Origin of the sequence: Argonema antarcticum A004/B2 (assembly GCF_023333585.1) — a bacterium.
Taxonomy (GTDB): Bacteria; Cyanobacteriota; Cyanobacteriia; order Cyanobacteriales; family Aerosakkonemataceae; genus Argonema; species Argonema antarcticum.
In genome coordinates, this window is the sequence record NZ_JAIQZN010000062.1 from 1 (window position 1) to 43,978 (window position 43,978).

General features: G+C 44.5%; 41 protein-coding genes. 22 read left to right on the top strand and 19 right to left on the bottom strand.

The window, feature by feature from the left end; translation table 11 throughout:
* The first annotated feature begins 232 nt into the window (after window positions 1-232).
* From LAY57_RS23305 to LAY57_RS23360, 12 genes are all read left to right on the top strand, one after another.
* The gene (locus LAY57_RS23305; RefSeq protein ID WP_249069468.1) at window positions 233-1,348 is read left to right on the top strand and encodes an aromatic ring-hydroxylating oxygenase subunit alpha; all 1,116 of its coding nucleotides are present in this window, start codon (window positions 233-235) and stop codon (window positions 1,346-1,348) included.
* A gap of 291 nt (window positions 1,349-1,639) precedes the next feature.
* On the top strand, window positions 1,640-2,455 hold the full coding sequence (locus LAY57_RS23310) for a squalene/phytoene synthase family protein (protein WP_249069469.1): 816 nt from the start codon (window positions 1,640-1,642) through the stop codon (window positions 2,453-2,455).
* 177 nt (window positions 2,456-2,632) lie between these two features.
* Window positions 2,633-4,069: a hopanoid biosynthesis associated radical SAM protein HpnJ gene (gene hpnJ / locus LAY57_RS23315; protein ID WP_249069470.1), complete on the top strand. Its 1,437-nt coding sequence runs from the start codon at window positions 2,633-2,635 to the stop codon at window positions 4,067-4,069.
* Between the two features lie 320 nt (window positions 4,070-4,389).
* Complete coding sequence (hpnI, locus tag LAY57_RS23320; protein WP_249069471.1) at window positions 4,390-5,610, top strand: bacteriohopanetetrol glucosamine biosynthesis glycosyltransferase HpnI; 1,221 nt, start codon at window positions 4,390-4,392, stop codon at window positions 5,608-5,610.
* A gap of 99 nt (window positions 5,611-5,709) precedes the next feature.
* Window positions 5,710-6,243, top strand: a complete 534-nt coding sequence (locus tag LAY57_RS23325) for a DUF29 domain-containing protein (protein ID WP_338022471.1) — start codon at window positions 5,710-5,712, stop codon at window positions 6,241-6,243.
* 30 nt (window positions 6,244-6,273) lie between these two features.
* Entirely contained in the window at window positions 6,274-6,741 is a 468-nt protein-coding gene (locus tag LAY57_RS23330) for a DUF29 domain-containing protein (protein WP_249069472.1), read from the top strand.
* A 54-nt stretch (window positions 6,742-6,795) separates the two neighbouring features.
* Window positions 6,796-7,482, top strand: a complete 687-nt coding sequence (locus LAY57_RS23335) for an iron-sulfur binding domain-containing protein (protein WP_249069473.1) — start codon at window positions 6,796-6,798, stop codon at window positions 7,480-7,482.
* A gap of 47 nt (window positions 7,483-7,529) precedes the next feature.
* A complete protein-coding gene (gene psb28 / locus LAY57_RS23340; protein WP_249069478.1) occupies window positions 7,530-7,865 on the top strand; it encodes a photosystem II reaction center protein Psb28 in 336 nt (111 codons plus the stop codon).
* Between the two features lie 143 nt (window positions 7,866-8,008).
* On the top strand, window positions 8,009-8,527 hold the full coding sequence (locus LAY57_RS23345) for a MogA/MoaB family molybdenum cofactor biosynthesis protein (RefSeq protein ID WP_249069481.1): 519 nt from the start codon (window positions 8,009-8,011) through the stop codon (window positions 8,525-8,527).
* A gap of 40 nt (window positions 8,528-8,567) precedes the next feature.
* Window positions 8,568-9,290 carry a YdcF family protein gene (locus tag LAY57_RS23350; protein WP_249069482.1) on the top strand — a complete coding sequence of 241 codons (723 nt, stop codon included), beginning with the start codon at window positions 8,568-8,570 and terminating at the stop codon, window positions 9,288-9,290.
* 23 nt (window positions 9,291-9,313) lie between these two features.
* Window positions 9,314-10,261, top strand: coding sequence for a glycosyltransferase family A protein (locus tag LAY57_RS23355; RefSeq protein ID WP_249069484.1), 948 nt, complete (start codon window positions 9,314-9,316; stop codon window positions 10,259-10,261).
* A gap of 75 nt (window positions 10,262-10,336) precedes the next feature.
* Window positions 10,337-11,368 (top strand): hypothetical protein, encoded by a 1,032-nt coding sequence (locus LAY57_RS23360; protein ID WP_249069486.1) that lies wholly within the window; start codon window positions 10,337-10,339, stop codon window positions 11,366-11,368.
* A gap of 16 nt (window positions 11,369-11,384) precedes the next feature.
* Here LAY57_RS23360 and LAY57_RS23365 read toward each other — a convergent pair whose 3' ends face one another.
* Together LAY57_RS23365 and LAY57_RS23370 are read right to left on the bottom strand one after the other, a co-directional pair.
* Window positions 11,385-13,919, bottom strand: coding sequence for a single-stranded-DNA-specific exonuclease RecJ (locus LAY57_RS23365; protein ID WP_249069490.1), 2,535 nt, complete (start codon window positions 13,917-13,919; stop codon window positions 11,385-11,387).
* The gene (locus tag LAY57_RS23370) at window positions 13,909-14,580 is read right to left on the bottom strand and encodes a GNAT family N-acetyltransferase (RefSeq protein ID WP_249069493.1); all 672 of its coding nucleotides are present in this window, start codon (window positions 14,578-14,580) and stop codon (window positions 13,909-13,911) included. Before LAY57_RS23370 ends, LAY57_RS23365 begins: the two co-directional genes overlap by 11 nt.
* A 236-nt stretch (window positions 14,581-14,816) precedes the next feature.
* Here LAY57_RS23370 and LAY57_RS23375 point away from each other — a divergent pair, with 236 nt between their 5' ends.
* Genes LAY57_RS23375 through LAY57_RS23385 form a run of 3 tightly spaced genes read left to right on the top strand, consistent with a single transcriptional unit; the run spans window position 14,817 to window position 15,824 of the window.
* A complete protein-coding gene (locus LAY57_RS23375) occupies window positions 14,817-15,488 on the top strand; it encodes a Uma2 family endonuclease (protein WP_249069502.1) in 672 nt (223 codons plus the stop codon).
* Window positions 15,463-15,660: a hypothetical protein gene (locus LAY57_RS23380; RefSeq protein ID WP_249069503.1), complete on the top strand. Its 198-nt coding sequence runs from the start codon at window positions 15,463-15,465 to the stop codon at window positions 15,658-15,660. The genes LAY57_RS23375 and LAY57_RS23380 overlap by 26 nt, the downstream gene beginning before the upstream one ends.
* On the top strand, window positions 15,657-15,824 hold the full coding sequence (locus LAY57_RS23385; protein ID WP_249069504.1) for a hypothetical protein: 168 nt from the start codon (window positions 15,657-15,659) through the stop codon (window positions 15,822-15,824). Before LAY57_RS23380 ends, LAY57_RS23385 begins: the two co-directional genes overlap by 4 nt.
* A 310-nt stretch (window positions 15,825-16,134) precedes the next feature.
* Here the strand turns inward: LAY57_RS23385 and LAY57_RS23390 are convergent, their stop codons facing one another.
* From LAY57_RS23390 to LAY57_RS23400, 3 genes are all read right to left on the bottom strand, one after another.
* Window positions 16,135-16,515, bottom strand: coding sequence for a hypothetical protein (locus LAY57_RS23390; protein ID WP_249069505.1), 381 nt, complete (start codon window positions 16,513-16,515; stop codon window positions 16,135-16,137).
* 149 nt (window positions 16,516-16,664) lie between these two features.
* The gene (locus tag LAY57_RS23395) at window positions 16,665-17,564 is read right to left on the bottom strand and encodes an Rpn family recombination-promoting nuclease/putative transposase (RefSeq protein WP_249069506.1); all 900 of its coding nucleotides are present in this window, start codon (window positions 17,562-17,564) and stop codon (window positions 16,665-16,667) included.
* 385 nt (window positions 17,565-17,949) lie between these two features.
* Complete coding sequence (locus tag LAY57_RS23400) at window positions 17,950-20,160, bottom strand: phosphoketolase family protein (RefSeq protein ID WP_249069507.1); 2,211 nt, start codon at window positions 20,158-20,160, stop codon at window positions 17,950-17,952.
* Window positions 20,161-20,352: 192 nt separating this feature from the next.
* Between LAY57_RS23400 and LAY57_RS23405 the strand changes: the two genes are divergently transcribed.
* Entirely contained in the window at window positions 20,353-21,738 is a 1,386-nt protein-coding gene (locus tag LAY57_RS23405; protein WP_249069508.1) for a cytochrome P450, read from the top strand.
* A gap of 37 nt (window positions 21,739-21,775) precedes the next feature.
* Here the strand turns inward: LAY57_RS23405 and LAY57_RS23410 are convergent, their stop codons facing one another.
* Entirely contained in the window at window positions 21,776-22,261 is a 486-nt protein-coding gene (locus tag LAY57_RS23410; RefSeq protein WP_249069509.1) for a hypothetical protein, read from the bottom strand.
* A 111-nt stretch (window positions 22,262-22,372) separates the two neighbouring features.
* On the opposite strand from LAY57_RS23410, the gene LAY57_RS23415 reads away from it, so the two are divergent.
* The 4 genes from LAY57_RS23415 to LAY57_RS23430 all read left to right on the top strand — a co-directional run bounded on the left by LAY57_RS23415 (window position 22,373) and on the right by LAY57_RS23430 (window position 27,642).
* Complete coding sequence (locus LAY57_RS23415; protein WP_249069510.1) at window positions 22,373-23,749, top strand: cytochrome P450; 1,377 nt, start codon at window positions 22,373-22,375, stop codon at window positions 23,747-23,749.
* 116 nt (window positions 23,750-23,865) lie between these two features.
* Window positions 23,866-24,609 carry an LmeA family phospholipid-binding protein gene (locus tag LAY57_RS23420; protein ID WP_249069511.1) on the top strand — a complete coding sequence of 248 codons (744 nt, stop codon included), beginning with the start codon at window positions 23,866-23,868 and terminating at the stop codon, window positions 24,607-24,609.
* Between the two features lie 135 nt (window positions 24,610-24,744).
* Window positions 24,745-26,439 (top strand): beta-carotene ketolase CrtO, encoded by a 1,695-nt coding sequence (gene crtO, locus LAY57_RS23425; RefSeq protein WP_249069512.1) that lies wholly within the window; start codon window positions 24,745-24,747, stop codon window positions 26,437-26,439.
* Window positions 26,440-26,535: 96 nt separating this feature from the next.
* Window positions 26,536-27,642 (top strand): saccharopine dehydrogenase family protein, encoded by a 1,107-nt coding sequence (locus LAY57_RS23430; RefSeq protein ID WP_249069513.1) that lies wholly within the window; start codon window positions 26,536-26,538, stop codon window positions 27,640-27,642.
* 326 nt (window positions 27,643-27,968) lie between these two features.
* Here LAY57_RS23430 and LAY57_RS23435 read toward each other — a convergent pair whose 3' ends face one another.
* From LAY57_RS23435 to psbP, 3 genes are all read right to left on the bottom strand, one after another.
* Entirely contained in the window at window positions 27,969-28,784 is an 816-nt protein-coding gene (locus LAY57_RS23435; RefSeq protein ID WP_249069514.1) for a cobyrinic acid a,c-diamide synthase, read from the bottom strand.
* An 83-nt stretch (window positions 28,785-28,867) separates the two neighbouring features.
* Window positions 28,868-29,545 (bottom strand): Maf family protein, encoded by a 678-nt coding sequence (locus tag LAY57_RS23440; protein ID WP_249069515.1) that lies wholly within the window; start codon window positions 29,543-29,545, stop codon window positions 28,868-28,870.
* 201 nt (window positions 29,546-29,746) lie between these two features.
* The gene (psbP, locus tag LAY57_RS23445; protein ID WP_249069528.1) at window positions 29,747-30,286 is read right to left on the bottom strand and encodes a photosystem II reaction center PsbP; all 540 of its coding nucleotides are present in this window, start codon (window positions 30,284-30,286) and stop codon (window positions 29,747-29,749) included.
* 232 nt (window positions 30,287-30,518) lie between these two features.
* Here psbP and LAY57_RS23450 point away from each other — a divergent pair, with 232 nt between their 5' ends.
* Both LAY57_RS23450 and LAY57_RS23455 read left to right on the top strand, forming a co-directional pair.
* A complete protein-coding gene (locus LAY57_RS23450; protein ID WP_249069516.1) occupies window positions 30,519-31,136 on the top strand; it encodes a hypothetical protein in 618 nt (205 codons plus the stop codon).
* Between the two features lie 7 nt (window positions 31,137-31,143).
* Window positions 31,144-32,319 (top strand): hypothetical protein, encoded by a 1,176-nt coding sequence (locus tag LAY57_RS23455; protein WP_249069517.1) that lies wholly within the window; start codon window positions 31,144-31,146, stop codon window positions 32,317-32,319.
* 548 nt (window positions 32,320-32,867) lie between these two features.
* On the opposite strand, the gene LAY57_RS23460 is transcribed toward LAY57_RS23455, so the two are convergent.
* From LAY57_RS23460 to ispF, 10 genes are all read right to left on the bottom strand, one after another.
* Window positions 32,868-33,734 (bottom strand): hypothetical protein, encoded by an 867-nt coding sequence (locus LAY57_RS23460; RefSeq protein ID WP_249069518.1) that lies wholly within the window; start codon window positions 33,732-33,734, stop codon window positions 32,868-32,870.
* Window positions 33,735-33,857: 123 nt separating this feature from the next.
* On the bottom strand, window positions 33,858-34,640 hold the full coding sequence (larB, locus tag LAY57_RS23465) for a nickel pincer cofactor biosynthesis protein LarB (RefSeq protein ID WP_249069519.1): 783 nt from the start codon (window positions 34,638-34,640) through the stop codon (window positions 33,858-33,860).
* A gap of 169 nt (window positions 34,641-34,809) precedes the next feature.
* Window positions 34,810-35,718 (bottom strand): Uma2 family endonuclease, encoded by a 909-nt coding sequence (locus tag LAY57_RS23470; protein WP_249069520.1) that lies wholly within the window; start codon window positions 35,716-35,718, stop codon window positions 34,810-34,812.
* Window positions 35,719-35,796: 78 nt separating this feature from the next.
* Entirely contained in the window at window positions 35,797-36,384 is a 588-nt protein-coding gene (locus tag LAY57_RS23475; protein ID WP_249069521.1) for a Uma2 family endonuclease, read from the bottom strand.
* Window positions 36,385-36,653: 269 nt separating this feature from the next.
* Complete coding sequence (locus LAY57_RS23480) at window positions 36,654-38,468, bottom strand: ABC transporter substrate-binding protein (RefSeq protein ID WP_249069522.1); 1,815 nt, start codon at window positions 38,466-38,468, stop codon at window positions 36,654-36,656.
* 62 nt (window positions 38,469-38,530) lie between these two features.
* Window positions 38,531-40,324 carry an ABC transporter substrate-binding protein gene (locus tag LAY57_RS23485; protein WP_249069523.1) on the bottom strand — a complete coding sequence of 598 codons (1,794 nt, stop codon included), beginning with the start codon at window positions 40,322-40,324 and terminating at the stop codon, window positions 38,531-38,533.
* 78 nt (window positions 40,325-40,402) lie between these two features.
* Window positions 40,403-42,190, bottom strand: coding sequence for an ABC transporter substrate-binding protein (locus LAY57_RS23490; RefSeq protein ID WP_249069529.1), 1,788 nt, complete (start codon window positions 42,188-42,190; stop codon window positions 40,403-40,405).
* Window positions 42,191-42,220: 30 nt separating this feature from the next.
* Window positions 42,221-42,817, bottom strand: a complete 597-nt coding sequence (locus tag LAY57_RS23495) for a PIN domain-containing protein (RefSeq protein WP_249069524.1) — start codon at window positions 42,815-42,817, stop codon at window positions 42,221-42,223.
* Between the two features lie 5 nt (window positions 42,818-42,822).
* Window positions 42,823-43,350 (bottom strand): hypothetical protein, encoded by a 528-nt coding sequence (locus LAY57_RS23500; RefSeq protein ID WP_249069525.1) that lies wholly within the window; start codon window positions 43,348-43,350, stop codon window positions 42,823-42,825.
* A 55-nt stretch (window positions 43,351-43,405) separates the two neighbouring features.
* A complete protein-coding gene (gene ispF / locus LAY57_RS23505; RefSeq protein WP_249069526.1) occupies window positions 43,406-43,888 on the bottom strand; it encodes a 2-C-methyl-D-erythritol 2,4-cyclodiphosphate synthase in 483 nt (160 codons plus the stop codon).
* Window positions 43,889-43,978: the final 90 nt, after the last annotated feature.

Consider the following 43,978-nt stretch of genomic DNA (forward strand, 5'->3'; position numbering starts at 1 on the left):
TTGTCCCCCTTGTCCCCCTTGTCCCCCTTGTCCCCCTTGTCCCCCTTGTCCCCCTTGTCCCCCTTGTCCCCCTTGTCTCCCTTGTCCTCCTTGTCCCCCTTGTCCCCCTTGTCCTCCTTGTCCCCCTTGTCCCCCTTGTCCTCCTTGTCCCCTACATCACCAACGGGTTTTGACCACACCCATTCATTTTACTGGACTGACGCCCTAGCAAATGTCTCGGTGGGATAATATTATGACCAAATTTCACAAAACGGCGTCAACTTTCCTCAAGGGCGCAAAGACCCTGCCAGGGAAATACTACACTTCAGAGGCAATCTTTCTTGAAGAGATCGATCGCATCTTCTACTCGCGCTGGTTATGTATCGGGCGGGTAGAGCAAATTCCCAACCCTGGTGACTATTTTATCCAGCAAGTTGGGCAGGAGAGTATTATCGTTGTGCGCGATCGCAATGGGGAAGTGCGATCGTTCTACAATATCTGTCGCCATCGCGGCACTCGTCTTTGTACCGAAGCACAAGGTAATTTCAACGGCAAAATCCTGTGTCCCTACCACGCTTGGGCTTATGGCTTGGATGGGCAGCTTGAAGTTGCACCGTTAATGAATGAATTAGATGACTTTAATCAGCAAGACTACCCGCTGCATAGCGTTTCTGTGGCAACCTGGTCAGGTTTTCTTTTCCTGAACCTCGCAGAGTCTCCCGAACCGTTTGCCACCGCTTTTGCGCCGATCCTGGACAAGTTTCCCCAGTGGCAGTTACCGAGATTGCGGGTGAGCGATCGCATTATCTACGATATCCAAGCTAACTGGAAGCTGATTTTCCAAAATTACTGCGAGTGCTATCATTGTCCGTCGCTTCACCCCGTCCTGGCTAAAATGTCTCCCTATCGCAGTGGCGAAAACGATTTGATTTCCGGCCTCTTCCTGGGTGGGTTTATGAAAATCAACCAAATTGGGGGTAGCATGACTCTGAGCGGTAACAGGTGCAGTCTGCCTTTGGGGAATATTTGTGGGGAAGATTTGCAGCGAGTTTATTATTATTCGATTTTCCCAAATATGCTGCTGAGTCTTCATCCCGATTATGTGATGGTTCACCGACTTTGGCCGCAAAGTCCCAACCGAACTCAGATTATCTGTGAATGGTTATTTGACCCGGATGCCATGAAACAACCAAGCTTTAATTCAAGGGACGCAGTGGAATTTTGGGATATTACCAACCGACAAGACTGGCAAGTGTGCGAATTGATGCAGACAGGCGTTTCCTCCCGCGCTTATACTCCAAGTCCCTATTCCAGCGCAGAAAGCCTACTGGCTGAATTCGATCGAGAATATCTCAAAGCGAGGGGCTAGGGGAGGGGGCAAAGGGGCTAGAAAAGTCAAAAGTCAAAAGTCAAAAGTCAAAAAGGGGCTAGAAAAGTCAAAAGTAAAGAAGAGATTGGGGCTAGGGGCTAGGGGCTAGGGGCTAGGGAAGAGGGGAAGAATTTTTTTGACTTTTGACTTTTGACTTTTCTAGCCCCTAATAGGTTTTGGGGGCATAACAGGCAGATTCCATCACGTGCCTCTTTGGTAACTGTACTCCTTGCAGCTGCGTAAATTTTCGGCATTAGTTTAAACTCCATACAGATTCAGAGGAGTGAACAGATGGATTTGCGTCGAGATGCCTTGGAGATTCTTAAACAAACCAGTCGGACTTTCTATATCCCCATAAGTCGTTTACCGCTGGAACTGCAAGCAGCGGTGGCATCAGCATATCTGTGTATGCGTGCGATCGATGAAATTGAAGACGATCCAGATTTGGATAACCCCACGAAGGCAAAATTGTTGCGGAATATTAGCCTGACTTTACAGGCAGGGGTTGATGGCTTCAAGGTTGATGACTTTTCGCTAGGATTGCATACCCACTATCCCCTACCGGAAGTGTCGATTCGGATTGGGGAATGGGCTGTACTGGCACCTGCAAGCATTGCGCCTCGCATTTGGGATGCGACGGCGGCAATGGCCGATCGCATGGCTTACTGGGCAATTAACAACTGGGCGATCCATACAGAGGCAGATCTCGATCGTTACACTTTTGGGGTGGCGGGTGCCGTGGGATTGTTACTGTCTGACTTATGGGCTTGGTACGATGGGACGCAGACGAACCGAACCCAGGCGATCGGCTTTGGGCGTGGTTTACAAGCTGTCAACATTTTGCGTAACCACAATGAGGATCTTTTGCGTGGGGTGGATTTCTATCCCGATGGCTGGACAGCAAACGATATGCAGTTGTATGCTCGTCGCAATCTTAAGCTTGCTGACGCCTACACGCGATCGCTTCCTTTAGGCCCAGCTTTGGGCTTTTGCCAAATTCCGCTCACCTTAGCCCATGCTACTCTCGACGTGATGGCTCATGGCGAGAAAAAACTCAGCCGCAGTGCTGTTATGGCGCTGATTTCCCAGGTAACAGGCTCTAAATAGTTTTGAGTTTGTAGGGGCGGGTTTTTTTGTGAGATCTGGTTTCCCACAGGTATATTCTGATAAACCCGCCCGTACTAAGTTTTGAGTTAAAAATTTCTTAATTCAAAACTCAAAACTTATCCAGAAATCTCCAGTTTGCCGATCGCTGACAGCTAACTATTAACAAAGGACTAACTTATGATGAAAACTTTGTTGCTCAACCCGCCCTCATTTGAAGGATTTGATGGAGGAGCTAGTTCTCGCTGGCCTGCAACTCGCGAGATAGAATCCTACTGGTATCCCGTCTGGCTAGGTTATCCCGCTGCAATGATTCCCGAAAGTCGGGTACTCGATGCGCCACCTCACGGAGTTTCGCCAGCAGAAACAGTCAAGATTGCCACTGAGTATGATTTTGTAGTTCTATTCACCAGCACGCCGGGATTCCAGAGTGATGTGCGATTGGCAGAGATGATGAAGGCAGCAAAGCCGTCATTGAAAATAGCTTTTGTTGGGCCTCACGTCACTACCCAACCGGAAGAAAGCTTGATGGCGTCGGAAGCGATCGACTTTGTTACCCACAAAGAGTTTGATTACACAGTCACAGAATTCGCTTCAGGATTGCCCCTCGAAGAGATCGAGGGTGTCAGTTTCCGCAAAGACGGCAAAATTGTCCATACCAAACAACGCTTGCCGATCGAAAATCTAGATGCGCTACCCTGGGTGACGCCTATCTACAAGCGCGACATAGACGTGACTCGCTACAACGTGCCCTTCCTTCTCCATCCTTACATCTCGTTTTACACCACGCGGGGCTGTCCTGCTAAGTGTACATTTTGTTTGTGGCCGCAGACGTTTGACGGTCATACCTGGCGACAGCGATCGGTCGATGATGTCGCTAAGGAAGTAAAACAAGCACTGGAACTGTTCCCAGATGTGAAAGAAATCTTCTTTGACGATGATACTTTCACGATCGGTAAACAGCGCGTACTAGCCCTGTGCGAAAAATTCAAACCCCTCAACTTTACCTGGTCTTGTACTTCGCGAGTTCATGTCGATCTGGAAACCTTAACAGCAATGCGGGCAGCTGGTTGTCGCCTATTTATTGTCGGGTTTGAATCGGGTAATCCTCAGATCCTCAAGAACATCAAGAAAGGAGCAACAGTTGAACAAGCTCGCGAGTTCATGAAAAACTGCAAAAAAGTTGGCATCGTCGTTCACGGCGACTTTATTCTTGGTTTGCCTGGAGAAACACCAGACACCATTCAGGAAACACTTCAATTTGCCAAAGAACTCGACTGCGAAACAATCCAAGTTTCCATTGCCCATGCCTTCCCCGGCACTGAACTTTATAACTATGTCGAAACCAACAATTTCTTGCGTTTAGATGTTGAGATGACCGATGAAACTGGTCATCAGCTACCTCACATTGAGTATCCAGGTTTGTCGCGATCTAAAATGATGGAAGCGGTCGAATACTTCTACGACCAGTACTACTTCCGTCCGCGCATCGTTGCCCGGATTGTTAAGAAAGCGATTTTCGATGCCAAGGAACGCCGTCGCCTCTACCAAGAAGCACGCGAGTATCTCAGCTTACGTAATAAGCGCAAGCAATTTGTCGCCAGTCAGCGGGGTTGAGATTTTAGATTTTGGATACTCTGATTGCTTTTTTTTATGTACCTCGTAGGGCTGTCAAAGCTTGATGTTGTGCCAGCGATCGCGATTAGCTAAACGATCGGTGTCATGGGGGCGCAATACGTTCTTCAACAAAATGTCACACCATCGCGATTGATTGGCACTATCTTTATTGGCATCCGCGTTGCTTTGTTCGCCTTCAACTTCGAGGTTCAGTAGTCAGCGGTCAGCGGTTAGCGCTAAGCGATCGGTGGAAATCAATGCAATTGACAACGAACCACTGACAACGGACAAAAAACAATAAACTACTAGATGAGTGCATTTTGGAATACTTTACCATCTTTAATCTCGATCGCGCCTCTTGGATGCCTCTAGTCATCGATTTGTTGCTGCTGCTGTTGTGCTTGTCGGCAATCTGCTATTACTGCTATGGGATTTATGCGGCGATCGAGTTTTTTTCACATCCAACGAAGATCGATCGCGACTTCCACCCACCCATCAGTATCCTAAAGCCGATTTGCGGGCTGGACATCGATACCTACGAAAACTTCGCCTCATTCTGCAAACAAGACTACCCGCAGTACCAAATCATTTTCGGCATCCAAGATGAAGGCGACCCTACTGTGGAAATGGTCAAGAAAATCATCTCCGACTTTCCAGAGATTGATATTTGTCTGATCGTAAGCGATCGCGCGATCGGCACTAATCTTAAAGTTAGCAATCTAGCCAACGCACAAGCCAAAGCCAAGTATTCCATCCTGCTACTTGCAGATAGCGATGTTCGGGTGGGGTCAAACTATTTGAGGCGAGTCATCCAGCCCATGCGCGACCCAGCAGTGGGTGTCGTCACCTGTTTGTACCGTCCTCTAGTTAGAGGGTGGGTGGCAATCCTGGAAGCGATCGGGATTTCTACAGAATATCATCCTAGCATTTTAGTGGCCAGGAAACTGGAGGGAATGAAGTTCGCCCTCGGCCCAACCATTGTCATCCGCCAAACCGTCCTGGAAGCAGTGGGAGGATTTCTGGCAATTGCCGATTATCTAGCGGACGATTTCCAACTGGGCTACCGAAGCGCCCAAGCAGGCTACAAAGTCGTGCTTTCCGACTATATTATCGATCATCTGATTACCACAGAAAAGTTTATTGATTTAATCGATCGTCAGACAAGATGGAATTGCTGCACGCGAGTTTCTCGACCTTGGGGCTATTTAGGACTAATCTTTACCTACGGTACAGTCACCAGCTCGTTATTTTTAATTGCCACAGGCGGGGCCATACTAGGTTGGGCTGCATTTGCACTAGTCTGGACAACCCGTTTTATAATGGCATGGATAGTAGGAGTCAATTGCCTCAATGACGGCATTACCAAAAAATTTCTCTGGCTAGTCCCTTTAGCCGACCACACCCGCTTCCTGCTTTGGTGTTATAGCTTTGTCGGAAACACATTCTCCTGGCGCGGTCGGAGACTCAAGCTGACAAAAAGCGGTAAGCTAGTCGTACTTTCTGACGATCCTGGAAATATAGCAATCCTAAATGACTTGTGATATCATATCCGGTGGCATCGGTTGTCTAAAAAAATAACTCTCTTATCTGTGTTCATCTGTGTTCATCTGTCTTCATCTGTGGTAAAAATTTAACCCTCGATGACAACAGACAATTTCTCGCATCACGCTTACGCTACCCATGCAACCGGACATGATATGACTCAAAATTTATCAGATATTGGAACTAAAACTTCCGAATTGTACGAAACAGATTTCTATGCTTGGACGCAAGAACAAGCAAAATTCCTCCAAGATAGGAAGTGGGATTTTTTGGATATCGCCAACTTGGTTGAGGAGATCGAATCTTTGGGGAAGCAACAGCGACAGGAATTAAGAAACCGTTTGGGCGTTTTGTTAGGACATCTACTTAAGTGGGAATTTCAGCCAAAGTTACGTTCTAAAAGTTGGATTGCCACAATTCGAGAGCAGCGCTGTCAAGTTTCTGATTTGCTTGCAGAAAGTCCTAGCTTGAAGCATTATTTAGCTGAAGCATTGGAGAAAGCCTATCAGTATGGGTTGGCTCTGGCTGTGCGCGAAACGTCTTTGGACTATGAAGATTTTCCGGCTGAATGTTCATATAGTTTAGAACAGGTATTAGATTCCCAATTTTTACCAGGCGCACAACTTGAGTAAATTTAAACAACTGAAGTAAGAGGCGATCGCATGACTGAAATATATCAGAAATTAAAACAAAATTCTAGACTTTATGAAACCGACTACTATGCTTGGACACAGCAGCAGGCAAAATTTATCCGAGATGGTATTTGGGATGATTTAGATATCTTAAACTTGGTTGAGGAGATCGAATCTTTGGGCAAGCAAGAGCGACAGGAATTGATAAACCGTTTGGGAGTTTTGTTAGGACATCTGCTGAAGTGGGAATTTCAGTCAGGGTTACGTTCTAAAAGTTGGTTTTCTACCATTCGCGAACAGCGTCGTCGCATTCATAGACTGCTTAAACAAAGCCCCAGTTTGAAGCCTTTTTTACCTGAAGCATTAGAGGAAAGTTACCAAGACGGACTCGACTTAGCTGTGCGAGAAACGTCTTTGAACTACGAATATTTTCCGGCTGAATGTCCTTATAGTTTAGAGCAGGTATTAGATTCCGAGTTTTTCCCAGGCGAAAAGTAAGATATAGCTCGGCTCGGAGGGGCTCCAGGAGAAAAGAAATAACAATGTTCTTATATGAACAAAAGCATAACAACTCCGCAAGAGCCATTAACTATTACCAAAGTAAGATGGTTTCGCAGACAACTAAAAAGTTGGGCTTCGGGAAATTTGCGTAATTTCCCTTGGCGCAAGACTCAAGATCCTTATGCGATTTTGGTGGCTGAATTCTTGTTGCAAAAAACGAATGCAGATACAGTCGCTCCAGTTTACCAGAGGTTTATGGAGCGATACCCTACTCTGAACGCTTTAGCTGCTGCGCCAGCGGAGGAGGTAGGCACTTTGTTGCAACCTTTGGGTCTTGCTTTCCGGGCCGATCGCCTGCGCTTGTCAACCCAGCTTATCCTGAAAAACTATAAGGGAAAAATCCCCAAAACAGAAGCCCAGCTGCTGAAATTGCCGGGAGTGGGAAAATATACGGCCCGATCGATCTGCGCCCACGCCTTCGGACAGCGCAAAGCAGTACTCGATAACAATGTTGCACGGATTTTAGAACGTTTTTTTGGATTTTGCGGCGGTCGGGTAAAATGGCGATCGCAAGAGCTACAGGAGGCCGCAGAACGGGCAGCACCCAAAACAAAGGTCGGAACGTGGAATTTGGCGCTATTGGACTTTGCGGCGGCAGTCTGCACCGCTAGGAACCCCCACTGCGGTGAATGTCCGCTGCAAGAACAATGTAAATATGCCGATCGAAGGAACATCTGATGAGAAGATGGTGAGAAACCCGTTATATAAGTTCAATCGCAATTATCATGGCTAAAATTCAGTTTTCTCAAGGTATCGATGAAGATGTTGTGCCCGATGTTCGACTGACTCGTTCGCCGGATGGCAGCAACGGCACGGCGACGTTCTATTTCCAAAATCCCAAGGCTTTAAGCAACAGCAGCACGGAAGACATTACCGGGATGTACCTGATTGATGAAGAAGGCGAACTGACTATACGGGATGTCAAAGCTAAATTTATCAATGGTAAGCCAGAAGCACTAGAAGTGTTTTATGGTATGAAGACCGCTGCTGAATGGGATCGGTTTATCCGCTTTATGAATCGCTATGCCGAAGATCATGGTTTAGGATTTACGAAGTCTTAATTGGCGCTCAGTCATCAAATAATTTCAGATTTGAGATTTGAGATTTGAGATTTAAAAACTTTACTTTTGAATTCACGATTCTAAATCTGAAATTTTAAATCTGAAATCTGAAATTACTCAATGACTAATGACAAAAAATATTTATGACTCATCTTCCTCATCCCGATCCAGCTAAAATAACTGTCAATTGCGCTATCATTACTGTCAGCGATACGCGCACTCCAGAAACCGATCGCAGCGGTCAGCTGATTAAACAGTTACTCCTCGACTCCGGTCACGCAGTGGGATATTACGCTATTCTGAAAGATGAACCAGCCCAAATTCAGGAACAGATGCAAAGCTTGGGCACTCGCCCAGATTTGCACGCTTTGATTTTCAACGGCGGCACTGGTATCGCGCCAAGAGATACGACTTACGATACTCTAGAAAAGCTGCTGGAAAAAACTCTGCCCGGTTTTGGGGAGTTGTTTCGCTGGCTGAGTTATCAGGAAATTGGTTCGCGGGCGATCGCATCTAGGGCAGTCGCTGGTATTTATAAAAATAAGCTGGTTTTCTCTGTCCCCGGTTCTACCAATGCGGTCAAACTCGCTGTACAACAACTGATTTTGCCAGAACTGGTTCATCTTGTCACCCAGCTTAACACCACATCGGCAGAACATTAAGGCAAAATGTAAAGAATGAGCCGCAGTCTCCCAAATTCTGATGCAGCCTAAAAAAAGACCAACCCAATTTAGCTCGCTTGTCTCAGTTCGCCAGTATTTATTATCCCTGATTCGCGATCGATTTCTTTTGGTAGGACTAAGCTGCTTATCCCTCACACTGGGAATTTGGCTCATAAATAATGGTATAATTTTGCAGAAAGCATCCCAGAAGCCAGTCGATGCCATTCTCGTATTAGGAGGCAGCATCACCAGAGAAATCTACGTCGCCGAGTTAGCAAAACAATATCCCCAAACCCCAATACTTATTTCTGGAGGCTCAAAAGATCCCTGCATTTTGCTCATTTTTAGACGTGCCAATGCGCCCATGCAAAATGTCTTGTTAGAAAAGTGTGCCGATTCCACTTTTGGCAACTTTTACTTCAGTCTGCCAATCCTTAGCCAATGGCAAGTTCATAAAGTTAAACTAATCACTTCTCCTACACATTTACCAAGAGCAAAGTGGATGGCTCAAATTATTTTAGGATCGCATGGAATTTGGGTAAAACCAGATATAGTTAAAGAGAACGGTATTCCCGGTAATCGCGAGTCATTCATCAAAACTGTATCGGGCTTAACTCGCAGTTTGTTCTGGGCTGTCCTCAGCCAATTTTATTCGCCCAAATGTTCGGAATCGATCGCGCTTTCCGACGTAGACTTAGAAGCTTCCCAGTTGCAAGGTTTCACCGTCAAACAGTGCGAACGCCAAGCTAATCTAAAATTGTAAATTGCAAGTTAGGATTGTGCAAAATGAAGGAAAAACTTATTCTCTCTATAGTCACTCCTACTACAGGAAAATATTCAGAATATTGGCTGCAACAGTTATTAAAAGTAAAGGGTAATGTAGAATTTGTTTTAGTTTATTACCCAAACATCCCAATCCGACCTGTAGATGACCCTAGAGTAAAAATTTTAACAAGCCCCTACAAAGGGGAGATGATGCAAAGGTTTGTGGGGTTGCTTAATGCTTCTGGCGAATATGTTCTGGCTTTAGATGATGATGACTTTGTACATCCCGATATCGAAAATTTGACAAGTGAATATTTTCAGAGATTTCCTGAAAGTTGGATTTTAAGATTAAAAAAAGAGAATATTGATTTTAAGGATGAGGAACGCATTAAAAAGGACTGGGGAGAAATTCCTGATGTTGCTCAACTAGATATCTGCAAGAAGACACCAGAAAATCCCTATCCTTATCAGCAAGGCAATTATACTGGATTGTTAGAAATTCCAGTTGTTCCTTTAGATAACCGATTTGATTTTCGATATGCAGTATTGCCTTTTACAAGCAGAAAAGATAATTTGGGATACCATTTTGAAAATTTCAATAATATCGTTTGGAAAAATGAGCTAGTTCAAAAAGCGCTAACCGATTTATCCCAGGCTACAAAAGTGTTGGGTGCCGTAACATGGATACCATCAACAGGTTTTGATAGGTTATTAGGTTTATTCGTGCAGGCTAAATTTTTTCAAAAGGATGCTATTATCGGTCATTGGATGCCAAAGCCAGAACAAATCCGATATATTGATAAGCCACCCGGATTGAAACCCCCCAGATTTCATGTGATTTCAGATGCACTTTTGGTTAAACAATATCCCCAGTATGGATATTTATGGAATCTGTTTCTCGAAAAGTTGTATGGTGTACCTAGAACGTTGGCAAAAACGGTCAAATGGAAGTTTTTGAAGAATCGATAAAAATGCGCTTTTCATTTTCATTTTAGGTCTATACCTCTCTGGACGCAAAGTTACCATAAATTTTTCGTAAGTACTATGACAGACAAACTACCACCAATTTATTTTTACCTTCCTCAATGCGAAGATCTGGCTGATAATATGCCAGATAGTGCTGAAACGTATATGCCTGGGTTATATCGAGACGGCGTATACGCCTGGACGCTACAAACTTATCTTCGCCTCAAAGCGGATGGCTTTCCATGTGAACTGGTAGGAACTATGCCAGCTGAAGGTATCGTCTTAGCGCATCGAGACTCTCTGCCGATCGATCTGCAACCAGGGCCAAAATTACTAATAGTTTGTCTGCTGGCAGACAAAGAGCAACACCCCTACGCGCAGTTTCATGTAGTCTTAAATCGTGAAGAGGAGATGCTCAAAAAATCAGGAACAATCTGGCAGAGCTATTATATGCCGCATTGGCGGCAACCAGGGTTAATTCCTCGCGATTCAGCACGCGGTGATAGATTTGAGAATGTTGCTTATTTTGGTCACGAAAGGAATCTAGCACCTGAACTGAAGGAACCTTCATGGCACGAGCAATTGAACGAGCTGGGTTTGCATTTTCAGGTGGTCGATCGGCTTCGCTGGAACGACTTCAGTGATGTTGATGCGATCCTAGCTGTGCGTAGTTTCAATAACCAAGATTACACCTCGAAACCCGCTACAAAGCTGTTTAATTCTTGGCACGCTGGTGTACCGGCAATTCTAGGTCGCGAGACTTCATTCCAAACTGAACGCCAAAGCGAACTAGACTACATTGAGGTGACTTCGTTGAATGACGTGCTAGCCGTTTTGAAGCGCCTTCGCGATGATAAAGAGTGGCGTCATGCTATGGTAGAAAATGGTTTTCGCCGCGCTGAGGAAACGCAGCCTGAGATGGTAGTTAAACGGTGGCGCAGCTTTATAACGGAGATAGCAGTTCCAGCCTACGAACGCTGGTGTAACGCATCGAATTGGACTCGGCAAAGTCTTTTGCAGCGCCAATTCATATCCTTAAAAATCATTCGCATGAAAAATAGGCTGCACTCATGGAAAAGGCAGATCAAAGGTGCTTTGAGTTACCGTTAGATTCATCCTCATAATCCTAATCATTTTGAGAAAAAGTGGTTTGATAAGCTACCGATCGAATGGTGGAAAGGGGAATTTCATAGAAATACTGGCGACGGAATAGTTCTTCTCGCACTGCGGCTAAAAATTGCTCGATGTCGCGGGAGATTTCTGCATCCAAATTCGGCGTTTCTAATTCTGGATGTTTGGTAATTTGATAGTATCCGTCGCCGTTTTTAACCTGAAAACCCAATTTAGTTAATGTTTGTAATCCCAACTGCAAGCAAGCATCGCCAATACCCAGCTTTTGTTGTAGTTGAGCTTGTGTAGCTGTTTTACCAGTACGACTGAGATATTTGGCAATTCCTACTAGCTGTTGCCAAATCTGACTTGGTGGGACTGGTTGTGGGGGTGGATAGGCGATCGCTAATTTCTGTTTTGTCTGCAAAGCTCGCCGAAACCACAATTGCAAATCATCCCAGTTGGTTGGACATTCTCTAATTATTAGGGTTTGGCGATCGACCATTGGCTCTAGGTGATTCTCCTCTGCTCCTCTGCTCCTCTGCTCCTCTGCTCCCCCGCTCCCCCGCTCCCCCGCTCCCCCGCTCCTCTGCTCCTCTGCTTGATTTCGCCAGTCTAAAATCCAATCTGTTTGAGTCAACCAGTGCTGGATAGGGGCGAGATTTGACAGGAGAGATCGGACTGCAATGACGCGCACTTCGTAGCGTTTTTTGTAGGTGTTGAAGTCGAGTTCCACAATTGCATCGCATCGTCCTTGAGGAATTTCTTCTTTGTAGTGTCCCCACCAAATACCGGGAAACCCTATTTGGGCAGAATCATCGCAAATTTGAAACTCGGTTTTAATATATGAAACCTTCTTTCCACCGGCATCCTGAATATTGCGATTCCAGATATTTTCAAACCAGCAATCTTTAATCAGCAATTGCGGAACTGGATTGCCCATACCGCAGGGTTCCAATAATTTCAGTTCCCGGAACAAATTTATCCCTAATTCCGCTACTGTCACAGTTAAATCTACTGATATTATTCGCGAGCCTAATTTATTGTCATCCGCCCCTATTTGTTGCCGCAGTCGTTGATTTATCGCTTCTGTAAATAAGGGAATATTCTCAACCGGCATACTCAAACCAGCTGCGAAAGGATGACCGCCAAAGCGATGTAAAAGATGTGCTTGATCGCTCACCAATTGATAAAGATCGATTTGATTTACAGAACGGGCAGAACCCCTTGCCAAAGGGGAGTGGGGGAGGGGGGGAGTGGGGGAGTGGGGGAAGGAATAATTATCTTCCTCTGCTCCTCTGCCCCTCTGCTCCTCTGCCCCTCTGCTTTCCTGCTCTTCTGCTTCTTCTAGAGTTAGTAAAATTGTGGGGCGACCCGTTTTTTGGGCGATTTGGCCTGCGACTAAACCCAAAACGCCCACAGGCCAACCTATTTCTGTAAGTATAATAACGCCAGTTGTTGATAAGTCTAATTCTGTTAATTTTTGGGCAGCTTGCTGTTCCACATCTTTTTGTAATGACTTGCGGCGGGCGTTCGCTAATTCGGTTTCGCGAGCTAACTTTTCAACGTGCTTGATATCGCGACTGGTCAGCAATTCTACGCAGAAACGTGCATCCCCTTTAATACGGCTGACTGCGTTAATTCGGGGGCCAATTCCGAAGGAAATATCGGTGGGCCGATCGCCACTTTTCTTGCAATATTCCAGTAACCTCCCTACACCAGGACGCCGCCTCATTGCTGGTGATTTCTGTGAATCTTCTTGCAGTTTTTCTATTCCCAATTGTGCTAAGTAGCGACAATCACCGCTCAATTTCACTAGATCTGCAATTAACCCAATTGCTACTAAATCCCATAAATCCTCTAAAGGTTGTTTGGGAATATCCGGCAAAGTTTCATAAAGTGCCTCTACCAACTTGTAAGCAACAGCGACTCCCGAAAGATTAAATAGCTGGTGTTCTGGCGATAAATTGCGGGGGTTGATAATAGCAGTAACTGCTAGACGTTCTGGCAGTAGCGTATGATGATCGGTGACAATTACATCGATTCCCAATTGCTTTGCCAATTCAATTTCGCTTATATTCGTACTGCCCGTGTCGCAAGTAACTATCAGTTTTACTCGTTGTTGGGCTAGAGCTTCAATTCCTTGGTAATTCAGTCCGTGGGATTCGGTTAACCGATTGGGAATGTGATATAATAAGTTGGTATTTTGAGTAAAAAATTGCCCCAATCCATCCCACAAAACAGCGGTTGATGTGATACCATCCGCGTCAAAATCTCCCCAAATTGCCACAATTTCGCCAGCATTTCTGGCTTGCTGCAATCTTTCGATCGCCCACCACATTTCCTGACCGAATGCAAATGGACTCGCCGGTTTGAACAGGACAGGGTTCAAAAATCCTGCTAGCTGTTCGGGCTCGCGAATTCCCCGCTGCCATAGCAGTTGGGCAGCATAATGTCCAGAAGTGCCAGCGTGCTGTCTAACTTCTTGAATGAACCACTCTGGCGGTTGAATTGTTGGCTGAATTTGCCATTGAAGTTGGTCATTTGTCATTTGTCATTGGCTCGTCGCTTGATGGTGTTGGGGTTTCTGTTACCATTACTTTGGTAGCGGCTTCGCTGACAATTTCTTGGGGTTTGGCGGTAGGACGGCGACGCGATCGCTTATATGCAGCTCTCTCAACTTTTTCGCGCTCGTAGGCAATCAATCTACCATAATAATCGTGTTTGCTCAAGTTCATGGATAAGAAAATGTGCTGACGAGTATTGCCAAAACCTTTGCGGCTAAAAAATTTGACTGCTGGGATATTAGCAGGATCGGTATCTACCAACATGAAACGCACGCCATCTTCGATCATCCGTTCCACCAGTTTATCAACCAGCTTGTCGCCTACACCTCGACGTTGAAAGTTAGGGTTGACTCCTAGCCAGATAATGTATCCGTAAGTCCAGGATGGCTTGCTGATGATAGTTCCCAAGATAAAACCTGCCAGTCGATCGTCTATTTCCGCAACCAGACAGTATTCGGGGTCGGTATTGTAAAGTCCGATCACCTCCCATTCATCCCAGGTTCGATATAAATAGGGGTACAAATCGCTGGTAAATACATCTTCCCCCAAGTGGTACACAGGTGCAAGGTCATCAATTTCCATGTTGCGGACATAAACGGAGTGATTGCTGGGCGATGGCCCATCATCTCTATCAAAGTTCGTCATAACTGAGATGTTGTTAGTTTTTTTATCACTTACCTAAACTTATAATAGATTACCTAAGATGCGATCGCATTGGCAGCAAGATAATGGGCGAATGTGGTTCTAACTCGTGCGATCGCCATTCTTGGTAGAGCTTGAACTGTTTCATCAAACAAATAGTGTTAGACTGGAACTGTATTGCTATATCGCTCAGTTTGACTCCCCTATTTGGCCTACTATCCTAGCCTGCTTCACCAATTATGACTACCGTAAGTTCATCCACCATTAGTCTATTAGATAATACCCCAATTATCCAATGGCAACCCGCTACATGGGAAGATTATATAGCTGCCTGCGAAGATCGAACTTTGGAGTCAGCCAGGATATTTTTTTATGAAGGCTATCTTTTGATTGACATGGGTAACGAAGGAATTAATCACGCTAGATTCAACGCTCTGCTTACACTGGTGTTTGGCTTTTGGTTTACTAGCAAAGGAGGACAAGCTTTTGACGACCTCGGCGGTTGCGTAATTGAGAAGCCAAAGGTGGGTGGAGGTGCGCCCGATCGAGTTTTATATATCGGTGAAGGTTTTCCCCAATGGCAAGAAGGGGAACCGCGTCGAATTAATCTAGATAATTGGCGAGTACCGGATTTAGTGTGTGAAATTGCCGATACGACTTTGGCAAACGATTTAGATGAAAAGAAACGATTGTATGCGGCTTTAAAAATTCCCGAATATTGGGTTGTAGATATTAAAGGTGAAAGGGTATTGGCATTTCGGTTGCAAGAGAATGGCAAATATCGGGAATGCGAATTTTCAGGAGTTCTTGAGGGTTTGCCAATTTCTTTGTTATCGGAAACTTTGAAAATTTTGAGTCAAGGAAATGGGATGGCGGCGATGTGGTTTGCACAACAAATTGCTGCTTTGTAGTGAATTTAGGAACGAGGGATATGCTGTTCTAAGCTTGCACGTTACGCGATCGCACTTGGGATTGAGGGATGAGAGTGCGATCGCTTTTGGGATGGCATTGCTGGGGGTAATATTGGAAGCTAAAATGAGGGTGAGACGAATTATCAATCAATTGGAAGAGTTAGGATTATGACACAACCATCATTGACTGAAAAGCAACTGGCAAAACTAGAAGAAATTGCCGAACTTGTAAAAGAGGGTGAAGATACGTTTATAAAATTGGATGAAATGTCAACGGCGATCGCGCAGAAGTGGCGATCGCGGCGTGAAGCTAAAGAAGGGGTAGCCCGGAAATAGTGGGTAGTATGATTGGAAAAGGATGGTGCGATAATGCGGGTCTTCCGTACTTAGTGTGCCAAACGATTAGTTTTTTTGTGTCCTACGCGCAAAGCTTGGCAGGGATTTCAAGGTGATTGCCCATCCGCAGCAAGTTGCCATAACCAAGCTTTGGGTGTAAATAACTTAACGCCTTACGTAGCAAAGCCTTGAGGATAAATTTAAGTTAACTTAGCACACTAAGTACGGAAGAGCCGTATAACCCAGGCAGGGGCATCACCTAAGCTTAATGCACTAACTCGATCGCACTTTTCAACCGCATTTCATACACCTATCCACGTTGCTGTCTCAACTCTTCAATCAAATCTCGCACCGCTTCTAACGTCCGTTGTGCCATATATAAAGCACCTTCACTAGCTTGTGCAGAACGTCGCGTTGCCTCCATCACATCAGGCAAATTGCGGCTAAACTCGCGATAAGCCCTAGCTTGGTCACTAAACGCACCTGCTAAACTACGGATACTATCAGCTTGCTGTTTGGCAGTTTCAGCTTGCTGTTTGGCATTTTCAGCTTGCTGTTTGGCAGTTTCAGCTTGCTGTTGGCTAATTGTTTTAAGTTCAGCGAATTCAGCCATTGTTTGCGCGTGCATTTCCCGTTGCTGTTCCGCCAGTCGCGCTACCCGTTCATCAATATTATCTGATTCTGCGGTCATACTTTTTCCTCAATAATAGCGATCGCTCTCTTATCTTAATTATTACTTGCCCCTACCTAGTATAACCCAGGTAGGGGCATCACCTCAAGCCTTAATGCACTAACTCGATCGCACCTTTCGTCAACGCTTCCGCAGTCAATCCATAAGCGCTAAATACGTCTCTCCAACCATTTTTCCAAATCTGCCAAATTCTTAAAGTCTAATAAATCTTCTGCTAAATTTTCCAAATCTTGAATAGATAGGTTTTCAATTTGGCTGGTTATTACTGCTGAAATTTCTCCAAAACGCTTTTTCAGTAAACGCATAACTAGAGCGATCGCTTCCGTGACCCGCCCTTCTTCTTTAGCATAAGTCAGCCGCCCTCGCTCATCTTGTAACATCATCGCTCGCCGTTCTACTAATTCTAATTCTTCTACTGTCATGTTCGCTTGGTTGGCCATATTTAACGCTAGTTCTATCTCACTGACTTCTCCTAATCTCTCTGGTATTTCATCCAAAGTGACTGCTTCCTTAATAAAATAAATCCACCGATCGCTTAAACTCGTTAACTCTGATAAACTTTTCTTAAATTTCGGCAATTCTATAAATATTAGCTGCAATTCAGGATCGGGATAGGCAAATTTTCTTGTTTTCTCCTGAAACACAAATTGAGTGATTACGTCGGGAGTTTGGTTAAACAATATAAAATCCACGATCGTCACGCCAATTACTGGGGTGAGACTGAAATAGTCTTCGCCAATCCCTAACTGATTTGTATAAGCTTTACCCACATTATAAATCACCCTTTTGCTGAAAGCACTCACTCGCGCTATTTGCATTTCTATGAGGACAATTGAGCCATCGGCTAAAATGGCTTTTACATCTAAATAAGTTTCTTTTAAGCTGAGAACTTGACCGGGATTATATGGGTTGATAATGGTTAACGATTGAATCACTTTCTCGCCTGAATAAATAATCGCATTGAGAAAGCTGATTAAGATCTCTTGGCTTTGTGAGGAACCGAAGATTTTTTTAAAGGCATAATCGACCTTGGGACTGATAAATCTCATTTTTTTCTCCCTTTTTAGCCTGGTAACGGTTAGCAAAAATTTGATTATCTATTCTTGTGAACTATGAGGATAATTTTATTGTAACGAAATCGCTTACGGTATGCCCTCACGATTCACTTACCCCTCATATCGTGTCTGGTTACATCGGTTTTGTATAATAGGGCGGGTTTTGTCATCAGGCGATCTGTTGGAATCAAAGCTGATCGTCTAAACCCGCCCCTACAATTATACAATTTCTTTACTACCCTCTCCTCGCAGGAGAGGGGCAGGGGCAAGGGGGAGAGGTCAATTCTTAATAGACATCTCCAGAAATTAAACGTGCGTTGCCTAGAACCATTGTAGAGAGCGTTGATAGAAACGTCTCTACAATGTTTTTTGGAGATGTCTAATGCACTAACTCGATCGCACGTTTTGTCAACGCTTCAGCAGTCAATCCATTAAACGCCATCAACTCACCAGCAGAAGCAGTTGTTTCCCCACGTTTCCATGCGAAAGTATCGCGTTTGGCGTTACTTCTCAACATAATTGGTTCCAACATTCCACTCGCGCCACCAGTAACACCAATTAGCGCATCGCCACCAAATATCTCTGCGAATTTTGCATCATCCAAAAATACACCATCAGGTTCAGAACAAGTATCCCAAGCAACATCATTAGGACGATACAAACGGCGAGGATTGATAACAGAAACTATCTTTACCCCAATACCTTCAGTTTCCAAGAAAGCTGCTGCTTCAAATACAGGAATTAGCGTCATATCGCCAACAACTGCAAACACAACTTTCTTACCACCAGCAACTTCATGCAATACGATCGCACCATCTTCTAACCCTTGACGATTTTGTTCAAAAGTGGTACGAATTGGCAATGGTGACTTGCTGGCAGTAATCACAATTCCCTTATTCTTTGTTGTCAATGCCCAGTCATAACAAACTTGGATGCTGTTAGCATCGGGTGGGAATAATGGGAAGACATTGCCATTTCGCATCATCGCCGCAAAATATGCTTCAACTTCCGGTCGTTGGTGCGTCCAACCGTTGCGTCCTTGCTCTAAAGCGCCTGCCGTATATAAAGTAATAGTGGCAGGAGTAGGACGGCGCAATTCTGCCATTGCTTGCGTGACAGTTTGCCAAATTGGTAATCCGTTGATGGCAAAAGATTCGTAGGAACACCACAAACTTCTCGCACCCATCAGGGATAAACCAACAGCTAATCCTGCACAAGCATCTTCACTCAATGGTTCGTAAACTTGTCCGTTTGGCGATTGATTGTAAAGGTCGTCGGTGGTAGGGTGAATAATCTTTAATGCCTGGTTGATATTGGCAATTCCAGATGCTTCGTTACCGTCGGCGTTGGTAACTAAAAAAGTGCGATCGCATTCTCCCACTTTCCCAACTAATCTCCCCATTGCTGTTGTTGAAACCTTCGGATCTCCACCTACAGCATATTCTTCCAAAGGCAATTCACCTAATTCTGGCAACGGTAATTGAAATTCTGTCACGACAGTTTTCGCAGCGGGGCCACCACCAGCTTTTTCGCAATTTGTCCGCACCAATTGCCAAGCTGACGCTGATAAAGCACGTCCTTTCAACGCATTTATAATGTGCGGCGCATCTAAAGTATCTTTGGGATAAAGATTGTGAGATTTTGCTCCCCGTGCGTGAACTCCCGCACCTTTCAATTGTTTGATGATAAATGCCGTGAGTTTGCCGCTAAGTGCAGATTTCGCTGCTTTGTCAATACCAGCTAACACCGCTTTGGTGAAAGCGAGGCGCTGTTCAAAAGAGAAAGCGGTGCTATCAACATAATCGCCAGGTTGGTTTTTATCGTCAAAGTCTTTAGCATTCACTAAGATAACTTCTTCAAAACCATTACCGTGCCAATAAGCAAGCATTTCCTCATTGGTTTTGGTGGAAACCATGCTATGATGTTCCTGACTGTAACCATTCCAAACCAACACAGGCAAAAAGTTAGTTGCGCTGGGATAAGCGGTGTGGAAATGTGCCATACTGCTCATCACATAAGGTTCACCAAAACCGCCATCACCGACTGTGAAGGGGAAAAGTTTGTCTTTGTGCAATAAAGCAGCTGCCATTGCAAAGTGCTGACCTTGACCGAGCGGGCCAGCAGGTGCGAGAATACCGGGGATGTAGCCGGAAAGGTGGCCCAAAAGTCCGTGCTTTTCCCGATAGCGATCGCGCAATTGCTGCACAGTAGAAATACCCATGTCCTCCAAAGAGCGATCGAGGAACATCGCACTATAAAAACCAGGGGCGTGGTGTCCAACTTCTGTGATAATATTCTTATATCCCAGCATCACCAAAGCAGCATAAGCTTCCGCTTGGCTGGCAAAACCGCCTGGGTGTCCAGAAGCTTTACTTCCTGTCACTTGCAGAGTAAGATAGCGCAGAGCATCTGCAACCAGCAAAGTTTGGTAGACAGCAGCTTGGTCAGTCGGGTCAGAAATTCCTACACTGCCCTCTGCGATCGCAGATTTCGCACCATACGTCTCAAAATGTGGTAGCGCTTCGCCAAAGTATTGAATACCTTCGCAAAAATCCGGGATTGATGTTGCTTTTGGAGTTGTTGCAGTCATGAGTTCCTTAAAGTGTATGAGGAGACAGTACGTGCTGAATGAATTTAACAAAAATTTTACAACTATTAGTTGTCAAAATTTATTAATTGTATGTAAGACAAAGATAACTAAGTCAAATATGACCCAAAGAAAAATTAGATAGTTTAACTTAGTTTAAGTAACAAGAAACATTTTCTCAAACAACCAGATCCAATGAAACAACCAAAAGGCCCGCAAACCCCAACATTTGTACAAATACTCCAGTGGGTATTTAGCCCAATGTCATTTATGGAAGACTGCGCCAAACGCTATGGCGATCTCTTCAGCATCCGACTGGGCACAAAATCTGACCCTTTGGTGTTCGTTAGTAACACCCAAGTACTGCAACAGATTTTGACAGGGGATACAACCAAGCAGTTTGAAGCACCCGGTGATTTAAACGTGATTTTTGAATTTTTACTAGGGAAGCAGTCTGTAATCACCCTCAGCGGTACGGCACACCAACGTCAGCGCCAACTGATGATGCCACCCTTTCACGGCGAAAGGATGCGAACCTATGGAAATGCGATTAGCAATATCACCGACGAAATAATGAATAGATGGCAGATAGGCAAACCCTTCTGCGTTCGATCTTCTACCCAATTAATCACTCTGCGGACGATTTTGGAAGCGGTATTTGGCTTATACGAAGGCCCACGCGCCCAAAAATTAGAGCAACTTCTCAGTGTCATGCTGGATGAGGCGAGTACTCCCTTAAGCGTCGCGATGCTTTATTTTCCAGCTTTCCAAAAGGATTTAGGCGCTTGGAGTCCGTGGGGAAGAGTTGTTCGTCGCCAGCAGCAAGTTGACCAACTTCTTTATGAAGAAATTCGAGAACGTCGCGAAAATCCCGACCCCTCTCGCACGGATATCCTCAGCTTGCTGATGGCAGCAGTTGATGAAGCGGGACAACCAATGACAGACCAAGAATTGCGCGATGAGTTGATGACTCTGTTGGTGGCGGGTCACGAAACTACGGCAACAGCGTTAGCTTGGGCGCTGTATTGGATTCACAAATTGCCAGAAGTGCGCGAAAAACTACTGCAAGAATTGGATACTCTTGGGGAAAATCCAGACTCCAACGCGATTTTAAAATTACCTTACCTCAACGCCGTTTGCAACGAGACACTGCGAATTTACCCAGTAGCTATGCTTACTTTCCCAAGAGTGGCGAAAGAAGAGGTATCCCTAGCAGGTTACGATTTCAAACCGGGTACGGTTTTGATAGGTTCTATTTATCTGACGCACCACCGCGAGGATTTGTATCCCGAACCAAGGAAGTTTAAACCAGAAAGATTTTTGGAAAGACAGTTTTCTCCTTATGAGTTTTTGCCTTTTGGCGGTGGCGCGAGACGCTGCATTGGTTTTGCCTTTGCCATGTTTGAAATGAAAATAGCGCTGGCTAAAATACTTTCGCGTTTAGAATTAGAACTTGTCGATAATGGCGAAGTGCGACCAAAACGGCGCGGTTTGGTGACAGCACCCGATCGCAGCATTCAGCTAGTAGTAAAATGTGAGCGAGCGGTAAAATCTCGCACCCTGGAAGCTGTCTCCAGTTAGTAGTTTAGGGTGCGTTGCAACGCACCCTACAGTATAGTCATGTCATGAGTGTGACAACCTTGTTATTGCAAGTCTCAACGAGACACAATATTGCATTGTTGACAAGACTTTCCATAGTATCCCTACCGAGGGAAGGTTCAGAAAACATAAAATTCAAAATCATTTTTCCCGCAAAGGTTGGAACAAGGACAGATCGCAGAAGAACTTTACTACTATCAATTTTTTCATTCATCTCTTCCAGAACTACTTCTTGCCACTCCTCGTTGTGCAACTTGTTCTCAACACGCAAAGGAATCTTTTGTGTCCCTTCTGTTTCAAAACGAAGATTATCCAAATCACCGACAATACGAGAATTCAGACGAGGATGACGACACTGAATAAGGTCTAGAACCTGTCTGAGAATTTCTTCGTTGAGAAAACCTTCGATTCGACTGATTGTTACCACATTATACGAGCCAGCACGGCGATTCAAAATTTCCATAGCTTGCTCTATGGGGGCGAGTTCTCTATTGTCAATCATCACAACCTCTCATTTCACTCTAGTAATTTCACTCTAGAAGGCAAGATCGCCTGTACTTTTGCTAGCTTAGTTTTGTACAGGCACTAAAAGAAAAATTTGTAATCAAAATTCTTTATGAAACTCCCTGATGGCCCGAAAACTCCCGAAATTGTACAGCTGCTGCAATGGGTTGCTAGCCCCTTGACACTGATGGATACCTGTGCTAAAAATTATGGCGAAATTTTCACGTTGCGGGTGGGCGAGAATTGTAATCCCATCGTCTTCTTAAGCAACCCACAGGCAATTAAAGAAGTTTTTACAGCCGATTACAAACAGTTTGACAGCGGGCCTGCGAACCAGTTGGCAAAACCGATACTCGGACAGTATTCGCTGATGTTGATGGATGGCGATCGCCACCGCAGAGAACGCCAATTGTTGATGCCTCCGTTCCACGGCGAACGGATGCGAACCTACGGTCAGCTAATTCAAGATATCGCGCTTGCAGTTACCGACGAGTGGCAAATCGGTCAGAAATTCTCAGTTCGCGAGGTAATGCAAGAGATTTCCCTGCGCGTAATCTTACAAGCAGTGTTCGGTTTGCAAGAAGGAACGCGCAGTCAACAACTGCGGCAACTTTTGTCAGAAATGCTGGATGAGATCAGTTCACCGTTGAATTCCATTTTACTTTTCTTTCCGTCACTGCAAAAAGATTTAGGTGTGTGGAGCCCGTGGGGTCGCTTCTTGCGTCGCCAAGAGGAAATTAGCAAACTCCTCTTGGCGGAAATTAAAGAACGTCGAGAAAAACCAGATCCATCCCGCACAGACATCCTCTCTTTACTTATGTCTGCACGCGACGAAAACGATCGACCAATGACAGATGCAGAATTATATGACGAATTGCGATCGCTTTTAGTCGCCGGTCACGAAACTACAGCCACATCCTTAGCTTGGGCACTATATTCAATTCACCACGTACCGGGCGTACTCGACAAGTTGCTGCAAGAAATAGACAACCTTGGCGACAACCCAGATCCAGCGGCTTTTGCCAAACTGCCCTATCTTACTGCTGTTTGCAACGAAACGCTGCGAATTTATCCAATTTTGTTTATCACCTTTGGCAGAATTGCCAAATCTCCCATAGAAATTATGGGTCATTTGTTTGAACCAGGTACACAGATAGCTCCCTGTATTTATTTAACACATCGGCGAGAAAATATTTACCCAGAACCAGACAAATTTAAACCAGAACGTTTTTTAGAACGCCAGTATTCCCCATACGAATATTTCCCCTTTGGAGGAGGTAATCGTCGTTGTCTCGGTATAGCATTGGCAGCATTTGAAATGAAACTGGTGCTGGGAACAATACTATCGCGCTGGCAATTGGCACTTGCCGATAAACGTCCAGTTCGACCTATACGTCGAGGCTTTACATTAGGCCCATCTGGCGGCGTGCGGATGGTTGTTTGCGATCGACGTTATCGGAAATCTGGAATCATGGAAACTGCTGTTTAGCTGAAAAATAAACAAAATATAGATAACAGCAAAATATTTCCTATATCGCCATGCAGATAAATTAATTGACGCGATCGCGTAAATTGGCAAAATATATGCGATCGGGAGACTAAATCATGACGCGAGACGAGGAACACCGGCTAGAGGAAGATGTCCTTTCTGCCGCAGCAGAAATAGGGGTAATTAGCCAAGTAGATAAAGTAGAGGACGTCAATGTAGATGTCCGAACCAATCTGCTTAATATCGTTCAAGGACAAGCCGATTCAGTTTCATTTGCAGGCCAAGGTTTGTCAATCCAAAAAGACATCCGCGTGCAGGAAGTACAAGTACAAACAGGTCGGATTTCAATTAATCCCTTAAGCGCTCTTTTTGGTGAAATTAAACTTAATCATCCGACCGATGCCGCTATCCGCGTTGTACTAACAGAAGAAGATATCAACCTCTCTCTCAACACCGACTACATCCGCAGCAAATTACCACCTTTAGATCTGGATGTGGATGGTCAAATTGTCAACCTGGAATTGCAACAGATCGAGATTCACCTACCAGGTAACGGTCAGATAAAATGCAGCGGCAAAGTTCTGCTGCACGAGGGTAATTCTCGACAGTTAGACTTCATTGCCTTGCTTTACCCACGCACTTCTTCGCAGCCACTGTTACTAGAAGCTTTCCACTGTACGCCGGGAAATGGTATTTCCCTGGAATTAATTGTTGCTTTGGTGTTGAAATTCAAGGAACTGGTCAATTTACCTTACTATGAAGTGGAAGGAAGCGCGTTTCGCGTCAAAGATATGGAAGTGCAAAAAGGCAGCTTAACGGTGATGGCGGAAGCCTACATCAAACAACTGCCATTTTTGTAACTTCGTATGCCTCAATCAAAAGCTCTCCCTCTTGTCCCCTTGCTTTTCACGGCAATCTCTCTAATTGGACAGATTCTTTACATTTTGTAATTTTCTTAGGATAGGGTAAGCTTGAAATCTCTCGGAGTTGCATAAATGGAAACTTATGATGTTGTAATCATTGGTGCAGGCCACAATGGGCTGGTTTGCGCCGCTTATTTGCTTAAAGCTGGATATAGCGTTCTGTTACTGGAAAAACGTTCTGTTCCTGGTGGTGCGGCAACAACCGAGGAAGCATTGCCAAAAGAAGCACCCGGTTTTAAATTTAACCTGTGCGCGATCGACCACGAATTTATCCATTTGGGGCCAGTAGTTGAGGAATTAGAACTCCAAAAGTACGGTCTGGAGTATCTTTACTGCGACCCAGTGGTATTTTGTCCCCATCCAGACGGTAAATACTTTTTGGGTCACGCATCGGTTGAGAAAACCTGTGCGGAAATTGCCCGCTACAATGAGCGCGACGCCAAAAAATATGCAGAATACACAGACTTTTGGCAGCGCGTTCTTAATGCTATGATTCCCATGTTCAACGCGCCGCCAAAGTCGATCGTCGATATTGTTGGCAACTACGACTTTCAAAAGCTGAAAGATTTATTTTCCGTAATCGGTAGCGCGGACAAGACATTGGACTTTATTCGCACAATGCTTACCAGTGCGGAGGATGTCATCAACGAGTGGTTTGATTCCGAATTTCTCAAAGCACCTTTAGCAAGATTAGCATCCGAACTCGGAGCTCCTCCCTCTCAAAAAAGCATTGCCGTGGGTGCGATTATGATGGCGATGCGCCATAATCCCGGTATGGCAAGACCTAGAGGCGGTACGGGCGCTTTAGTAAAAGCGTTAGTCAATTTAGTTACAAGCTTGGGTGGAAAAGTACTCACCGACCAGCACGTTGAGAAGATTTTAGTTGATGATGGTAAAGCTGTGGGAGTTCGGGTTGGTGGTGGCACGGAATACCGCGCAACTAAAGGTGTTATTTCTAACATTGATGCCAAGCGTTTGTTCTTGCAATTGGTGGATGAAAGCGATGTTGATGCAGCCGACCCAGATTTAAAGGAGAGATTGGAACGTCGTATCGTTAACAATAACGAAACTATCCTCAAAATCGACCTAGCGATGGATGAACCGCTGCGCTTTGTGCATCACGACCATAAAGATGAATATCTGATCGGTTCTGTGTTGATTGCTGACTCGGTGAGACAGGTGGAAATCGCACACAGCGACCCGTCTGTTGGCAAGATTCCGCTGGAAGATCCTTCTATGTATTTGGTTCAGCCGACGATGCTAGACCCGTCAATGGCTCCTCCGGGTAAGCATACGGTTTGGATTGAGTATTTTGCTCCTTATCAAATTGCTGGTGCGGAGGGGACTGGCTTACACGGTACTGGCTGGACGGACGATCTGAAAAATAAAGTTGCCGATCGCGTCATCGATAAGCTTGCAGATTATGCGCCCAATGTCAAGACAGCTACGATCGCTCGTCGCGTCGAAAGCCCCGCCGAACTGGGAGAGCGTCTGGGAGCCTACAAAGGTAACTATTACCACATCGACATGACCCTGGATCAGATGGTATTCTTCCGTCCCTTACCCGAATTGGCTAATTACAAAACGCCGATCGAAGGGCTGTTTCTCACCGGCGCGGGAACCCATCCCGGCGGTTCCATTTCCGGGATGCCGGGACGCAATTGCGCTCGCGTCTTCCTACACGCACAGCAGCCTCTAGCCCAAACTCTAAAGGATGCGGGAAATTCTTTCAAGTCAACGGTAGCCTCGGTCTTCAAAACCTCTTGAACGTAATTCCTCACCAGAAGAAAAGTCATCCTTGCTAATGATGGCGAGGATGATTTAAATTTGCTCCACTGAGGTTAAAGAGATCAATTTTTACAAATGACTGATAAAGTTTTAATTGTAGGAGGAAGCGGACGGATTGGCAGCAGCGTTGCTGCGGATCTGGTTGCTCACACAAAGGCAGAGATTACTATTACTGGGCGGGACTCAAGTGCTGGGATCGCGGTAGCTCAAATGCTGGGGTCGCAAGTGCAGTTTCTGGCTTTGGATTTGGCGGATCGGGAGGGGTTGCGAAATGCCGTTGCATCTACCAACATCGTCATCCACTGCGCTGGGCCTTTTCATTACCGCGATGCCAATGTTCTCAAAACTTGCATCGAACAAGGTGTTAATTATTTAGATGTCAGCGATCATCGTTCTTTTACGATCAAGGCACTCAACTATAAATCTGCCGCTGAAGAAGCTGGCGTAACGGCGATTGTCAATACGGGCATTTTTCCCGGCATTTCTAATAGTATGGTGCGTCAGGATGTGGAACAATTGGATAAGGTAGAAAAGATTCACCTCAGCTATGTAGTATCGGGTTCGGGCGGTGCGGGAATTACGGTGATGCGGACGACATTTTTGGGTTTGCAAAATCCGTTTGAAGCTTGGATAGATGGAAAGTGGCAGACGGTGAAGCCATATAGCGATCGCGAAGCTGTTGTATTTCCACCTCCCTACGATCGCAATGGCGTCTACTGGTACGATATGCCAGAAACTTTCACCTTGCCCGACACTTTTCCTGTCAAAACTGTTATTACAAAATTCGGTTCTGTTCCCGATTTTTACAATTACCTAACTTGGTGGGTTGCCAAGGTTTGGCCTACCACCTGGATCAAGAATCCAAACGTAATCGAGTTTTTAGCTAATGTCAGCCACAAGATGACTAATTTCACCGACAATTTTAGTGGCATTGGCGTGGCAATTCGTTCTGAAGTCACCGGAAAAAAAGATGGAAAATCATCTATTTTTTGTTCGACTTTGGTACATAAAAATACAGCCGTAGCTGCTGGTTACGGCACTGGCAGCCTAGCCCAGCTAATCTTGGATGGAAAACTGACAAAACCCGGTGTTTGGCCTGTGGAACAGGCACTGCCAACCGATTTGTTTGAAGAAACAATGGAAAGCCGTGGGATAACGATTCAGCAAGAGAGGCTGTCCTAAGTAGGAGGGCATCATTAAACGTAAAACTCTCAAGCCCTTAGAAACCCGGTTTCTCAGAGAAACCGGGTTTCTGGGAGTTCAGTTTATTTACGCCCACCCACTTAGAGGCACGAAACCCAACAAATGCGTTGGGTTTCGCTTCACTCAACCCAACCTACAAAGAAATGGCGAAGGTATTGTCAGAGAAACCGGATTTCTGGGAGTTCAGTTTATTTACGCCCACCCACTTAGTAACCCTGTCATTCAATTTTGGATTATCCTCTCAGATGTAGAGTCAATTCATGAATTGACTCTACATCTGTAGTGGATGAGGCGATCAAATAGCCTTAGAGACGAACCGATTCAAGATTTTGGGTGAAAATACCCTCTTGTTCCGGCTGAAAAATATATTCATAATCAAACTCTAAGGATTGGGGATGACGAATTATTGAAAACCCAAAATCGCTGACTGCGTTGGCGGTAAAAGTAGGCATGACTAGCTCGATTACTTTGTCTTCTGCTATGTTAGGCTCTTGGACAAAATAATCATGCTTTTCAAAAAAAACTCTTTCGTGTTTGGGAGTAACTATGCCGTTAATCTTGTGTGCATTTTGAATGGGTTTGATATAGGTTTTAATAAAACTAGCTGGGAATTTTTGTAAATCAGATAATCTTTCTTGCTGCGCCCAACTCATTTGGAAGATCATTTTAAGCAGTTCAAAGCCTAAAATATAATTAAAAACGCTATTTTTTTCTTTTGGATTAATCACCAATCGTAAAGCCGATTCTAAATACAGATTAGGCTGTTCTCGTAAATCTTGAGATGAATGTATAAAAAACTGCCTTACATAGCGTTTTAAAACAGCTTTATTTAACTCTGTTTTCAAGTTAAATCTTCTTAAATATTTTTGAACTCGGTGTTGAGTATCTCTGTCTTGCAGCATTCGCCAAACTAAGCCATCAGCCGTATATTCGTCTAAAAAATCCGCTTGCATTTCTGGTGCAGATGCACAGAGGAGATGACACAAGGACAAAACATAACGGCGTTCTTCCCAAGGCAAACTTTCCGCCCATTTTCTAGCAAGTGGAGGGAGTTTCTCAAAAAGAGTGTCTGATTTAATTTCCTGTAACCTGGATGAGCTTCTAGATTTAGGTTTAGTCATAAGCTGAAGCAGGTATAGCTAGGGGCTAGGGGAAGAAGGGTCTAGAATCAAGGGTTTTTGCGTGCTTTGGCTCATAACTTATTTTAATCCGCCAACTGCCAGAAGTCTGTGACATCGTACCCTAATTCGCCCAGCATCTCCCGCAGCAGGGGCATACTGAGACCGATGACGTTGGAGTGACAGCCTTCGATTTTCGCGATGAACAGACTTCCTTTGCCTTCAAGGGCGAAGCAGCCAGCGCAGTTCAAAGGTTCGCCGCCAGCAACGTAGGCTTCAATTTGGCGATCGCTCACATTGGCAAAGTAAACCCGCGTCACCTGACATCGCACTAAGGTTTTGCCTTGTTTTTGGTCAATTAAAGCATGACCTGTGTAGAGGTCGCCTACTCCACCGCGCATCATTTGCCAACGTGCGATCGCTTCCGAGGCATCAGCTGGTTTGCCGTGAATCTCACCTGCTAGAGACAAAACCGAATCACAACCTAACAATAACGCATCGGCAAATTGAGATGCCACAGTTTCAGCCTTTCGCTGCGCTAACGTTTGCACCAGTTCTACCGGATCGCTGAGATCGACTTGGGACTCATCAAAGTCGCTTGGACAGACCGCTGCTTCGATCCCAGCAGTTTGCAACAAGCGACGGCGAGCAGGCGAGGCAGAAGCTAGTACCAATTTTGGATTTGGCGCGAAGTGGGCGTCTTGGCGGTGACCGTCACGATGCCCACCGAAGCACCAGAGGATTTTGGATTTTGGATTGACCATTCAATTGTTAGTTCTTCGTTGTTGTTTTTCACTTGTCAAAAGTCAGAAGTCCTTGGTTAGTTTCTAATGACAAATGACCAATGACCAATGACAAATGACCAATGACCAATGACCAATGACAAATGACCAATGACCAATGACCAATGACTAATGACCAATGACTAATGACCAATGACTAATGACCAATGACCAATGACCACTTTAATAAACAGAGAACGAATCAATGATTTGCTGGAACTGATTCTTCACTTTTGCCCAGCGCTTTTCTGTAGTGGATGCGTTAAAAGTGTAGAGTTTGCCGCGACTGATGACAACGCTGGCTAAATTATGCCGTGACTGGGTTGGCAATTTAACGATATATTCCAAAAGGTAATAAATTTTACCACCGCCTTCTCGCGCCTCGGCATTCACCAATTCTGCTTCGCGTCCAGATCCGGAAGGCGCGATCGCACTTTTTGACAGTTTGTATCCTACCTCACCAGGAGTGCCCAGATCGCTGAGAGTTTTGCTCGTCTCAAGTGGACTAATCACAACGCTGACGTTCTCGCTTTGCTCAATCAAATCGTGAAGTACCACACTGGGGCCATTTGAGGCGTTGTATGGAATCCAGCCATTAGGATAGAGGAACTGGTAGCCATCATAGCTATTGATATAGCTTTTTAACCCGACAACCCCTCCAAGGCAACCCGTCAGAGTCAAGCTAAGGACGACTAAAAGTACCGCTGCGATTCGTTTGAGCATCTCTACATATTTTCCTTTGGCACTGCGATTATATTGTCTCATTTATCTGACGCGATCGCCGTTGACGCCCATCACCATAGAAGAGGGGGACTCTAGGCGCAGAGGAACAACCCCACCCCCAACCCCTCCCCGTCGCACGGGGAGGGGAGAAGAGGGGGAGAAAAATTTTCATCCTTAATTTTTCATTCCCATCACCTACGATCAATTAGTAATTACCAAAAACTAAGAATCTATGTTGACGACTACCGAAATCCGATGGTTTTATTCTGGTACGCTACCAGCAGAGATTCAAGATTGGTTCAATACCGATGCGCTAGGCGAACATCACCATCCGCCAGAAGATGTGTATTTGCACATTCCTGAGTGTGAATACTTAGGAATCAAGCTACGCCAGAAGCGTCTGGAAATCAAATTGCGAAAAGCCGAATTGGATGCGCTGCGTTTTGGAGATAATTGGGAGGGTAAAGCAGAGAAATGGGTGAAGTGGAGTTGCGAAGATCCGACCGCAGAAAGTTTGATACCAGTAGATTTGGTAAAGAAAGCGCCGTGGATAAATGTCAAGAAGGTGCGATCGCAACGTAAGTATCAAGTCTCCTACGATACCTCGTTAATATCGGTGCCAGTCGATCGCGCGATCGATCGCGCCTGTAACGTAGAAATAACTCAGTTGAATATCCACGACAATGCTTGGTGGAGTCTTGCCTTTGAAGCGTATGGAGAAGATACCAACCTAATGGATAATCTTAAAGCTGTAGCTAGGGTACTCAAAAGTTATCCCCTCTTCAAATTGCAAACTCAAGATTCTTACGCCTATCCCAAATGGCTTGCTATTTCTCAACCTGAAATCTAAAATCCCTATGAGTGTTATTGCATTGCTGATTTTGCTCACCTTTGGTTCAGCCATTCCTCTTAGTTTAGCCTTGTGGCTGAAAAAGCGCTACAAAAAAACCAAATTCATCCTATTTGCCATCACCGGATTATTTATCCTCACTCAAACTAGCATTTGGCTGTATGATTTCAGCGGAATGCAGGCAAACAACCATTACCTTCAACTTAAAACTTTTTTAAATCAACCTTTCACTGGGTTGAGCCAAGTTGGTTTGTCACGGAGTAAAGGCATTATTGCGCTTTCGTATATGACTGAAGGATTGGTAAGTTATGCCATTCAAAAACCAGATAAGCAGCCAGAAATTATTCCCTTGTTGGAAAAAGCCATCAAAATCGCCCTTCACCCAGATATTTCACCTTACCGGGATATTAACAAGGTTTCTAATTGGGGTGAAGAAGGATTATACTTGAGCCATTTCAATGTAATTTTAGGAGCTTATCAAAGATTGTCACGCAATCGCAAATATTTGCCACTCAATCGCACCATCTCTCAATACCTTGCAAAAAAAATTATCGGCGAACCGCAGCATAATATCAGGTCTTACGAAAAAGCTCAAGATAGGTGGCCAGCGGACAATGCAGTTACATTATATTCATTGTATTTATTCGATCGAAACAACAACACGCAAATCAGTCAAATGCCAATCAAGCAATGGCTAGAATATATGAAAAACCAAGGAAATGAACCGAAAACAAAACTGCCTTACTCCGAACTTACCGGCATTGAAAAATATTCCAAATACCCACGTGGTTGTGCATTGTCCTGGACAGCTAAATACATGGGTGATTTTGCTCCCAAAGAGACAAGAGAACTTTGGCATAATTACAAGCAGCACTACTATAAAAATTTTCTAATTGTCTCTGGTTTCCGGGAATATCCTCCTCATGCTAATATTAAGCCAGATAGCGATTCAGGCCCGATCGTTTTTGGTATCGGTGCGGGTGCTACAGGACTGGCACTTAATGGTTCCAAATCTGTCGGAGATTACCTGACTTATTATCAGGTAAATAATGCAATCCGTTTTGTAGATATAGTAGCTAACATTCTCTCATCTTTGGGTGACAAAAAGTGGGAAAAGCTTTCCCAAGATGTATTGGCAACATCTATTCGGTTTAATGCTGAAACAAAAGTTTACTGGTACTAATATTGAGGTAAGCTATGCGCTGTAAAAACTTTTTTGTGTCTTTGTTTTTTGTGTTTATTTATATGATATTTCCTCTAATTATCTCAGTCAGTGGTAAAATTCTAAAAAGAATATATGGGTGTAATTACGAACGTTGTGAGCGGAGTTATTTGTGTTTCACTAAAATAAGTTGCGGAAGTAATCATCGGTTAGCAGATTATTTAGAACAGGTAATAGATACGGCTTTGTTTTCTTTGATAACTGTGCCGATAGGTTTATTAGTGATTATTTTACTTATACTTATACAAGTTATTATTATATGGATAAAGGTTATTCGCAAACGTCGTTCAAATCGGTGAAATTTAATTTAATTCTCGGCTGTAGGGGGAATTCATGAATTCCCCCTACAGCTAGAGTAAGCCAAGCTATTAATAATACACACCTTGCAAAAATTTACAACCCCAACCTAACCCTTCTCATTAACGGAGATGGAATAATAAATTTTCCCCCTCCCCGTGGCGGGGAGGGGGTTAGGGGGTGGGGTTCCCTTGGACTTTGGCAATCCTTGTCTAATCTTCAATTTTCCAAAACCAATTGTCTTGTAATTTCCTAACTTCCAGATATGGAGATTTTTCCGAAGATTTTACAGATATATCTTCATTATCCGATCTATAAACAAACCCTGTATTTTTATTTCCCCAAGCTGCCAAATCGCTACAAAAGAAAATAATATTTGTATTAGCCTGTTTGGTAATGCTAATTTTTCTGTTAGGACAACCAACTAGATAACGATACTGGCAGGGAAGTATTACTTGTGAGACAACTTGACCGGGAGGAGTTTTTATCTCTCCCGATTTTACTATTGCCACTACTTCTTCAAAGGCTTTTGAGTGGGTATTGAATGTTTCCAGAGTAGGGTTGGCGGGAATAGTAAGCAGGATTAATATCATAGTTATTACAGTCAAGGAAAAAGGTACGATCGCTTTTCGGAAGTTATGCTTAACCTGGATAAATATGTAAATCGGCCAAAGGAATAAGAAAGTCCCAAATAAAAGCGTGTCACTTATACCTTTTTTAAGTACCGCCAAGCTAATAACCAAGAAAATAGAGAAGATAATTAAAAAAAATATTGCTCTGAGAATGGCGGTTAAAACTATGCGATACTCTTCTATTAAAGAGCCCGGTTGAGTTATGGCTGGATTCGTTGAAAAGTAAGTCGGCCAGTAAAATAAGAATATCAAAAACGCAAAATTTATCCAGAACAAGGAGACAAACTCGCCCAGGTAACATTTAAATATCCTAAATATAAGTTCCAAACAGCAAAAAACAAGTAAAATCAATGAGATGAGCGAAACTTTTGATTGCTGAGGCAAATTTCTGAGGTTTTGCATAACGATCGCACAAATTGGTACGTAGTTGCGCTTCAGCGCTCTCATCCTTATGTATAGCTAGGGGTTAGGGTCTAGAATCCGCCAACGTTTCAGGAATTAAGAACGTTTTAACTGCCTTGACGGTTGCTATAGTTGCGCTTTAGCGCTAAAGCGCAACTACGTACCTAATTACCCATTCCCAGCATTCAATTTGTGTGCAGTCCGAAGAATTTGTCCAGCTAAAATCGCCGCACCAAAACCATTGTCAATATTGACAACGGCTACTCCCGCAGCACAAGAATTGAGCATTGTCAACAGAGGAGCGAGGCCACCAAAACTCGCGCCGTAGCCTACACTGGTGGGAACTGCGATCGTCGGAGAATCGGCCAAACCAGCCACCACGCTGGGTAAAGCGCCTTCCATACCAGCGACGACGATGAGGACGTTGCATTCAGCAATGACGTGGCGGTTACTCAGCAAGCGGTGGATACCGGAAACGCCGACATCCCAGAGGCGTTGCACCCGGAAGCCGGATAATTCGGCTGTCACAGCTGCCTCTTCTGCGACGGGTAAATCGGCTGTTCCCGCTGAGAGAATGCCAATGATGCCAGAATACTGGGGTTCTAAGGTGGGTGGGGAAATGGCACAAATCCGCGCCATTGAAAAATATTGCAAATCGGGAATCTTTTCTTGCAGTTGAGCATAAACTGCCGGTTCGATGCGCGTCGCCATCACGACTGGATTGTGCTGGCGCATCACCTCGATAATTTGTACAATTTGATCGGGAGTTTTACCGAGTCCCCAAATCACTTCTGGGAAACCAGTACGCAGGCGGCGGTGATGATCGATACGAGCGAAATCTCCAACAGGCTCAAAATCGAAGTGCTTTAGTTTGTCGAGGGCTACGTCTGGGCTAACTTCACCCGCAGCGACGGCTTGCAGCAGATTACGTAAAATTTCAGGTTGAGTCACGGGATGTATTTTAGGCTTTCTTATCTACGATCTTAAGTTCCGTGCGATCGCTTCCTGAAGCAGTCATAAGCTGTCGCGCATCTAAATTGTATAAATGGGGCGGGCAAGATGCCAGCTTCACAAGAGTTTCACAAATTGCGACCCTAAAAAATAGATGCGCCACAGCTTATCACTCTGAAGAAATCTGCCTAACTTCTTCCACAGTCAAACTAAGAGCTGAAGCTACCTGCTGCACACTCAACCCCATAGCCAACAACCGGGGGATAGAATCCCTTCGTGCTTGTTCGGTGGAGGCGAGTATCTGTTCTGCACTTTCGGCTCTTTGGCGCTCTTGTTCAGCCCTTTGTCGCTCTTGTTCGGCCTTTTGCCGCTCTTGTTCAGCCCGTAAACTTTCGAGTTCGGCTCTTTCAGCACCAGTCAGCAACAAATTGCCTTGGAGATCCCACCATCTCAACCACAGAAAGTTTTGGTTTTGATAGTTTCCGTGCCACAGTCCCAATTCTACACCTAAGTGCGCGATCGCATAATGACCCCGTTCGTTGGGAGACATTTTCTCAAAAAAACCGTTGACAAGGTTGTGGACTTCTAAATTGCCGTTGGCGACTTCATAGATGCCATAGTAGGGAACTCGCACGATGCGTTCGTACACCCAAAACTTCCCCGGCCTGGTGACTTCATTACCAGAATAAGATAAAGATGTGCGATCGCGTTCTTCTGTACCATCCCCGCTAGCAAACTCCAAAATAATTAATGGCGCTACGAATTCCCGCCACAGTGAGTAGGAACGTCGATATTGACCATCCAGCAGCGGCGGTACATTCGGTACGTAGAACCAATCTGGCGCTTCTGCGCCTTTTTCTGGAGGCTCAGTTTCCCGCCAATAAATGCCGCAATCTTGTCCAATCGCGTAATTTCCGTCAGGATGCAGTTGTTGTAAAACCGGGCCTAAAGAATCTGTCAGAATAATACTTTGAGGATGCTCCTGAAAATTTTTCACAAAAGTCCCGTCTTCCTCCGGTAATTGCGTGTGGTCGGGAAAAGGAGGAGGCAATTCGATTCGAGTGGATATCTCAGTCATAGGGCAGCTACCTTAACCCTTAATCTTTCTCTATTTTCTTATAAATTTCAGCGAAACAAGAGATGTTATTAAAAAACTTTACTCCTCACTTTCTGCAAAATTTACTTTCTCGTAAATATCCTTCAAATTAATCTGAAACTCGATCGCACTTAATTGGAGAACTGCTTCTGAATATTCATACTCAGTTAACAGCCATTTTCCGTCCTGGGTTTTTATATACTGCATGACATGATATCTCGTCTGGTCAATCAAGATATATTCCCTAAATTCTGAAATCGATCGATAATAGAGAAACTTATCACCTTGATCGTAATTTTTAGTTGATTTGGATAAGACTTCAACAATTAGCAACGGATTCATCACCGTAGTAGTATTCGTTCCCGTATAGACGGGTTCTCCTTTAATTACCATCACATCGGGATAAGTGTGCTGGCGATAACGAGGTATCCATAACTTCACATCACCGATATAAGTATCGTAATCCTGCCCTCTTAAACCAAATTTCAAGTTGGCAGCGAAATTCAGGGCAATTTTATTATGATTTGTGGTTCCGCCAGTCATAGGTACGATTTCTCCATCTCGGTATTCGCTTTTATACTCAGCCGCCTCTTCTAGTTCTAAATATTCTTCGGGAGTGTAGTAGCGTTTGGCCGTTTGTACTTGCATAGGACAATCTCAACTATTACTCTGCTTTTATTACTAAAATTATATTATAGCGGCTTGCAGTCGGATGAAGTACAGGCTATGTGGAGAGATACCCGACAACTCCTGCTAAGTCGGGTATCTCTGTACCTCACTCACCCGAAAAGCGCTGTATAACGCTTGAAGTAGTAATATCGTGCCCGGTTGCATCGTTAGTACATGAGTGAGATCGTCAAATTGTCTGTTGTCATTGCTGGTTAAATTTTTACCGCAGATGAACGCAGATAATAACTTTACTTATCTACAATTTTAAGTTCCTGGATGTTCCACAATCCCCAACTGGGTAAGCCGGTGTATTTGAGTCCAGAAACGCGATCGCGCACCGCCATCAAAGCAGTTTCATTAACTAAGTGAATCACGGGCAACTGTGACTGAACAATCCGCTGAAATTCACCGTAAATAGCTTTGCGCTTAGTTTCGTCGAATTCCCGCGCACCTTCGGCAAAAAGGCGATCGATTTCTAACTCCCAATCAAGAGGTTGCCAACCATTAATAGCAGGCTGACCCGGTTGAGGTGCCAAGTTAAATGAGTGAGAACCTCCTTTGCTAGTCCAGAGATTTGCTAAACCATGCGGCTCAATTCCACCTGTAAAGCCAATCATGTGAACTTCCCAATCTCGCGAACTGGAAATTCTCTCCATTAGCGTATTAAAGTTAATCGGGTTGAAATCAACTTGAATGCCAATTTTGCTCAGATCGTCTTTAATTTGAACACCAATAGCTTCGCGAATTTTGTTACCCGAATTCGTCAGCAGAGTAAACCGCACTCGATTGCCATCAGTATCGAGGAGTTGTGCGCGATCGTTGTACTTAAATCCTGCACCTAACAGCAATTCCTTTGCTTCCTGAAGATTATAATTATAAACTTTCAAGCCATCTTTAAAGTAAAAAGGACTTTGTACAGAAATTGGTGAATTTTGCAGATCGCCAATACCCCTAAAAATGTTATCGCGCATTTTCTCGCGATCGATCGCATAAGCAACCGCCTGCCGAAATGCCAGATTATTGAACCAACCAGACTTAATTGGATCTACAAAAGGGCGATTATTTTTATCCCTTGCCTTACTAAGATTAAACGTAATATAAGTCGTGCCAGACCAAGGGCCGCCGTTGTAAACTTTAAACTTACCTCGCTTTTCTTCTTTTTTCAGTAATGAAAAATATTCTGGACGTAACGGACGAACATCTCCCATCACATCCAAATCCGCAGATCGAAAACTGAGCAACTGCGTGTCAGTATTTTCAATAAACTGCCAAATAATTCGCTCAATATAAGGTAGTTGATTACCTTCTCCATCTCGTCCCCAGTAGTAAGGATTGCGGCGAAATACCAAACGTTCGCCACTTTTGTAGCTCTCGATCTTGTATGGCCCATTAACCACAATTTTAGTTGGATCGGTATCAGTTCCCCAAGTAGATAGAAACCGAAGATTTCCGTCCGAACCCTTAGTTTGCACAGTTTTTTGTAAGATATGCTTGGGCAAAATCGCAATGCCCTCCGGCCCTGCAACGGCTCGCAACAGCGGGGCGAAAGGCTCTGGTAAAATGAATTCTACGCGCAGATTATCAATTTTACGAACCTTTGGAAAAGCACCGCTAGCACCAATTTTGAGAGTATCTTTAGCATCTGTTGGAATATTCTTGTTAAAGATAACATCTTCATAAGTGAAAACCACATCATCTGCCGTCAGCGGTTCGCCGTCCGACCATTTCAATCCTTCTCGCAGCGCAAAAACAACCCGCTTTTTGTCCTCAGAAATTTCCCAAGATTCAGCCAAAGCTGGCTCAACTTCACCCGTGATGGCGTTCTCGCGAGTCAACATATCAAAAGCAAACAGAAAAATGCTGGGAAACTCTTGATTGAGCGGAGGATTAAAAGTTTTGGGGTCGGTAAGCGTAGTTAGCACCAGTTGCGAGACTTGTGCAGCATTGCTTTTGAACTGGGTGGGACGACAGCTGGTAAGGGCAAACTGACAAGTTAGCGCTAGAGTTAACCCCAGTAAAACTGAGAGCCAACGACGCAAATTAGGGAAGACGGCAGAAATCATAGTGCAATGCAGAGACCGGGTTTATCCCACGAGTTTACGTCGTTGTGACGCTCTAGAGCTAATTACTCATTTACTTTCAGTTCGTAAAAATTCCAGAATGGGCCACCAAGGGCAGAGAATTTGAGGTTTTGGATGCGATCGCGCACCGCCTGAAAAGAGAGCTTATTCACCAGATGAATGAATGGTAATTGTTCTTGAGTGATTTGCTGAAATTGGGCATAGATAGCCTTACGCTTGGTCTCATCGAATTCTTGAGATCCTTCAATAAAAAGGCGGTCAATTTCCTTCTCCCAATCAGAAATTTCCCAACCCTGAATAGGGGGGTCTCCCAGTTCCGGGCCTTGGTTGAATTGGTGTAATCGTCCGTTACTCGACCAAATATTGGAGCCATTGTGAGGTTCCACCCCTCCTCCACCAAACCCACCAACATAACAATCCCAACTCCGATTTTGCAGTTTTTCGATCACCACGTTGAAGGCAATCACTTGCAGATCGGCTTGAATCCCAATCTGGCTGAGATCTTGTTTGATTTGGACTGCCATATTTACCCGGCTTTGATCCTCTGCTTTAACAAGCATGGTAAATCGCACTCGGTTGCCTTCCGCATCCAGCAGCTGTCCTTGGGAATTGTATTTAAAACCGGCTCCCAAAAGCAGTTGTCTAGCTTTATTGGGATTGTAGTCGTAGACCTTTAACCCCTGTTCGGGAGAAAGGTAGTAAGGGCTTTTGAAATAAATAGGCGAATTCTGTAGCTCACCCATTCCCCGAAAGATGTTTTCTTTCATACGCTGGCGATCGATCGCATAAGCAACTGCCTGTCGAAATTCCTTGGTATTAAACCAGCGAGACTTGATTGGGTCTACGAATGGCTGATTTTTGGAATTACGAGCTTTGTTGAGATTAAAACTCACAAAAAGTGTGGTAGAGTCCGGCCCACCATTGTAGATGGTAAAATGCCCCCGCTTTTCTTCTCGCTTCAGCAGCGGAAACACCTCTGGAGACAGTTCTAAACTATCCAGCTGCCCAGAGCGAAAATTAATTAACTGATTGTCGGTATTTTCAATAATTTGCAGAACAACGCGCTCAATATAGGGTTGGGGATTCCCCTCAGCATCCTTCCGCCAATAGTAAGGGTTGCGTTGGAATACGACTCGCTCACTGGAGGCGTAGCTTTCCATCTTGTAGTAGCCGTTCCCAATAATTTCTTTGGGGTTGGTATCGATTCCCCAAGCCGAAATAAACTTGGGATTTCCATTAGCATCGGTGGTTTCGACTGACTTTTTCAAAGCATGGGCTGGCAAAATTGGCAGTCCCCCTATGTTTCTCAAAAAGGGGACAAACGGTTCCGGCACGGTAAATTCAACTCGGCGTTCATCCAGTTTTTTCACTGTTGGGAAAGCACGGCTGGTGCCAACTCGAAGAATATCTTTGATGTCTGTGGGAATTTTTGGGTTGAGATATACGTCCCGATATGTAAATATCACGTCATCGACGGTGAGCGGTTCGCCATCTGACCACTTCAACCCGTTTTTCAGTGTAAAAACAACCCGTTTCTTATCTTCAGAGATTTCCCAAGACTCGGCTAATGCAGGTTCTAGCTTTGCATCTAAGGCGTAATTTTCTGTGAGCAATCCGTCGTAGATATAGCCAAAAACGCTGAAGGCTGACTGATTCTGCGTTATGTTAAAAGTTTGTGGCCCGCTGGGAGAGGCAAAAACTAATTGGGGTACTTGAGCGGCTTTGGTTTTAAATTGGGTTGGGTTGCAGCTGGTGAGTGCTAGAGCCTGAATACAAGCCAGTAAAACTAAAAACCAACGACAGCGAGTCACGAGCGAGAAAATATCAGTAGAGATCATATTGTAAGGTTAGGCTTGCTTTTTTACATAATCAGACCTAGTATCTACAACCCAAGATCGTCTTGGTAATTGTTTAGGCTATTTCTGTTCGATTTTGAGTTCCTGAATGTTCCAGAGCAATCCCCCAAGCCCGGAGTACTTCACACCTTGGATGTTATTGCGTACAGCAGCTAGAGAAAGCGGATTTACTAAATAAATAAAAGGCAAATACTCTTGACTTAGACGTTGTGTTTCAGCATAAATGGCTTGGCGTTTTGCTTCGTCTAACTCCTTTGCACCTTCGATGTAGAGACGACCAATTTGCGCTTCCCAATCAGCAACTTCTCGACCAATAATCGGGGATTGATTCGGTTGTGGTTTTTGATTGAAAACGTGCAATCCCCCATCAGGAGCCCAGACATTTGCGCCATCATTTGGCTCTACTCCTCCAGTAAAGCCTCCAAAATAACACTCCCAATCAAAGCTGTTACCCAGTTTTTCTCCCAGAGTGCCGAAATCAATCAAACTTAAATCTACTTGAATGCCAATTTTGCTCAAATCTTGCTTAATTTGGGCTCCTACTGCTTCAGCGGTTCTACTGCCACTACTGCTTAGCAGCGTGAAGCGGACTCGATTACCGTTAGCATCGAGTAATTGTCCTCGATCGTTATATTTAAATCCGGCTCCTAATAATAATTGCTTGGCATTTTCTGGATTGTAATCATAAACTTTTAACCCTTCTTGGGGAGAAAGATAGTAGGGGCTTTGCACGGAAATTGGGGAGTTTTGCGTTTTACCTATGCCTCGAAAAATGTTGTCTATCAAGGTTTGGCGATCGATCGCATAGGCAACTGCCTGCCTAAATTCCACCGTATTAAACCAACGAGATTTGATTGGATTTACAAGTGGAGTTCCGTCCTTTTTCCTACCTTTATTAAGATTGAAGGCAATAAAACTTGTGCCGGATGAAGGCCCACCATCATAAATAGTGAAATCACCGCGTTTTTCTTCACGTTTGAGCAAGGAAAAGGTTAGCGGAGAAACGCCAAGCATATCCAGCCCCCCCGATCGAAATTGCAGTAATGCTGTATCGGTGTTTTCCACAATTTGCCAGATGAAACGTTCAATGTAAGGCATGGGATTTCCTACTGCATCTTTGCGCCAATAGTAGGGGTTTCGCTCGAATACAACTCGCTCGTTAGTCTGGTAACTAGCCATGCGATAAGGGCCATTAACAATAATTTTGTCTGGATCTGTATCTACACCCCACATGGAAATAAACTTAGGTTTGCCCTCTGAGTCAAGAGTTTTGACGGATTCTCTTAAGCTATGAGCTGGCATAATTACTAATCCGGTGGTGCGTAAGAATGGGGCAAATGGTTCTGGTATAGTAAACTCAACTCGACGAGTATCGAGTTTTTGTACTTTGGGTAGGGCACGACTTTCGCCTATTTTAAGAACGTCTCTGACATCGGTAGGAATCTTTTCATTAAGGTAGATATCGTTGTAGGTAAAAACAACGTCGTCTGCTGTTAGCGGCTCACCATCTGACCACTTCAGCCCCTCGCGCAGGGTAAAAACAATCCGCAGTTTGTCTTCAGAAATTTGCCAGGATTCGGCTAGAGCGGGCTCAATTGCTCCCGTGACGCCGTTTTCACCAATTAGCCCCTCGTAAATGAAAGCAAAAACATTCGGGGATGCTTGGTTGAGGGCGTAGTTGAAGGTTTTTGGATCGCCCAGGGTACTGGCAACTAATTGGGGTACTTGGGCTGCTTGACTTTTGAATTGAGTTGGGTTACAGGATGAAAGTGCGATCGCACTCACTACCGCCAAGGTTACCGCCAACCACCGTCGCCAATTAGCAATAATAATATCAAAAATTCTCATCATTATTTTATATACAATAAATTGCCAGCTTTACTGCGATCGTAACCAACCCTGGAAGTCTTGCGTGCGGCTGAAATAATCCGACACGCCAGCATCCCGTAAAGCCTGTTGAACTACCAATGTACCAAAATCTCTAGTATTGCCGCTCAGAAACACTTTAACTCCAGTTGTGTGCGATCGCGCGTGTCCCAAGATGCAGTGTAAAATCAAGTTATCTGTACGCTCTTGAATACGCTTCGTCTGCAAACTTTCCCGAAGCATATCAGCAGTTAGTTCAATTATCTCAGCTTTTGTTGCCAGTTGGTTAAGAGATAGAAGCAAACGTGCTTCTATCTCCTCTATTAACTTTTCATTTCGATTGACAGCCTCTTTTAAGTGGAAAGCGAGAGACTGAGCGTAAGCAGAAGTCAGATTTCGCTCCGCATCTTTGAGCCGAACTCTCAGTTCATCCCCGAAACGTTTGCGGTACTTCAGATCCTCTGCCAATGCCGACAAAGCTTCCATGTAGCAAATGCTTGGTATCGCTATATTTACCGACGACGGCGGATTCAGCAACAAGTCTGGGGCTTCAGGATCTTGTCCTTTGGCAATACTCAGCAGGAAATTAGTTTCAACGTACAGGATCATCCTATTTAAAAAATTAGAGTACCGTGTTGCGGATAATAATATCTCAAAACTATGTATCTCAACTTAGGATCGATCCTAATTTCCACTTCAGGTTGAACTGTGCCATCTTTTAGCAACGGCAATAAACCTATGCTTGCTATCTGTTCTTCTGCTGGTGGAGTTTCTGACTTCCCGTGATGAACTAAATCTCTCAACCACGATTCTGTTAAGCTGCTGAGGTAGCGTCCCGATATATATTCATCAGACACTTTAAGGCCATAATAACCAAGCACTTCGGCTGTATTAAGAGTGCAGACTGGTTCGCTTAAATTGTCACTGTCCCACTTGAAAATATTAATGTTTTCTAAGTCAATAAACATGACAAATGGAATCGCTCCATTCCCAGCTTTCAACCACGAAATGACTTCAGAAATATCGCGATATAGTTCTCCTCTCCCTTTGCCTTGAGCTAACAAAACTATTCGTTCCTCGGTGTCTAGCATGGTGATGTCAGGAACGATATGCTTTATAACTGACAATTCTTCGGTGTTCATAAGCTGCTAAACTCCGTAGAAGGTAGGAAGGACGAAAGTCGTTACCACAAACATATCATTCAGCAGCTACCAGCAAGGCTACTGCATAAGCTGCGATTCCTTCTTCCCGTCCTTCAGGGCCTAATTTTTCGTTGGTGGTAGCTTTGATGCCAATTAGATCGGGCCTTAATTCTAGAATACTGGCGATGCTAGAGCGCATCTTGGTAATATGGGGCTTCAATTTCGGACGTTCCGCCACTACCACCGAGTCAATATTCCCCACCCGCCAGCCTTTATCTAACACCAATTTGTTCACCTGACTCAACAAAACCAGACTATCTGCACCAGCCCATTTCTCATCGGTCGGCGGAAAATAATGACCGATATCCCCCAGACTTAACGCACCCAGCATGGCATCCATAATCGCATGAGTCAGCACATCAGCATCGCTATGTCCCAGCAAACCCAATTCGTGGGGAATCTCTACCCCTCCCAAAATTAAACGACGCCCAGTAACCAGTCGGTGAATATCGTAACCATTTCCAATCCGAATGTTCATTTTTTTGTCATTGGTCAGTTGTCAGTGGTCAGTTGTCAGTTGTCAGTGGTCAGTTGTCAGTTGTCAGTGGTCAGTTGTCAGTTGTCAGTG

What these genes read in the sequence shown, in the direction of transcription:
- LAY57_RS23305 (WP_249069468.1), top strand. Translation starts at nt 233, where the DNA reads ATGACCAAATTTCACAAAACGGCGTCAACTTTCCTCAAGGGCGCAAAG.
- LAY57_RS23310 (WP_249069469.1), top strand. Translation starts at nt 1,640, where the DNA reads ATGGATTTGCGTCGAGATGCCTTGGAGATTCTTAAACAAACCAGTCGG.
- hpnJ (WP_249069470.1), top strand. Translation starts at nt 2,633, where the DNA reads ATGATGAAAACTTTGTTGCTCAACCCGCCCTCATTTGAAGGATTTGAT.
- LAY57_RS23325 (WP_338022471.1), top strand. Translation starts at nt 5,710, where the DNA reads ATGACAACAGACAATTTCTCGCATCACGCTTACGCTACCCATGCAACC.
- LAY57_RS23330 (WP_249069472.1), top strand. Translation starts at nt 6,274, where the DNA reads ATGACTGAAATATATCAGAAATTAAAACAAAATTCTAGACTTTATGAA.
- LAY57_RS23335 (WP_249069473.1), top strand. Translation starts at nt 6,796, where the DNA reads ATGAACAAAAGCATAACAACTCCGCAAGAGCCATTAACTATTACCAAA.
- psb28 (WP_249069478.1), top strand. Translation starts at nt 7,530, where the DNA reads ATGGCTAAAATTCAGTTTTCTCAAGGTATCGATGAAGATGTTGTGCCC.
- LAY57_RS23345 (WP_249069481.1), top strand. Translation starts at nt 8,009, where the DNA reads ATGACTCATCTTCCTCATCCCGATCCAGCTAAAATAACTGTCAATTGC.
- LAY57_RS23350 (WP_249069482.1), top strand. Translation starts at nt 8,568, where the DNA reads ATGCAGCCTAAAAAAAGACCAACCCAATTTAGCTCGCTTGTCTCAGTT.
- LAY57_RS23355 (WP_249069484.1), top strand. Translation starts at nt 9,314, where the DNA reads ATGAAGGAAAAACTTATTCTCTCTATAGTCACTCCTACTACAGGAAAA.
- LAY57_RS23360 (WP_249069486.1), top strand. Translation starts at nt 10,337, where the DNA reads ATGACAGACAAACTACCACCAATTTATTTTTACCTTCCTCAATGCGAA.
- LAY57_RS23365 (WP_249069490.1), bottom strand. Translation starts at nt 13,919, where the DNA reads ATGACAAATGACCAACTTCAATGGCAAATTCAGCCAACAATTCAACCG.
- LAY57_RS23370 (WP_249069493.1), bottom strand. Translation starts at nt 14,580, where the DNA reads ATGACGAACTTTGATAGAGATGATGGGCCATCGCCCAGCAATCACTCC.
- LAY57_RS23375 (WP_249069502.1), top strand. Translation starts at nt 14,817, where the DNA reads ATGACTACCGTAAGTTCATCCACCATTAGTCTATTAGATAATACCCCA.
- LAY57_RS23385 (WP_249069504.1), top strand. Translation starts at nt 15,657, where the DNA reads ATGACACAACCATCATTGACTGAAAAGCAACTGGCAAAACTAGAAGAA.
- LAY57_RS23390 (WP_249069505.1), bottom strand. Translation starts at nt 16,515, where the DNA reads ATGACCGCAGAATCAGATAATATTGATGAACGGGTAGCGCGACTGGCG.
- LAY57_RS23395 (WP_249069506.1), bottom strand. Translation starts at nt 17,564, where the DNA reads ATGAGATTTATCAGTCCCAAGGTCGATTATGCCTTTAAAAAAATCTTC.
- LAY57_RS23400 (WP_249069507.1), bottom strand. Translation starts at nt 20,160, where the DNA reads ATGACTGCAACAACTCCAAAAGCAACATCAATCCCGGATTTTTGCGAA.
- LAY57_RS23405 (WP_249069508.1), top strand. Translation starts at nt 20,353, where the DNA reads ATGAAACAACCAAAAGGCCCGCAAACCCCAACATTTGTACAAATACTC.
- LAY57_RS23415 (WP_249069510.1), top strand. Translation starts at nt 22,373, where the DNA reads ATGAAACTCCCTGATGGCCCGAAAACTCCCGAAATTGTACAGCTGCTG.
- LAY57_RS23420 (WP_249069511.1), top strand. Translation starts at nt 23,866, where the DNA reads ATGACGCGAGACGAGGAACACCGGCTAGAGGAAGATGTCCTTTCTGCC.
- crtO (WP_249069512.1), top strand. Translation starts at nt 24,745, where the DNA reads ATGGAAACTTATGATGTTGTAATCATTGGTGCAGGCCACAATGGGCTG.
- LAY57_RS23430 (WP_249069513.1), top strand. Translation starts at nt 26,536, where the DNA reads ATGACTGATAAAGTTTTAATTGTAGGAGGAAGCGGACGGATTGGCAGC.
- LAY57_RS23435 (WP_249069514.1), bottom strand. Translation starts at nt 28,784, where the DNA reads ATGACTAAACCTAAATCTAGAAGCTCATCCAGGTTACAGGAAATTAAA.
- LAY57_RS23440 (WP_249069515.1), bottom strand. Translation starts at nt 29,545, where the DNA reads ATGGTCAATCCAAAATCCAAAATCCTCTGGTGCTTCGGTGGGCATCGT.
- psbP (WP_249069528.1), bottom strand. Translation starts at nt 30,286, where the DNA reads ATGCTCAAACGAATCGCAGCGGTACTTTTAGTCGTCCTTAGCTTGACT.
- LAY57_RS23450 (WP_249069516.1), top strand. Translation starts at nt 30,519, where the DNA reads ATGTTGACGACTACCGAAATCCGATGGTTTTATTCTGGTACGCTACCA.
- LAY57_RS23455 (WP_249069517.1), top strand. Translation starts at nt 31,144, where the DNA reads ATGAGTGTTATTGCATTGCTGATTTTGCTCACCTTTGGTTCAGCCATT.
- LAY57_RS23460 (WP_249069518.1), bottom strand. Translation starts at nt 33,734, where the DNA reads ATGAGAGCGCTGAAGCGCAACTACGTACCAATTTGTGCGATCGTTATG.
- LAY57_RS23470 (WP_249069520.1), bottom strand. Translation starts at nt 35,718, where the DNA reads ATGACTGAGATATCCACTCGAATCGAATTGCCTCCTCCTTTTCCCGAC.
- LAY57_RS23475 (WP_249069521.1), bottom strand. Translation starts at nt 36,384, where the DNA reads ATGCAAGTACAAACGGCCAAACGCTACTACACTCCCGAAGAATATTTA.
- LAY57_RS23480 (WP_249069522.1), bottom strand. Translation starts at nt 38,468, where the DNA reads ATGATTTCTGCCGTCTTCCCTAATTTGCGTCGTTGGCTCTCAGTTTTA.
- LAY57_RS23485 (WP_249069523.1), bottom strand. Translation starts at nt 40,324, where the DNA reads ATGATCTCTACTGATATTTTCTCGCTCGTGACTCGCTGTCGTTGGTTT.
- LAY57_RS23490 (WP_249069529.1), bottom strand. Translation starts at nt 42,190, where the DNA reads ATGAGAATTTTTGATATTATTATTGCTAATTGGCGACGGTGGTTGGCG.
- LAY57_RS23495 (WP_249069524.1), bottom strand. Translation starts at nt 42,817, where the DNA reads ATGATCCTGTACGTTGAAACTAATTTCCTGCTGAGTATTGCCAAAGGA.
- LAY57_RS23500 (WP_249069525.1), bottom strand. Translation starts at nt 43,350, where the DNA reads ATGAACACCGAAGAATTGTCAGTTATAAAGCATATCGTTCCTGACATC.
- ispF (WP_249069526.1), bottom strand. Translation starts at nt 43,888, where the DNA reads ATGAACATTCGGATTGGAAATGGTTACGATATTCACCGACTGGTTACT.